Raw genomic sequence first — 55,766 nt, forward strand, 5'->3', positions numbered from 1 at the left:
CCGGCGACGGCAAACCCGACCTCACCGCCCGCGACAGCGACGGCACCCTCTGGACCTACCCCGGCACCGGCAACGGCCTCTTCGGCTGGCGCATCAACGTCGGCCCCGGCTGGAACGTCATGACCGCCATCAGCGCCGCCGGCGACCTCACCGGCGACGGCAAACCCGACCTCACCGCCCGCGACAGCGACGGCACCCTCTGGACCTACCCCGGCACCGGCAACGGCGTCTTCGGCTGGCGCATCAACGTGGGGCCCGGCTGGAACGTCATGACCGCCATCAGCTAGCCAGCGGGCTTGATGAACCGGCGCACACGGTGGCCCTTATTTGGGTGCGGAACGCGTCCCTGAGTCCGTGCCCGGCCCTCGTGTTGCAATGAAGTTCCAGTCGAAGGAACCGTCATGGCGCAGTGTCAGCCGAAGGAACCCGTGGGTGTCGCTGAACCGGTTCTCGATATACCGCGGACTGCTGGTGAAGGGGCGGAGTCCAATGCCGCCAGTGGAAACCTGGAACGCCGTCATCCCGTCATCGACGCATTCGTCCCTGTTGTTCACCGGGCATGACCGCTCGTAGTTGTGCTGTGACCCCGACAGTGTCAGGCGCACCCGGTGCTTCCACATCACGTCGATCCACGGCTTGTGGTCAGCAGCCCGGTTGTGCTCGGATGTGTTCGACGTGAAGTAGGGCTCGTGGTGCACCACCGCCAGGTGTTTCCCGGCCGCCTTCGCAGCGGCGAGATCCTTGTCCAGCCATCTTGTCATCGCCCGGGCCTGTGCCGGGTTGTACCGCCAGTGCGCTGAGGACAGGAACGCGAAGTGCCAGTTCCCAAAGTCCTTCGAGTACGCCTCCCCGTTCTCGATGCGCCCACGCTCCCCGTTGACCGCAGCCTTCTCCGGAGACCCCGGGCACTGGCCGTTCATGAAGTTGTCGAGGTCCTCATTGCGGCCGGGTTCCCAGTCATGGTTGGGGGCCGAAACCCAGTAAAGCTTGGGCATCGTGCCACTCCACAGGGTCGCCCAATAGTTCACGTAGTCGTCGCAATAGGCGGTGTCGTATTGGAAGTCACCCAGACCCAGGAACGCGTCGATCTGGTCGTCCTGCACGAGTCGGCTTATCGCAGCAGCGTTCCGGCCGGACGGGCTGTCAGGGTCAGTGTTCCCTGCGTCGTTCATGTCGCCGACGGCAGCGATCCGGACATCAGGTGCAGGGGGCGCAAACCCGTTGGGAGGCCCCGGGGGTTCCGGAGGGCCGGCGCAGCCCGCCGTGGACACCATCAGGACGGCCGCGGCAATCGCAGCCGCACTGCGAAAGGGTCTGCGACGACGGCGTGCTGACTGCATCCGATAACCCCCTTGGAGAGGCCGAGCCGGAGGTCAGCGTCCCCAGGAAGTCGCCGGGAACCGCCGGCAATGTTGATATTCCTAAGTGCTGGACCGGCTGTCAAGGGTGCGCACTGCCATGGAAAATCTCAGCGCACGGCGTTTGTAGCGGAGCAACGGCCAACCCGTTGACGGAAGGGTTATTCCAACGTTAGGTTTTACCACTGCCCCCGCCCAGGTGGAACACGTCGAATACAGCTACCCCAACGGTTCATCGTATGAGTACCGCGGCGCAACAAGCGTCATCGATGAGGGGTACTACACCACAAACACCCGGGACGCGCACGCACAGCTCGCAGTCGAGCTGCCAGCACGCGGGTCCGCACGAGTTCGAAAATGACCTGGACGGGCAGGTTTAGTGCAGCGGCTCTGCGGACTCCATGGCCGTGAGCCGGGAAGCGAGTCCGGTGAGCCCGGAGATGGTATCCGGCCGGGAGTAGAGATACCCCTGGGCGTGGGTGCATCCGAGGCGCCGCAGGTGATCGCGCTGGGCGGCAGTTTCGACGCCTTCGGCCGTGGTGGCCAGCCCGAGAGCGTGGGCCAGCCCGACGACGGCGCCGACGATGGCGGTGTCCTCGGCGTCGGTGCCAAGTCCGGCCACGAAGGACCTGTCGATCTTGACCACATCCACCGGGAACCGCTTCAGGTTGGTCAGCGAGGAATAGCCCGTGCCGAAGTCATCCAGCGCGATCCGGATGCCCATGGCCCGCAGCTGCCAGACGGTGGAGATGTTGCTGCTGTTGCTGTCCAGCAGGGCGGACTCAGTGATCTCAACGCACAGGGCGCCGGGCGGAAGCCCGGCATCGCGAAGGGCACGCGCCACGACGTTCACCATGCCGGGGCTGCTGAGTTCAACGGCGCTGACATTGACAGATACGTGCTGCGGAGCGCGTCCGGGATCTTTGCGCTGCCATGCCGCCACCTGGCGGCAGGCTTCGGGGATCATCCAGCGCCCCAAAGGAACGATCAGCCCGGTTGTTTCCGCCACGTCCAGGAACTCGGCCGGCGCGAGCAGGCCCCGGTCCGGATGGTCCCAGCGCACGAGCGCCTCCACGGAGGCAAGGCCTCCATCGGCCAGACCAATGACGGGCTGGAAAAGAACGCGCAGTTCGCCGTTTTCAATTCCCTGCCGCAGTTCCTTCTCGGTGCGCAGCCGGTTGTCACGGATGGCGCGCAGGTTCCTGTCGTAGAACACGTACCGGCCCCGGCCTGCTCCCTTGGCCCGGTACATGGCGATGTCGGCGTTTTGCAGCAGGTCGGCCGCGGTGCTGTCCCGGCCGGATAGCGCGATGCCGATGCTGGCGCTGGTCCGGAAGACGTCGCGGTCGATTTCGTACGGCCGCTCCAGCCCGTCCAGCAGGCGGCGGGCCGTGGCTTCAGCTGCGGCCCGGTCTTGGACGCCTTCGCAGAGCACCACGAATTCGTCTCCTGCCAGGCGGGCCACGGTATCGTCCCTGCGCCCCATGGAGCGCAGCCGCCGGCCTACTTCGATGAGGAGGAGATCGCCGGCGGCATGTCCCAACGTGTCGTTGACGGCCTTGAAGCCGTCCACGTCCACGAAGAACACGGCCACATGCGTGCTGCGGTCCTGGGTCCGCGAAAGGGCATGGCTGATCCTGTCCATCAGCAGCACCCGGTTGGGCAGGCCCGTCAGGCCGTCATGCATTGCCTGCCGGGTGAGCAGCTGTTCAGCTTCGCGGCGGCCCGTGATGTCCTCGAACTGGGCAACAAGGTACAGGGGCACGCCACGGTCATCGGCCACCACCGCGCTTGTCATCGACGTCCAGACGATGTCTCCGCCGGCGTGGAGGAAACGCCGGGAAGCGGTGTACTCAGTGACTTCTCCGCGCAGCATCTGTGCCAGCCGGTGCCGGGCCGCAGACCGGTCCTCCGGCACAATGAAATCCAGGACACTGCCGGACTCCACGTCCGAGGGCGTGCGCCCCAGGAGGGCGTAAAAGGCGGAGTTGGCCCGCAGCACCTTGCCTGCCTCTCCGGGGTCCAGGCTGAGGAGGGCGATGCCGATCGGGGCGTGCTCAAAGGCAAGCCGGAATCGTTTCTCACTGAGTTCAAGCTCTGCGGCGCCCTGCCGGCGCACAGCATTCAGCTCCGCTTCGGCCTCAAGTTCCGCCAGGCGCTGCCGCTCGATCAGGTCTTCGAAAATCGCCGGTCCCGCCAGCATGGATGCGTACGCCCGGCGCAGCGTCCAGTAGTAGACGCCCACTCCCGCCGTTGTCACCTCCCACAACGCGTCATGCCAGGAGATGCCCTCCCTGGAGGCGTGGCCCTCGAGGATGCCCAGCCCAAGGAAAGGCAGCAGCGGATGGACAGCGTGGAGGCCGTGCCCGACGGAGCAGGTAAAGAAGATTGCTGCCGTAGCAGTCCCCAGCCGGTTCCGGCGCACCTGCCCGGACCGGGCCAAGGGCACAATGATCGCCACCGAAATCGCCAGGTAAGAGACAGCCACCACCGTATTGGCCGCCGACGAGAGCCACCACCAGTCCACCCGCATCCCCCTGCGCCTAGACGGAACACGTGCGTATTCGGTTCCGTGGATCACTTGTTACTGGATGGGTGGCAGCTTTTCGTCAACCATGGCGCTCGGCAAGGGCGTGGTTGCACAGAATTAACGCCCTGCCCGCACAGGCAGCAGCACCGCGCTTGTCCAACACACGCGTCCGACGTTGCACTAGGCTGGAATCCCCCGTACCGACTCCGGATCCACCCCAGACAAGCGAGGCAGATCGTGCACCAGGACGCCGCCCGGTTCCTGTCCCAGCCGGTGGCCGCCCAGCCCGGCGCCCCCCTGCGCGTCGCGGTGTACTCACGGATCGCCGCAGCCATCCGCAACGGCCTGCTCACGCCCGGGTCCATGATCCCCACCGAAACCGAACTCGGCACGGACATGAAGGTCAGCCGCACCGTGGTCCGCGAGGCCCTCATGCTGCTCGAGGAGGACGGTCTCATCAGGGCGCGGCGCGGCGTCGGGCGTTTCGTCTCGGACACGCTCCCCCGCATCGGCATCGAGCGCATCCAGCCGTTCGAGGACGTCCTCGGCAGCCCCGGGCAGCAGGTGGAGGTCAAGCGCACCCAGGTGGTCCGGCAGGCCGCCTCAGAATTCGTCGCCCCCGGCATCGGCGTCGAGCCCGGCACCGACTGCTGGCTCTGGGAATCGGTCCTGATCCGCGACGGCGAGGCGATCGCCCACCTGCAGGAAAACGTCACCGCCCAGCCGGTCAGCGTCGGCAAGGGCGCCGCCGCGCCCCTTGAGATAGAGGACGACGGCGGCGCCACCTTGCTTGCCGCGCTCAACAACCAGCTGGGCCGGCTGGCCGGGCCGGGCGAGTGCCAGATAAGCCTCAGCCAGGTGGGACCCAGCCGGGCGAAGCTGCTGGACCTGCGCCCGTCGGACCCGGTGCTGGTCCTGACGCAGTACGTGCGGAACGGCAACCGGCCCTTCTATCTGGCCAAGTGCCTGGTCTCGGCCCGGGCCGGCCACCTGTCGGTGATGCAGCAGTTCCAGTCCTGACTGACGCGTCACTCAAGGCTGTGCCAGCATGCAGGCCCCCCTTATGGCCCGGCTACCAGACTTTCGCCAATGGCGTCCTCGCAACCGGGGACGTGCGTGCCGGCATGGACCTGGGAGAATCTGCTGACGACCTGGCCCGCGTTATCGAAACCGTAGTAATCGGCGGCGGCCTTGATTTCATCGACGATCGCAGGAACGGCGCCTGGGGGGCCGCCGCGCCCCTTGAGATAGAGGACGACGGCGGCGCCACCTTGCGTCAAGCCGTGATTAGCGGAACCTCCACCCAGGCCTCTTTTGCAGCGGATTCGACAATCGCGTCGTCAATGAGGGCTGTCTGGTAGCCGTCTGCGAAATTGGGGCTCACGCTTCCGCCTTCCGCAATGGCTTTGAAGAAATCGTAGGCTTCGATGATCTTCGTTTCCCCGTAGCCGATGCCAAGGGCCGGAATGGGCCAGAGACCCTCTCCGTAGGGATGGGCCGGGCCGGTGTAAACGGTGCGGAATCCGCGGCGGTCCCCTTGATCGGAGGCGAAGCAGACCTGGAGTTCATCGCGTCGTTCGTAGTTGAAGACGATGCTTCCTTCGGTTCCGTGGATTTCGAAGGTGATGTAGTTGTTCCGTCCATACGCATTGCGTGTCGCCTCAAGGGACCCCACGGCGCCGTTGGCGAAGCGGATCATCGTCATCACCTCATCGTCCACGTCAACTTCGCCGCGCGGGCCTTCGCCGCCCCGTACCGTTCCGAGTGCGTCGGCACCGCCCGCTTGGAGCGGCCGCTCAGGAATCCAGGTGGACAGGAGGGAATTGACGGCGCTGAACTCCCCCACAAGGTACCGGGCCATGTCAATGACGTGGGTGGCGATGTCACCAAGGGCGCCGGACCCCGCGATCGACTTCTGGAAACGCCAGGACAACGGGGAATTGGGGTCCGCACTCCAGTCCTGCAGGTAGGTACCCCGGAAGCTGAGGATGCGGCCGATGGAGCCTTCCTCAATGTATTTCTTGGCCAGCGCGACGGCGGGAGTGCGCCGGTAGTTGAAGGCGACCATGTGGACGATGTCGGTGTTCTTCACCGCGTCGTACATGGCTTTTGATTCTTCGCCTGTACGCGCCAGCGGCTTCTCGCAGATGATGTGCTTGCCTGCTTCGGCCGCGGCGATCGCAATTTCGGCGTGGAGGTGGTTTGGCGTGGCAATGTCTACGACGTGGATGTCCGGATCGTCGATGATGCTGCGCCAGTCCGAGGTGGAGTTCTCGAAGCCGAAGCGGCGGGCCGCTTCGGCAGCCAGTTCGGGGTTGGCCTCGGCGATGACCTTGCGGACCGGGAGGGCCGGAGCCGGCCAAAAGAACATGGGCATGGCGGCGTAAGCCAAGGAATGGGCTTTGCCCATGAAGCCGCCTCCGATGAGGCCGACATTAAGGTGCTGCATGTGAATCGTGTTCCTTTCGGAAAAGTCGGGAGTCGCCTGCGGTGGCTCTCCCTGGTGGTCAGGAGGGTCAGAGGAGTTTCTCGAGGTACTTCTTACTGATCTCGGCGGCTTCCCGGGGATCCCCGTCGTAGCCGTCGAGTTCGACCATGAGCCAGCTGTCATATCCGCTTTCCCGGATTGCTGCGAGGATGTCCGGGAAGTCGAGTTCCCCCTGGCCCAGGGGGAGGAACGAGAAGGGGTCTTGCCGGAGGTCCTTAAGGTGGACATGCCGGATTCTGTCGGGGTACTTCCGGATGACAGCTGCCGGATCTGCGCCGCCGGCCGCAAGGTGGGCGGTGTCGGGGCAGAAACCGATCCGCGTGAGCGGCATGAGCTTGTCCAGCTCGTCCGGGCTCTCCACGATGGTGGTCAGGTGCGGATGGTAGCTCGCCGAGAGCCCGAAGCCTTCGGCGATGTCCGTGACGCTGTCGAGGGCCTTGCCGAGCCGGCGGTAGTCCTCTTCGGTGGTTCCGGCAGCGCGGCGTGCTCCCCCTCCAACCACCAGGCGTTCTGCACCGAAGTTTGCGGCCAGCTCGGCAGCCCGGTGAATCCGGTGCAACTCGTCCGGAAGGATGTCGGCATAGATGAAGTTGGCGCCCGTGTACACACTTGCCAGGGATACCCCGGAACTGGCGAGGATTTCTTTGAGCTCCTCGGGCTTTTCCGCGTATTCCGCGAGGTTTCCGTCGAACATCTCAACGCCCTCGTAGCCGACGGATGCGATGTCCCGGACGGCGTCCTTCATAGATCCGTGAGTGAGGTAAAAGAGGTCCTTGACGCTTGTCACGCCTTGGGCGTGGCCCACGACGCCACCCCAGGTGATGGAACAGTAACCAAGTTTCATTGCTTCTGCCTTTCAGGAGCCGAAGAAGGATTGGGAGTCATGTGTGCTACTTCTTCCGGGCCATAGCGACGGCCAGGATGATGATTGCGCCGCGGACAACCTGCTGCTGGCTGCTGTCGAGCCCGGCGAGGATCAGTCCGTTGTTGATCAGGCCGATCAGCAGGGCGCCGAAGAGTGTGCCGATGATGGAGCCGAACCCGCCGAAGAGGCTGGTTCCACCCAGGATGACGGCAGCGATGGCAGAGAGTTCGTCTCCTGATCCCCACTGGAACCGTCCGGACTGGAGGCGGCCGGCGTAGAGCATGCCAGCGACGCTTGCCGCCACGGCCGAGATAAGGAGCACCTGGAACTTGATGCGCTTGGTGTTGATGCCGGTGAACTCTGCAGCGTTGCGGTTGCCTCCTGTAGCCAGGACCTGGCGGCCGAACCTGGTGCGGTTCAGCACGACGGCGCCGATGGCCACGAAGATGGCGCTCCAGACCACCAAGCCCGGAATTGGACCGAAGTTGCCGGATCCAAACAGCATGTTGAACGTGTCGTTCAGGATGGGCTGCGGCGCCGACGCGGTGATCCACTGGGCGACGCCGACCGCTATCCCCAGCATGCCGAGCGTCACCAGGAAGGACGGTATGCCGAGGAGGCTGACAAGCGCACCGTTGACCGATCCGACCACGAGCCCGACGGCGAGGCCCGCGAGGATGCCGGGAACCAGTCCCCACTGGGACAGTGCCATAGCGGTGCAGACACTGGAGAGGCCGGCCACAGATCCGACGCTCAGGTCGATCTCGGCGCATGCGATCACGTAGGTCATGCCCACGGCGATGACGGTGATAGTGGCGGTCTGCCGGAAGATGTTCAGCAGGTTGTTCGGCGACAGGAAGCCCTGGTCGCGCAGCAGAATGGCGAAGAAAAGGAAGACGACGACGAAGCCGATGTAGATGACGTAGCGCCGCCAGTCGAGTTCTTTCAGGACGGTGCCGAAATTGCGGGCCGCGGTGTCCCGGGGCGCGATGGTGTTTGCCTTGCTCACTGTTCAGACTCCCTGGACTGCAAGTTGGAGATACTCCTCGTCAGCGATCTCGCTGCGGGGAATGTCGCGGATGATGGAGCCGTCCTTGAGGACGAGGACGCGGTCGCTGACCGCGAGTAGTTCGGGGTACTCGGAGGAGATGACGATGACGGCTTTGCCGGCACTCGCCAGCTCACGGATCATGTCCAAAATTTCGCTTTTGGTGCCGATGTCCACGCCGGCCGTGGGCTCGTCCAGGATCAGGATGTCCGGATCGGTGCCCAGCCACTTGGCGATGACCACCTTCTGCTGGTTGCCACCCGAGAGGAGCCGGACCGGGCGGTTGGGGTGGGCCACCTTGACTGCGAACCTCTTGATCAGTGACGAGGACAATTCCTTGCCCTTGGCGCCGTCCAGGAGGGGCCCCCGCTGGATCTGTCCGAGCAGCGGCAGCAGCAGGTTGTCCTGGACGGAATGCTCCAGCACAAGGCCTTGTGCCCTGCGGTCCTCCGGAATGAGGGCGATCCCGGCATTGATGGCCTGCTGGGGCGTGGCAAGGGTGACCTTTTTGCCCCGCAGGAGGACTTCCCCGCTGTCCACCTTGTCAATGCCGAAGAGGGCACGGGCGAGCTCGGTGCGTCCGCTTCCCATCAGCCCTGCCAGTCCGAGGATCTCGCCGGGCCGGAGCGTAAAGGAAACGTCCCGCACCCGGTGCCCGGCATTAAGCCCCCGCACCTCAAGCAAGGGCGCGCCGTCGTGCACCGCATGGTCCCGCGCACGATAGGAAAGCTGGCCCTCGATCTTCTTGCCCACGATGCCTTCCACGATCTGTTCGGGAGTGACGTCGGTCAGCGGCGCGGTAAGGAGGTGGCGGCCGTCGCGGAGGATGGTGATCCGGTCAGCGAGCCTGTACACCTCGTCCATTCGGTGCGAGATGTAGATGATCGAGATGCCGCGCTGCTTGAGGCGGTCAATCAGTTCGAAGAGCGCTTCGGACTCGTGCCGGGCCAGGCTGGCAGTGGGTTCGTCCATGATCAGCACTTGGCGTTTTGGGCGAGGGCCTTGGCAATCTCGGTCAGCTGCCAGTAGGCAGTCCCGAGCCGGGAAACCTCCGCGCGGGGGTCGACGTCGACCTCCATCTCAGCGAAGACCTCCCTGGCCCGTTTCACCGCGGTGCGGTCGTCAATGAGCCCGCCCCTGCCGAGCGGTTCGGCAGCCAGGAAGATGTTCTGGGCAACGGTCAGGCTAGGTACGAGGCTGAATTCCTGGAAGACCATCCCGATCCCGGCAGCCTTCGCGTCCTGGATCGAGTTAATCGCGGCTGGCTCCCCGGCTATGAGGATCTCGCCTGCGTCTGCCTGGTACACGCCCTGAAGGATCTTCATGAGCGTGGACTTCCCGGCGCCGTTGCCGCCTGCGAGTGCGTGGACCTCACCCTTTCGGACGTCGAAGCCGACGTCCTTCAGCACGGAAACGCCGTTGAAGCCCTTGGAGATCGAGCGCATTTCGACGACATTGTCTGCGGTGTTCATTATTGCCCTTTCGGCGCGGCGCGGGGTGGAACCCCGCGCCGTCGGGTCTGGCTACTGCTTGTAGGAGTCCTGGATATCCTTCGGAGCGTCCTCGTGGTAGACCTGCTGCCAGGCTTCCAGGACGTTGGAGTGGTCAACCGGGAGGGCGCTCAGCGCCACATAGGCGGGCGCTTGCTTGCCGATGAGCGCACCTGCGGCCAGCCGGGCTTCCGTGACACCCTGGTCGAACGGAACCTGCGCTCCCAGGCCTACGACGAGTTCGTCCTTGGCCAAGGCGATGGCGACATTCTTGCCGAGGTCCTCCGTGGCGATCTTCAGGTCCGGACGGCCTGCGGCACGGGCTGCAGCCATGACACCCTCTGCCGGGACGTCCCACACCGCCCAGATGCCGGCGAGGTCAGGGTACTTGCTCAGCATGGCGTTCGCGGCAGCCTGGGCGTCCCCGGCGAAGTCCGGACCGGCGATGCCCTTTTCCTCGACGATCTGGATCTCCGGGTATTCCTTCGTGATCGTTTCCTTGAATCCGTCGTAGCGCTGCTTGGTCACGAAGAAGTCGGCCTGGTGGAAGACGAGCCCGATCTTGCCCTTGCCACCGAGCGCTTTGGCCATCTGGTGGGCGGAGACGACGCCGTTGCCGTAGTTGTCCGCGGAAACAACAGAGACGTAGTCCTTGCCGGCGGTCAGTCCCTGCGGGACGTTGTCCATGAAGACCAGCTTTGTACCGGCGTCGGCGGCTTTCTTGTACGCGGAGGCGGTGGCCACAGGGTCCGTGGGGATGGAAACGATGATGTCCGGGTCCTGGGTCATGACCGTTTCAATGTCCGAGACCTGCTTGTCCGGCTTGAAGTTCGCATCGGTTGTGGCGATGACCTTGATGCCGAGCTTTTCGAATTCGCTCTTGAGACCGTTGACCTGGGCCGTGGCCCAGTCATTGCCGCCATAGTGCATCACTATTGCCGCTTTGGCGTTGAGTCCCTTGACCTTCCCGATCTCCTCGGGAGTCAGATCCGCGACGGACGCGGGCGAGGGCGCCTCGCCGTTGGGGCCCTTGCTCAGGACCTGCCCCTTGATCTTGTCGAGGGCCTGCTGGGCCTTTTCGGACACGCCGGCGTCGGGGGCGTTTGATGTGGCCGTTGTTGAACCGCTGCAGGAAGCGACGGAAAGTGACAGGGCTGCGGCCAGGGCCACGATGGGAAGCCTGCGGATCATCATTGTTCTCCAGTGCTTTGAGTGGATGGATGGGGTGGATGCCTGGGGTGGATCAGGCGAGTGCTACGGCCAGGGCAGGGGGAACCGGGGAGAGGACGAGCCCGCCGGCGGCCGAGGCCGTGCGAAGGGCGGCGGCCTTGTCTGAAGCTTTCAGGAGCGCCTTTGCATGCTCTTTGTCGACGAAGAGACCCAGGGAACAAGGCCCGTGATGGGCCTCGACCCACCGCACCGCCTCGCCCGCGGCTTTTGCCATTTCCCCGCCGTTTTCGGCCAGCGGACCGTCAATGGTGGACACCGACGCGGGCGTACCCGAGTTGTCGACGGAGACCACCAGGCTGGCCCAGAGGAGGTTGCCATCGAAGATTCCGACGACGGCCGAGGAACCGGCGGAGACGAAGGTGCGGACAGCGGCTGCGAGATCGTTAGGCGCTGTATCCCCCAGGAGCACTTCCAAATTTGCCCACTGGGCGGGGTCGACATTTCGAAGCCCAGTGCGGGGATCGAGCGCGAGTGCGTGGACGATGCTGTCAGCCATCCCGCTCCTTCCTCATTGAATGTGCCATCTCCGTAAGCGTTTACGAACTCACCGTGAACGTTTACGGAATCATCGTAAACGTTTACGGAGAGGGGTGTCAACCATCACATGCAGAAAGGTGCCGGCCTGCGGAGAGTCGGGACGGACATAAGATTGAAAACGCACGGAACCCATTGGTTCGGTCCGGGAGGTGCAAGACAGGAGAGAACGTGGCAGGCACGGCGGTTCCCCGCGAGGCGAACGAGAAGCTACCGGATGCCCCCCTGCGCCGGAAGCCCACAATCAACGATGTGGCCCAGGCCGCCGGAGTCTCTTTCGGAACAGTCTCGCGGGTACTCAATGACGCGCCGGACGTGAGCGCGGCTACGCGCCAGCGGGTTCTGCAGGTCATCAAGGACATCGGGTACCGCCGGAACCGGGCAGCCACCGCGCTGGTCACCAGCCGGTCCACTTCCATCGGCATCCTCTCGGACGGCTCTCCGCGGTTCGGCCCGGTGGGGACGCTCATGGCCCTTGAGAACGTCGCCCGCAAGAAGGGCTACGCCACAACCGTCATCAGTGTCGAACAACCCGACGAAGAGTCCGTGCAGGCAGCCCTGGACACGCTGGACGATACCGGCGTGGGGGGAATCATTGTCATTGCGCCTCTGGTGGAGATGGCAGCGGCCGTCTGGAATGCGTCGTTCCGGGTGCCGGTGGAGATGATCGCTGCCGGAGCATCATCAACGCCGAACGTCTTCACCTATTCGGAAAACCAGGAACTCGGGGCGCGGCTGGCCACCCAGCACCTTATCGACCTGGGCCACACGGATATCGCCCACCTCGCCGGCTCCATGGACTGGTTCGACGGACGGGTGCGCAAGCGCGGCTGGGAGGCGGCGCTCCGTGACGCCGGGCTCAAGCCCGGGCTGTGCCTGGAGGGTGACTGGAGCCCCCGGTGGGCCTACGAGACCGGGCTCCGGCTCGTCCGGGAAGACAAGGTCCCCCAGGCCATCTTCGCCGCCAGCGACCACACCGCCCTGGGGGTCATACGTGCCTTCGCCGAAAACGGCGTCCGCGTCCCGGAAGATGTCAGCATCGTAGGCTTCGACGATATTGAAGGATCGGACTACTTCCTGCCGCCCCTGACCACCGTGCGCCAGGACTTCAACGCCCTGGCGCTTATGAGCATGGAAGTGCTTCTTGGTGCGATGGAAGGACGGGACGTGGACCGTACGCCAATCGCACCGACCCTTGTTGTGCGTAACAGCTCCATCCGCGCTGCCTCCCACAGCCGAAATGTGCCGCATCAGCCTTAGTCGCCACGTATGGCGGTGCCAAGGATGTGGAAGGAGACCGGCGTGCGGGCCTCGGGAAACAGGTACCGGTCCAGGCTCTGGATGGTAAACCCGGCGCGTTCAATGGCCGCAGCGGTGTCGCGGCCCGTGTGGCATCCCCCCGCCACACGGGGCCAGAGGGTGGCATCGAGCACGCGTTGAACCCGGACGAGACCGGGCGTGTCCGCCCGGACATGTTCGAGGAAACGCAACCGACCGCCCGGTTTGAGTACGCGGCGGATTTCCCGCAGCGCCGCCGTCTGGTCGGCCACCGAGCACAATACGAGCGACACAACCACCGCATCGGCGCTGCCGTCAGTGCAGGGAAGCCTCTCCGCGAGACCATCAACAACCTCGACCGGTACCGGAGCGTGGCTTGCCGCTTCGCGGGCGAGGCTCCGCAGGTGCGGTTCCGGCTCCACGGCCAGGACACGGGTGACGGCGGGCGGGTAGTGCGGAAAGTTAAGCCCGTCGCCGGCGCCTACCTCGACCACCTCGCCGGAGAGGACGCTGAGCAACTCCTGGCGTCGCTGGTCCATGCCGCCGCGCTCCATCGCCTTACCCACCACCGGGTAGAGCCGTGCGAAGACCGGGTGATGGACTGCCATATTGGTCACCCCTGTAGGCCTCGCCGGCCGACCCCCCTAAACTCCGGACGATGTGCCGCCGACGGCCTTGTAGGCGTTCACGCGGCCATGCAACCAGTAGGTACCCGTGCCGGCGATCGGATCAGCAGTCGATTCGATAATGCCGCGGACTGATACATTGTCGGCGCTGGCATACTTGCCCCGCACCAGCCCGGCCACACCGGCCACGACGGGTGAGGCCATCGACGTGCCACTGGCTATGTCGTAGCCATGGGCGCGGCCGTTCTGGGTAGCGAGTTGGAAATCCCCGTTGGGGAAGGTCGAGTAAACACTGACACCGGGCGCAGCGACGTCCACCCACTTGCCATAGGTGGAGAAGGATGCCTTGGCGTCCTTGTTGTCCGTCGCCGCGACGGCGATCACGTTTGGATAGGCACCCGGGTAGATCTTGGACTGGGTACCGCCGTTGCCGGCCGCCGCGACGATCACCGCACCCGCCCTCCAGGCGTCATTGACCGCAGCTTCGAGGGTCCGTGATGAAACGCGCTGGCCCAGGCTCATGTTGATGACTCGGGCTTTTTGGCTGACGGCCCAGGCGATTCCGTTGGCGATGCTTGAGGTGGAACCGGAGCCGCTGTCGTTCAGGACCTTGCCGTCCAGGATCCTGCAGCCAGGGCACACCCCCGTGACACCAACCGCGTCCTTGGTGGCAGCGATAATGCCCGCCACGTGGGTGCCGTGGCCGTATTTGTCTTCTCCGGTTGCCGCGGTACTGAAGTTTTTACGCGCATCCACCTTGACTGCAATGTCCGGGTTGTCACTGGCCACGCCCGTATCGAGCACAGCCACCGTGATGCCGGCACCGATCGTTTCGCCCCCGCCCCACGCTTCGACCGCGTCCACGTCGGCGTCGGGTTTCCCCGCGGCTACGAATGTGGTTTCACGCGTATTCCAAAAGCCCTGGCCCGTGTTCTGCAAAGCGTACTGGCGGGGGACGTAGTCGACGTTGGAGTTATCAGTGGCAACAGTGGCCAGCTGGTCGGCCTCGGCATACTCGACGGCCCGGTTCCGGCTGAGTGCTGCGATGAGCTGCAGTTCCTTGCCGGCCGGTACCTTGATGAGGCGGGCCCCGGTGCTGCCAACCCCGGGACCGCCGCTGAGGCCGTGCTGGTGCAGGACGCCGGCCGCCGCAGCGTTGTCCCTGAATTTAACGAGGATCTGCCCCGTGACGTGCGTCGGCTGGCCGGCTGCGTTGCCCGGGACCGCGAAGGTGAGAGCGCCAAACCCCATCATGAGCGCCGCGAATCCCGCGACAACAGTCTTTTTCATGTGCCTATCTTGCGGCAAGCATTGCTGGCTGGATAGATACCGGCCAATAAGTCTCCGGACAGCCCAGGCGTCCTACCCGGCGGAGGCGAGTGCCGCCGTCGTGCGTTCAGCACCTGCGCCGAAAGGGAAGGCGAGCAGCGTCTCCACCAGGTGCGGCGCGAAGTCCTCCTCCAGCGAGAGGACCACACGGCACCGCGCGTCCGTCACCGGCGGGTAGCCCGCGTACAGCCCGCGCAGGTCGCAGACGGTCTGCCCGCGGGACGGCCCGTCGGAGGTGTCGACGGCGGCCCGCACCACGGGTGCCAGGGCAGGCTTGACAGCCCCGACGGCGAGCGCCGCCGCCAGAGGATCGTGCATCGCGGAGCAGGGCCGGCCGTAGATGCCCTCGTAGAACCGGAAGTAGTAGCCCAGCATCTCCCCCAGCGCCCGCGGCACCGGAGCGGAGGACGCCAGCAGCGCCTGCCGGTGCGGCTCCTCCAGCACCGAGGCCATGGTCACGTCCAGCGGCACCAGGGTCACGTCCCAGTCCACGGCCAGCACCAAAGCCGCGGCCTCGGGGTCGTGCCAGATGTTCGCCTCGGCCACGGGCGTGATGTTCCCCGGCGCCAGCGCGGCCCCGCCCATCACCGTCACGGACTCCACCAGGGACGGCAGCGCAGGTTCCAGCCGCAGCGCCTCGGCGATGTTGGTCAGCGGGCCGATCGCCAGCACGCGCAGCGTGCCCGGATGGGAACGCGCCAGCCGGACCAGCATCTCCGCCGCGGACTCCGCGGCCAGCGGGGCACCGGAAGGCGCCAGGGAAACCTCCCCGATCCCGTTCTCCCCGTGCACCCACGGCGCACCTCCGGCGAACGAGCCAACCAGCGGATCATGGGCGCCCAGAGCCACGGGGATGTGCGCGGCGCCGGCGAGCGCCAGCAGGTCAAGGGTGTTGCGGGCGCCGGCGGCGGCACTGACGTTGCCGCTGACGGACCCGATGCCCACAACCTCGGCCGCGGGGGCGGCGAGGAGGTAGGCCAGGGCGAGGGCGTCGTCGATGCCGGTGTCGCAGTCCAGGTAAATAGGGGCAGTCACAATAGATTCCTTCGAATGGGATAAGGGGTCAGACGGTCTCGCCCTTGGGGGCGGCGACGAAGAGGCTGGTGATGAACGCGGCGGCGGTGATGCCCACCGAGATCCAGAGGGCAGTGGCGTACCCGGCGGCCGTGGCCTGGGCGGCGAACGGCGCCACGAGGACGACGCCGAGGCTCGCCCCGATGCCGAACGAGGCGCCGTTGATGCCGGGCAGCGCAGCCGGGGCCTCCTTGGGTGAGAGCAGCACCGAGAGCCCGTTGATGGCGGTGAGGAAGAAGCCGTTGTAGAAGATGCCCAGGGCCGCGACGGCGACCAGCACAGCCACCTGGCTGTCCGAAAACGCGGCGGCAGCGACGGCGCAGGCGAGGCTCAGCCCCGTGCCAAACCGGAGGGTCCGGATCCAGCCGCGGCGGTCGGCCAGCCAGCCGGCCAGCGGCGCGGCGAACACGCCGATCAGCGCGGCCGGGGTGAGGAACAGCAAAGCCGAAATGGAGGCACTGAGCCCGAAGCCGCCGTCGGGATCCTGGCTCAGCAGCACCACGGTGAAGTTGATGATGGCGAAGATGCCGGCCAGGGTGAGGACGGTGGTGGCGATGACCGGCCACACCTGGCGGGAGCGCAGGTGGTGGACGGCGATCAGCGGGTGGCTGCGGCGCTTCTCGATCATCCAGAAGGCGGCGAAGGACGCCACGGTGCCTGCCAGCAGGGCCAGCGTGCCCGGCGCGGTCCAGCCCGCGGCGGATCCGCCGGAGACGAAGTAGGTGGTGAACACCAGGAACAGCGAGAGGGACCCGGCGCCCCACCAGTCCATGGCGCCGCGCACGCCCTGCGGCCGGCCGGCCGGGACAATCCGGATGATGCAGCCGGCGGCGACGGCGGTGAGGACCAGGACGACGACGAAAATGGACCGGAAGCCGAGGGTCTCGGCCATGAGCCCGCCCACGTAGCCGTCCACGCCTCCCACTCCCCCATTGATGGCGGCGATGATGCCCACGGAGGTGCCGAAGAGTTTCGCATGCAGGTTTTCGCTGAGCACGATGTAGGCGAGGGCGAAGACCGCGCTGGAGACGCCCTGCAGGAACCGGCCGGTGACCAGCAGCGGCAGCGTGGGGGCGGTGATGCAAAGGACGGTGCCGGCGCCCATGATCCCCAGTACCAGGAGCAGGGCGGCGCGGCGGCCGATGAAGTCGCTCCAGCGGCCGATGACGGGCCCGGCGATGGCGCCGGCCAGGAAGAACATGGACTGGACGGGGGCGGCGCTGTCCGCGCCCTGGCCGAACTCGGCGGCGATCTGCGGCAGCGCCGGGGTGACCATGCTGGCGTTGAGCTGGAAGGACAGCACGCCCAGCAGCAGGGTGGAGATCAGCAGGGCGGCGCGGCGGCCGGCGGCTTTCGGCGGGTCCGCGGGAGGTACGACGGCGGCGCCGACTTGGGCGGGAGGCGCGGCTGCCGCGGGGGTTGGGGTGTTCACATCAAACTCCTTTGTTCGAGCAGAAGGGATCGTCTTTCATGGCGATTCGAGTTGTTATACAACCATGTATGACTCACAAGTACAACCATGCGCTACACTTTTTCGAAACCCCCCGCCGCTTCCGGCCCTCCCTCTGAGAGAGTTTTCCCATGAACACAACACGACCTGCCGTCACCGTGGTCGGCAGCATCAACCTGGACCTGATCGCCACCGCCGAACGGCTTCCCACCGCGGGCGAGACCATCGGCGGCGCCGTGCTCTCCGAGCAGCCCGGCGGCAAGGGCGCCAACCAGGCCGCGGCAGCGGCGCGGCTAGGCGGCAGCGCGCGCATGGTGGGCGCCGTGGGCAGTGACGCCCAGGGGCAGCGGATGCTGGACGCCCTGGCGGGTGCCGGCGTCGACACCGCGGACGTGTCGGTCCTTCCGGGGGCCACGGGGACGGCACTGATTGTGGTGGACCGCGACGGCGAGAACCAGATCGTGGTGTGCCCGGGCGCCAACTCGCACCTGTCGCTGGACGGGGTGGAGTTCGGCCCGGAGGAGACGGTGCTGTGCCAGCTGGAGGTGGGCCTGCCGGTGGTGCTGGAGGCCGCCCGGAAGACGCCCGGGTATTTTGTGCTGAACGCCGCTCCGGCCATGGACCTGCCGGCGGAACTTCTGGAGCGCTGCGACCTTGTGATCGTCAACGAGAGCGAATACACCCTGATCCCCGCCCTCGCCTCTGCCAAGCTGGTGGCGGTGACCTACGGCGGGGACGGCTCGGCGATGTTCCAGCACGGCCGGAAGGTGGCCGAGGCTCCTTCCGTTGCGGTCACGGTGGCGAACACCGTGGGTGCAGGCGATGCGTTCTGCGCCGCCCTGGTCCTGGCGCTGCGCCAGGGGCTGGACCATGCGCGGGCGCTGGCGGTGGCGAACGCGGTGGGCGGCGACGCCGTGGGCGATCCGTCGTCCCAGCCGGATTTGGCACGGCTGGGCCACTACGTGGAGCGGACTGCCGCAACCGGCGGCACGCGGTGAGCGTCGCACTCCGGCGGGCGGCGCCGTCGGACTTTCCGGAGGTCCGGCGGATCACGCGCGATGCCTACCTCCGGGCCGGGCATTTCGCCGCCGACCACCCGTACATGGGTGTGCTGGAGGATGTGGAGCACCGCGCCCAGCATGCGCAGGTTTGGATGGCGGAGGCTGCGGGCCGGGTGGTGGCGGCGGTGACGCTGACGTTCGCCGGCCAGCCGTACAGCGAAATCGCCGCCGACGGGGAGTTGGAGTTCCGGATGCTGGCGGTGGACCCGGCGTGCCAGGGCGGCGGCGTGGGCCGCGCCGTGGTCCGCGGGATCGTGGAGCACGCCCGGCAGTTGCCCGGCATCGGGGCGATCAGCATCACGAGCGCCACGTTTATGGAACGCGCGCACGCTCTCTACGAGTCGCTGGGCTTCCGGCGGGCGCCCGAGCGGGACTGGTACGTGCCGGGCGAGGACGTGCTGCTGTGGGTGTTCACGCTTCAGCTCGGGGAGGCCACGGTCCCTCTTCGGGAGATCCAGCCCTCCCGTTAACTGAGGTCGGGACCGCGGTGGGCAATGGTTCCTGAGACCCGTCGGGATTCACTTGCGCGTTTCGCGCATAAACAGTTGCGCTAAACACGCATCTAACTCTATGATCCTTATCATGGTCGAAGCCGGGTGGCTCTCGATCCCCCTCTCCCCCCGACAACAATGAGGTTGCAACATGCATGTCCCGATCAAGGCCACCATGGAAAAAGTTCCTGGCGGCATGATGCTGATCCCCCTTCTCATCGGCGCCGTCCTGGCCACCTTCGCGCCGGACTCCGCCAAGTTTTTCGGTTCGTTCACGGGGGCCCTCTTCACCGGCGGCACCACCATCCTGGCCGTGTTCTATGTCTGCATGGGTGCAAGCATCGACATCAAGGCCACCCCGTACATCCTGAAAAAGGGCGGTGTCCTTTTCGGCGCCAAGGTCCTGTTCGCGGTCATCATCGGCGTCATTGCCGGCAGGTTCATGAGCGAACTTCCCATTGAGGGCGGGCTGCTTGCAGGCTTGTCCGTCCTCGCCATCCTGGCAGCCCTCAATGACACCAACGGCGGCCTGTACATGGCGCTCATGGGCCAGTACGGCAAGCCGAAGGACGTTGCCGCCTACTCCGTCATGACGCTCGAATCCGGTCCCTTCCTGACCATGCTGACGCTGGGCGTCGCAGGCCTGTCCGCCTTCCCGTGGCAGGCCCTGGTGGGCGCCATCATCCCCCTGCTCCTTGGCGTCCTGCTGGGCACCCTTGACCCGGCCATGCGGAAGTTCCTGTCCTCCGCAGCCCCCGTTCTTATTCCGTTCTTCGCCCTGGCCCTTGGCTTCGGCCTGAACCTCGAAAAGGTACTCAGTGCCGGCCTGCTGGGCATCGCGCTTGGCTTGTTCGTGCTGATCGCCGGCGGCGCTGTGCTCTTCTTCGCCGACAAGCTGAGCGGAGGCACCGGCCTTGCCGGTCTCGCCGCTGCCACCACCGCAGGCAACGCCGCAACTGTCCCCATGCTGGTGGCTGCGGCCAACCCTGCCTACCTTCCCGCCGCCGGACCCGCCACCGTCCTGGTTGCCGCTTCCGTCGTCGTGACCGCCATCGGCTGCCCCCTCATCGTTGCCTGGTACGCCAAGCGCCTTAAAGCCAAGGAAGCCGCAGCAGCACCTGAGGTTGCACACGCAGTATGAACACCACCACGAGCTGGGCAATCATCGCCGACGACCTGACGGGCGCGGCAGATGCTGCCGCGGCCTACGGTCCCACGCACACCAGCTCGGTAATGCTCGACGTCGGCAGCACCTGGCCGGAGGCGGAGATCCTTTCGATCAACACAGAGAGCCGCTACCTGGCGGCGGAGGAGGCGGCCGCGGCCGTCACCTCCGCCGCCGGGCGTGCCTTGGAGCAGGACCGGCGGGTCTTCAAGAAGATCGACTCGCTGCTTCGGGGCAATGTGGGCGCGGAGGTCGCGGCAGCACTGGCAACGGCTACCCAGGGCCGCGGCAGGGGCCTCGCCATTGTGGCTCCCGCCTTCCCGGCCACGGGCAGGACAACGCTGCGCGGCATTGTCCACGTGGGTGGCAGGCAGAACATCGAAGGCCGCTTCGGCGGCGACGTCGGCGGCGCACTTGCCGCGGGCGGCCTCACCGTAGAGGTGCTGGCCGGGGAAGTCGGACGCACGCCGGAGGAACTGGCGGCGCACCTGCGCGGCGTGCAGGAACGCGGGATTGACGCCGTCGTACTGGACGCCTCCTCGGACCAGGACCTGCAAGCCATCGCGGCCGCCGCGGACCTGCTGGACTTCCCCGCGCTCCTGGTGGGCTCCGGCGGGCTGGCCGCGCACATCGCTTCACGCGACGAAGGAACTGCGCGGAATGCGCAGCTGCGGCACGTCAGCAGGACCCTGACGGTGATCGGCAGCTACTCCAGCCTTGCCCGGCAGCAAACCGAGGCACTGGTGGCCGCAGGCGCCGAGCACATCACGCTGGACCACACCGCCCTGGAGGGGCCAGCGGTTGCACGGCTCGTCGCAGAGGCAATGACCCGGAACGACGTGGTGCTGACGCCGGACCCGATGGGGACGGTGGACAAGGCGCAGGCGCTTGTGGTGGCGGAGGCCCTGGCCCGCGCCACGGCAGGGGGCATCGGGCACTGCGATGCCCTCGTCATGACGGGCGGCGAAACGGCCACGGCGGTTCTGAAGGCCCTCGGCACGGGAAGCTTCACCGTCCTCGGGGAGATCGAGCCCGGCGTCGTGATGAGCCTGCTGCCCGAGCCCCTCCCCCTGCTGGTCACCAAGGCCGGCGCGTTCGGAGACGCCGGTACGCTGGCCCGAACCATCCAATTTCTCACCGGCACTACAACTGAAATGAGTATCAAATAATGGGACGCCCGATTGTCGCCATCACCATGGGCGATGCGGCCGGCATTGGTCCGGAGATCATCGTCAAGGCCCTGGCCGACGCGGAACTCCGGTCAAAGGCCCGCATGCTGGTCATCGGCGACCTCCGCCGGCTGCAGCTCGCCGCGGACATCGTCGCCAGCCCGCTGACACTGCGCAAGGTCTCCGACCCGTCGGAGGCGTTGTTCGCCGAAGGCACTATCGACGTGCTCGACATCGACTGCATTCCGGAGGACCTCGCATGGGGTGAGCTCTCCGCCGCAGCCGGCCACGGTTCGTTCCTCTTCATCGAAAAGGCCGTCGCCCTGGCCATGGACCGCCAGGTGGATGCCATCTGCACCGGGCCGCTGAACAAAGCAGCCCTCCACGCCGCCGGCCACAAGTACCCCGGCCACACCGAGCTCCTCGCCGAACTGACCGGCACCGAGGAAGTTTCCATGATGCTGACCGCCCCCAAGATGCGCGTCATCCACGTCACCACGCACATCGGCCTGATCGATGCGATTGCCAAGATCAACGGCGACCTGGTCTACCGGACCATCAAGCGCGGCTACGAACTGCTGCAGGCCTCCGGCATCGAAAACCCGCGGATCGCGGTGTGCGCCATCAACCCGCATGCCGGCGAAAACGGCCTGTTCGGCTACGGCGAAGAGGCGGAGAAGATCCAGCCGGGCATCGAGAAGGCGCAGGCGGAAGGAATCGACGCCTTCGGCCCGCTCCCGGCCGACACCCTGTTCTTCCTGGCCGGCCGCGGCGACTTCGACCTGGTGGTGGCCCAGTACCACGACCAGGGCCACGGCCCGGTAAAGGTCCTTGGCCTGGAGAACGGCGTGAACATCACCGTGGGCCTGCCCGTGGTGCGCACGTCCGTTGACCACGGCACGGCCTTCGACATCGCGGGCAAGAACATCGCGGACCACGAGTCCCTGCTTGAAGCATTGCGGCAGGCAGTGGACCTTGCGCCGGCTCGCGAGGAAGCTCTCTAAGAACCCGCGAGAGACAATCGGCCGGTCAGCGTAGAATTGCTGACCGGCCGTTTCGGTGCTTGAGACAGCCAAACCCCTGGGCCCGTCCAATGGCTGGGACTGTTGAACCCACGGGCCGGAACTAGCATGGGTACCACTGCCACGGGAAGGAGACCGGGAATGCTGAGCGCAAACGCGCGGCGCGAGGAGATCTACCACCTTGCCCTGACCACCGGCCTGGCGTCCGTGGAGGAACTCTCCGCCCGCTTCGAGGTGACGGCCTCCACCATCCGCCGGGACCTGGCGCTGCTGAACGGGCAGGGCCGGCTGGCCCGCACCTACGGCGGGGCCATGGCCCTGGGCGCGCACCCGGAGGCGTCGCTGCGGCAGCGCACCGGCGAGGCGTTCGAGCAGAAGCACGCGATCGCCCGGTGGGCGGCGGCCGTGATCCGGCCCGGTGAGAACATCCTGCTCGACGCCGGCTCCACCGTGGGTGCCCTGGCCCACGAGCTGCGCGGGTTCGAGAAGCTGTCCGTGACCACTCCGGGCATCAACACCCTGCAGGAGCTGGCCGAGTCCGAGGGCATCGAGGTGGACTGCCTGGGCGGCCGGCTCCGCAGCGTTTCGCAAAGTTTTGTGGGGCCCCTGGCCGAGGCGTCGCTGGAGCGGATGAGCTTTGACCGGGTGTTCCTGGGCGCCGACGCCGTCACCGCCGAGGACGGCATCTGCGAAGCCGACCACGCCCAGACCCGGCTCAAGGAGCTCATGGCCAGGCGCGGCCGCGAAGTCTACGTCCTGGCGGACTCTTCAAAGCTCGGGCTGCGGCCGTTCCATGCGTGGGCGCGGCTTGCGCTGCCGTGGACGCTGGTGACGGACGACGGCGCCGACCCCGGGCAGGTGCAGAAGTTCCGGGAGGCAGGGGTGCAGGTTGAGGTGGCTGAGGTCCGGGTCGACGGCCCAACTAAGTAGCGCTAAGTGTCGTTATCAGGGGTCATAACGACACTTAGCGCTACTTAGTTGGGTGGAACCGATTACTGCGGGGCGGCCTGGCTGCTGTCATACCCCAGCGCACGGCTGGCTTCCATTCCCGCCCGGGCAACCACCGGCCCCAGCCGCTCGACGTCGGCAGGCCCGATCCGCTGGGTCGGGAATCCCAGGCCGATGGCGCAGGCGAGCCGCCCGGCGTGGTCGAAGACGGGCGCGCTGATGGAGCCCACGTCCTCGTTCCGTTCCCCGAACGCCGCATAGAACCCCTGCTCCTTCGCCACCGCTGCCTGCTGCCGCAGCAGCTCCAGGGAAGCCGGCGTGTCGGGGGTAAAGCGGTCCAGGCCATGCTCGTCCAGGGCGCCCCAGGCTTCGGGGTCGAACGCCAGGAAAATCTTCCCCGGAGCTCCGGCATGCAGCGGCATCACCATGCCCACCATGAACGGGCGCATCACCACGTGCCGGGTCTCGGCCACGGCAACGATTGTCCGGAACGCGCCGTCGCGGACGTACAGGCACGCCGTTTCGCCGGTCTCATCGCGCAGCTGCTGCAGGACCGGCTTCACCAGCCGGACCACGTCCAGCCCGAACGTCCCGGGGGTAGCCCAGCGGACCAGCCCGATGCCGATCCGGTAACGGTCGCCCTCGCGGTCCAGGAAGCCCTCCCGCAGCATGTTCTGCACCAGGCGCTGGCAGGTGCTGGACGGCAATCCGGTCTTCCGGATGATCTGCTGCAGCGTGGGCTCCGGCTCCTGCACCGAAAAACAATCCAGGATCTCCGCCACCTTGTGCAGGACCAGCAGGGGTGAAGCCCCGGCACCCGCTTCCGTTGCCACTGTCTTCAAATTTCCCTTCAGTACTTTTCCTCGAACAGCCTCCAGCTTAGTGAGCAGGAAGCAGGACCTGGGATGTGACCCGTTTGACATTAGACGCGAGCAACCCACATCATGGGATCAGAACCCACTCTATGGGTTGCACGCAAGATCCCCATCACAACGACGTGGAGAAACCATGAGCACCCCCGACATCACCTGCGAAACCGCTCCCGAGCCCAAGCGCCCCGGGACCAGCCGGGTGGGACTGATCGTCCCCAGCTCCAACACCACCATGGAGACCGAACTGCCTGAACTGTTCCGGCGCCAGGCCGAAGCGACCGGCCACGAGTACACGTTCCACTCGGCCCGCGCCGGCATGAAGAAGGTCACCCGGGAAGAGCTGCTGGCCATGGTGGGCAAGGCAGCCGGCTGCGCCGAAGCAGTCTCCGACGCGGACGTGGACGTCATCGCCTACGCCTGCCTCGTTGCCGTCATGGCCCAGGGCCCCGAAGCCCACGAGGGCTCGGAGAAAGTCATCGCAGAAGCCGCCGCCGGCAACGGGCACCCAGCCCCGGTCACCAGCAGCGCCGGCGCCCTGGTGCGCACCCTGCAGGAAATCGGTGCCGGCAAGGTGGCCATGATTACCCCCTACATGAAGCCGCTCACCAAGATGGTGGTGGACTACATCGAAGGCTCCGGCATCACGGTGCTGGACGCCATCAGCCTCGAGGTGGCGGACAACCTTGAGGTCGGCTGCCTTGACCCGCAGAACCTGCCCGCGCTTGCCCGCAGCCTGCAGCGCGAAGGCGCGGACGCCGTCGTACTCTCCGCCTGTGTCCAGATGCCGTCGCTGGCTGCGGTCCAGGCCGTGGAGGACGAGCTCGGACTGCCGGTCATCACGGCGGCCACGGCCACCACGTACGAGATCCTCAAGGCTCTCGGCCACCGGCCCGCCATCACCGGAGCCGGCAGCCTGCTGTCCGGCGCCGGCGTCCTCACCCCGGCGAACTCCTAGGCGGCCGGCACCATGTCTCTTTCAATCATCGCGTTCCTGGTCCTGGTGGCGGCCTTCGCCATCGGTTCCTTCACCAAGATCAATGCCGGCCTGCTGGCCACCGTTGCCGCGTTCGGCGTCGGCACCCTCCTTGCAGGCATGTCCATCAAGGACGTCATCGGCCAGTTCCCCGCCGGGCTCTTCTTCATCCTGGTAGGCGCCACCCTGCTCTTCGCCATTGTTCGGATCAACGGCACCATCGACCTGCTGGCCTACTGGGCTGAACGGCTCGCCGGCGACCGGAAGATCCTGGTCCCCATCCTGATGTTCCTGCTGACGGCCGCCCTGGCTTCAGCCGGCGCGTTCACCCCTGCCGCCATCGCCATCGTGGCCCCGGTGGGCCTGGCGCTGGGCATGCGGTTCGGCATCAGCACCCTGGCCATGGGACTGGTCATCGTCCAGGGCGCCAATGCCGGCGCCTTCTCCCCGGTCAACCCCTTCGGCGTGCTGGCCAACAAGATGCTGGACGGCGCCGGAGCCTCAGACGGTTCCTTCAAGCTCTACGCCTACTGCTTCGTCTTCAATGCCATCCTGGCCGCCATCGCCTACGTCCTGGTCCAGGCCATCATGAAGCGCCGCATGGCCAAGGCGGAGGCGCGCCTCCAGGCCGGTGAGACCGGCGGTGCAAAGCACGACGGCGGCGCTGCCGCTCCCGCTGTCAGCAGCGCTTCAGCTCCCTCCGGGTCCGGAACGGCTGTTCTCACCGCCCCGGCGCAGACCGTGGTGGCCGCCGGAACCAAGACCCGCCCCGAGAAGGTGGCCGCAACCCCCATGCGGATCCTTACTTTGGTGGGGATCGCCTCGCTGCTGGTGCTCACCACTGTCCTGGGCATCGACGTCGGCGTCGCTTCGCTGGTCATAGCCGCAGTGCTGATCGTCCTGGACTCGAACGTGCAGAAGCCGGCAGTGGAGAGCATGCCGTGGTCTGCGATCATCCTGGTGACCGGCATTGTCACGTACGTGGGCATGCTCGAAAAGATGGGTGCGCTGAAGGAACTGCAGGAAGGCATCGCCGGCCTGGGCAACAGCTCCCTTGCCGCCCTGATCACCAGCTATGTGGTGGCCATCGTCTCGGCCTTCGCCTCCACCACCGGCACCCTCGGCGTCATTAGCCCGGTGGTCGCACCCATCGCCATGGATCCATTGCTGACGCCCATCGGGGTAGTGACGGCCATTGCCATCAGCTCCTCGGTGGTCGACGTGAGCCCGATGTCCACCAGCGGCGCCCTGCTGATGGCGAGCGCCCAGCCCAAGGACGAGCGGATGTTCTTCCGGGCGCTGCTGCTCTGGGCCATCGCAATGATCGGCGTAGTGCCGCTCCTCGTGTGGTTCGTGTTCGTCCAGTTGGGCCTCGGCTGATCACCGTCCATCTGAAAGGGAAGGGATGTCCTGCGTGGCAGGGCATCCCTTCCCCTTCTTTACGCGGCCTCGCTTCGTTTGACGCGGCCTGGCTTCCGCCGGTCTCAGTCCTTCGGGCGGAAAGGCCCCGGCCAGTCCTTGAGCCGGATCCGTTTGAGTTCCTGGACGGCGCTCTGCGTGCCCCACTCGTCCAGCCCCAGCCGGGACAGCGGCTCCAGCAGGTCAATCCGAGGGTGGCTTCCCTCCAGCACCTCGTCACTCACCGCTGCGTGCGTCACTTCGCCGAAAACCAGCGTGGAGTCCCCCATCGGCAGGACGGAATGGAGGCGGCATTCGAGCACCGCCAGCGATTCCTTGACCCGCGGCGCAGCCACGGTGAGGCTCGGCTCCCGGGTGAGGCCGGCGGCGTCAAACTCACTGACATCGGGCGGAAAATTGGTGCCGGTGGCGTTGACCTCCTCCAGCAGCGCTGCCGGGGCGAGGTTCACCACGAATTCTTTGGACTCGGTGATGTTGCGGAGCGAATCCTTCTCCCCCACCGAGGTGAACTGCACGATGGGCGGATTCGTGGACGCCACGGTGAAGAACGAGTGCGGGGCCAGGTTGTCAACGCCCTCCGGCGAGACGCTCGATACCCAGGCGATGGGCCGGGGCACCACCACCGCGGTGAGCAGCCGGTAGAAATCACCGGCGGACATGGTTGCGGGATCGAAATCAGTGCGCATACTGCCAGACTAGCGGTCAGGGAAGCTTGGGAAGGAGAGAGGATATGACGTTCCAGCCATACCGTTCACCGTCAACCGGGTGCGGGGTGCGCGCCGTCCTCTTCGACACCTTCGGCACGGTGGTGGACTGGCGCACCGGCGTCGCCCGGCAAGCGGCCGAGTTCGCCGCGGCACATGGACAGGATCTCGACGCCGAGGCGTTCGCCGATGACTGGCGCGCCCTCTACCAGCCGGCAATGGAGGCGATCCGCACCGGATCCCGCGAATTCGCCACCCTGGACACACTCCACCGCGAAAACCTGGACCAGGTGCTCCGCCATCACGGCTTCGATCCGGACCGGCTGGACGCAGGAACCCTAGAGGAGTTGAACACGTCCTGGCACCGTCTGCCCCCATGGCCGGACAGTGTGGAAGGCCTGGCCGCCGTCCGCCGCAGCTACATCGTGGGTCCCCTCTCCAATGGCAACACCTCGCTGCTACTGGACATGGCCAGAAACGCCGGCCTTCCATGGGACGTGATCATCGGCTCGGACATTACGCGCACCTACAAGCCGCTGCCCGCGGCCTACCTTCGGACTGCGGAGTTCCTGGACCTCAGACCGGGTGCCGTGATGCTCGTGGCCGCCCACAACAACGACCTGCGTGCTGCCCGGGAGGCCGGTTTGGCCACTGCGTTCATCGCCCGCCCCACCGAATACGGCCCCGGCCAGGTTGCTGATCTGACGCCGGAGAGCGACTGGGACCTCTCGGCGTCGAGCATTCCGGAGCTGGCGGACCGGCTCGGAGCCTGAACCGGCTCAAACTGCTGAAGGGTTGCCGGTCCAGCTCCGGGCCGGATCAGGCATCAAGCCGCTTGCGCAGGAGGCAGAACTCGTTGCCCTCAGGGTCGGCCAGGACGTGCCATGGCTCGTCGCCTGTCTGCCCGACCTCGGCCGGGCGGGCCCCGAGGGCAAGCAGGCGTTCCAGCTCGGCGTCCTGGTCCCGGTCCACGGGGTTGACGTCGATGTGCAGGGGGAGGCGACCGGTCCGCGGATTGTTGCTCGGGCTCAGGATGATGGTGGGCTGCAGGCCGCCGAACCCGGTGTCCGGCGGGCCGATCTCGATGGCACCGTCCTCCCGGCCGAGCTCGACATAGCCGAGGACATCGTTCCAGAACCCTGCCAGGAGTTCCGGATTGGCGCAGTTGAGGACCAGTTCGCTGATACGGGAGACCATGACCCCCAGTGTACGGAGGTCCCGGCCGCTGCGGGTGTTCACGCTCCAACTCGTGGAGGCTGGCGTCCTCTCTTAGGCAGGTGATTTGGCCCTCCCCTTAACGGCGGCCACGTCCGTAAAATGGACCATGGTGGTAATTTTCTCCGCGATCGGGCTGCTGTTGTGGATTGCCGTCCTGTTCGCCGCGATGGTCCTGTGCGGCATCATCTGGACCGGCTGCAAGCTGATTCTCTGGGCGATGGACCTGAAGCCCCTGCTCGCCGGGCCCGGAACCCGGCCAAAAGCGCTGGCCAGGCCAGCCGTGGGCAGCACACGGATGGTGGCGCGCGCACCCTCCCCGCCGAAGGTCCCCCGCGTCCAGGACCGGCCGCCGGCACAAGCGCAGCCCGCCTCCGGGATCTGGCCAAAATGGAGCCCGTCGCACAGGCTCTACAAGGCCCGCGAGCTGTCCCTGTGGCAGGAGCAGTTCGACGCCCTGGACTCCCGCAGCTAGGGGTCCGGTTTTCAGCCAGCCGGTTTCCCGGCGGACCCTCCGGCGCGGCCTCTGCGCCGGAGGACGAGCCGTGCAGTGACGGCTGCAATGAGGCCGGCGAGGGTCACCAGCTGCACTTCGTCAAAGGACAGCCCGTCTATGTTGGGCTGCAGCTCCTCCTCGGTGGCCCAGCCGAACCAGACTTCGCTGACCAGGATCCCCGCCACGAAATAGGCCAGGGCTGAATAGAGCCAGAGCCAGCGGGCCACGTGCCAGCCCACGATCAGCTGCGCCACCAGGCCAAAGGCCAGCCCCATGGCCGCCAGCAGGCCAGTCCGGCTATTCCCAAGTCCCAGCTGCTCATGCCAGCCACCTCCCTGCGTCCTCTCCTGCCACTAGCCTCCCCGGCCGCGGTCAGGGCAGGGAAGGGGCGAAGGTCACCGGTGCGGCCGGATGGGACTCTGGGCAGCACCACTGCCGCGGCGCGCGGAGCGAAGATGCTCGACGCCGACTCCCGCCGCCGGTGCCCTGGCCCCCCGAACTGCGCGGTATGAGGAGCTGCGGGTGCCCACTAGGGGCAGGGCATCAACGGAGCGGCCTTCAGTCAGTGGTCCGTGTTCTTGCGCCAAAGCTGGGAAGAAATTGCGCAGGCGTTGAGGCAGCAGGACAAGGATTGCTTCCATGGCCCTGCTTTTCCCACGCTCAGCTGGCGCATGTCCCATGCTGACCAACGGCATATTGCCTCAGCAATTTCATTCGGACTCCGCTGCTCGCAGCTAAGCCGGTTCGTGGCGATGATCAGGTCCCGCACCATAAGAATGACGAATGTTTCGCAATTATTAGAATTACGGGGGGCACAAATGAATATACGCATCGGACGCAATGGAGTGCGAAAGCCGATCACCAATGAAGCTGACCATGTGGTCCGGACGTCGCCGCGTCCGTTGATTTCCCGACGTCGAGTGGCTGGTGCGGCTGTAGTTGCAGCCGTGGTGATATCCACGACGGCATGCGGTCAGTCGGCTGCGTCGTCCAAGGCTGCCCTGACAAGCGAGACCGCGTCCTCCACTGCAACGCCAACACCTACTCCAACAGCGCCGGCGTCATCCGCCTGCATCACCGAAAACGCGACCGAAAAGTACGCGCCCAAAGTCTTCATCTGCACGAAGACCGACGCCGGGAATCTGCTGTGGATGGAGCAGTCGGAATCGAAGCGGGTAACGGACGCGCGGGCGGCAGCGGCCGCCAACGCCGCCGCCGAGAAGGCGGCGGCAGAAAAGGCAGCACAAGAAGAAGCCGCAGCAAAGGCAGCAGCGGAGCAGGCCGCCGCGGAGCAGGCCCGACAGGAAGCTGCTGCCGCAGAAGCGGCCCGCCAGCAGCAAGCCGCGGCTGCAGCAGCGGCCGCCGCGGCGGCCGCAAAAGCCCAGGCGCCTGTGCAGCCCGCCGTCCCCGCAGCCCCTACCGGATGCGATCCAAACTATGCAGGCGCGTGTGTTCCGATTGCGTCCGACGTCGATTGCGCCGGAGGGAGCGGTAACGGCCCGGCGTACGTGAGGGGACCCGTCACCGTTGTAGGGTCCGACATCTATGGACTCGACAACGACCGTGACGGCGTGGGCTGCGAAAGGTAAGCACCCGACCCGTCAGGCAGGTCTGCCTCCTAGGACCAAGGTCCACCAGGAGGCAGACCTGTCGAGCACCCGAAACGACAATTCTTGACTGCAACGCACCGGCGGGGCGTTCAAGCACCCCTACTCGGCGATGTCCTCGGCCCACAGGCCGGGGTTCTTGGCCTGGAAGGCTCGCATCATGTCCACGCAGCGCTGATCATCCAGGACCACCACCTCCACCCCGCGTGACCGCAGGAGCTCCAGCTCGCCGTCGAACGTGCGTGCCTCCCCCACCACCACGCGGGGGATCTTGAACTGGATGATGGTCCCGGCGCACATGGCACACGGGGCGAGGGTGGTGTAGAGCGTGGTGTCCCGGTAGCTCCGCTGCCGGCCGGCGGCGCGGAGCGCGGACATTTCCCCGTGCGCGATCGGATCCGCCTTTTGGACGCGTTCGTTGTGCCCGCTGGCAATCACCACGCCGTCCCGGGCGAGCGCCGCCCCGATGGGGATGCCGCCCTCGGCCAGGCCCTTTTGGGCGGCCTGGTAGGCGGCTTCGAAGGCGGGAAGGCCGGCGCTGTCCGGTTCCGGCGCGGCGGACTGATGCTGCTCGTGGGTCATGGCGCCATTGTTGCACCCCTGGCCGCCACGCGGTGCGATCCTGCCGGCGGCCTCGGTCCCTGCGTCCGGCTGCCTGCAGGCCTACTTCGGCACGGTGATTCCCAGCCGGGCCATGCGCCGGTAGATCGTGGCGCGGCTGATCCCCAGTTCCGCCGCGGCAGCGGCAACCGTTATCCCGGGCCGGGAGAGGCACCTGGCAATCTCGTCCCGCTCAACAGCCTCGATCCGCGTCAGCCGGGGACCGGAGCGGCCCAGCAGCGCAGCTGGCAGGTGCCGGACATCGATGGTTTCCGTGCGCAGGGCCGCGTCCTGGACCATCCCGAAGAGTTCGTCGATGTTGCCCGGCCACCCATACGCGGTCAGCGCACGTTCGGCGGCAGGCGTGAAATCCACCTCCCGCATTCGGGCCTGGCGTGCGGCGTATCGGGCCAGGGGCATCACGTCGGGTCCGCGGTCCCGCAGGGCCGGGACCGGCACCACTGTCTCCACCAGCGCAGCCAGGGGCGCCGGGATGGCGGTGAGCTCCTCCGCGGTCACGGCCCAGCTGACGGCGGACGGATGGTCTGCGGATCCCCGGACACGCGAGCTGACCGCACGGGCGCTGAGCTCCTGCGCGGCCCAGGCCGGGAGGAGGTCGATGTTTTCCACGATCACCGCGGTGTGGGGCTTGGACAGCTCCGGCGTCCAGAGCGACAGCCAGGCTTCAACATCCAGGGGTGCCGGGACCGCAGCGCAGAGGATGCGGCTACCGGGGTGCGCCTGGCGGATGGCCTGGCCCAGGAGGGTGGAGCGGCCGGTCCCCGGTTCTCCGACGGCGGCCGCCACCTTGCCGGAAACCAGCGCCGCTGCCGCGCTGTCCAAGGCCTCGGTCCACGGCAGGGACATGGCCCGCAGCGTGCCGGACCCGGGTTCCAGCCGTCCCCGCTGCACCCGGAACACCCCGCCCCTCGGGCAGGGTTTCGGCTGCCGGCCCCCGGATTTGGCATGCATCAAAGCGGACATGGTGCTCGCGGCGGACTGGGCCAGTGCGAGCAGCAGCTCCGGGGAGGACTTGGACCAGGTGGTGATGTTGACGCTGCCCTCAAGGTGGCCGCTGAGAGGATCAAGGACCGGGACGGCAGCGCAGGTGTAGGTGCGCAGGCTGGCGCTGTAGTGTTCCTCGGCGCGGACCAGGCTCGGTGTGCGGTCGGCCAGGGCCAGGCCCAAGCCGGTGGTTCCCGCCTCCCGCTCCGAGAATGCGAAGCCCGGGGCCAGGTGCACCTTGTCCAGCGCCCGCAGCAGCGACGTGTCTCCGCTGAACCGGTTGAGCACCAACCCGTCGGCGTCCGTAAGCATCAGGCTCAGCGGCTCGTTGGCCAGGGTCTGGTGCAGGCCGGTCAGCACCTCCTGCCCGCACTGGTAGAACAGTGAGTCGGCGTCCACCGACCCGGCCCAGACCGGGTCCACCTCCTCGGCTGAAACGCCGTATTCCTCGCTCCGCTGCCACGACGCGAGAAGGCGCCGCGAGGCAACCGCAAGTTCAGCGCCCGGGACGCCGCGGTCTGGCCGCGGCACTGGCACGTTCCTATTCGGCACCATTGCCGTCCTCCTTGTCCTGCGTCATTCGAGAGTACGTGGCCGGGGCCGGGACGGCGAGACCCTCGTGTCTCAAATTGAGACACCGGTCACATGTTGACGGGCACGGAACCGCCCTAGCCTCGTTGGTGTCGCGACTATGGCAGTCGCGGGGAGGAGAAGAACATGTACAGCAAGGACGGCGAGAACTACTTCATCGTTGACGCCCACATCGCCCTGTGGGACGCCCGGCCGGAGAACCAGCGCAACGTTCACGGCAAGCAGTTCATCGATTGCTTCTACGACTACCACCGCAACCTCTCCCCCGATGAGGAGCTGTGGACTTACGAGGAATACCTGTACCAGGGCGGCGAGCGTTTGATGAAGGACCTGTTCGAGGACGGCTACGTGGACCACGCCATCTTCCAGCCTGCGTACCTGGGCGAGTTCTACAAGAACGGTTTCGGCCAGACGCAGGAGGCGTACGGCCTGGCCGCCGCGCACCCGGACAAGCTCACCTACAACCACTGCTTTGACCCGCGCGACGGCGAACGCGGCCTGGACCGGCTCCGCGCGGACCACGAAAAGATGAAGTTCACGGGGGTCAAGCTCTACACCGCGGAATGGCACGGGGATTCCCGCGGCTACAAGCTCTCCGATCCGTGGGCCTACCGCTACTTCGAGGAGTGCCGGAAGCTCGGCATCAAGAACATCCACGTCCACAAGGGCCCCACCATCCGGCCGCTGGACCGGGACTCGTTCGATGTATCGGATGTGGACCACGTGGCCTCGGACTTCACTGACCTGAACTTTATTGTGGAGCATGTGGGCCTGCCGCGGCTGGAGGATTTCTGCTGGATCGCCACCCAGGAACCCAACGTCTACGGCGGCCTCGCCGTCGCCATGCCGTTCATGCACACCCGGCCCCGCTACTTCGCGCAGATCATCGGAGAACTCATTTACTGGATCGGCGAGGACCGGCTCTTCTTCTCCAGCGACTACGCCCTGTGGACCCCGCGCTGGCTGGTGGAGCGCTTCGTGGACTTCCAGATCCCGGAGGACATGACCGAGTACGCTCCGATCACCACCGACCAGAAGAAGAAGATCCTCGGCCTGAACGCCGCGAAGATGTACAACATCCCGGTGCCGGCAGAACTTCAGCTGCCGGACGCCGGGGAAACGGCCACGGGCCCGCGCCAGCCGGAGCGGGCGGACCTGGCGGGCGCGGCATGACGGCGGCACTGACTGAGCGCACCGTCCGGGGCGTGACGGCGCTGGACCGTGCGGCGCAGGACGTCCGGCAGGCACTGGGCAGCGTGCTGGATCCCGAACTCGATGAGCCGATCACCGATCTGGGCTTCGTGCGGTCCATTGACGTGGCCGGCGCGGCGGACGGCGCCGTGGTGGCCGTGCACCTGCGGCTGCCCACCTCGTTCTGCTCCCCGAACTTCGCCTACCTCATGGCGTCGGACAGCAAGGACGTGGTCTCGGCACTCCCCTGGGTGGGAAAGGTGGTGGTGGAACTCGATGACCACCACGACTCCGCCCTGATCAATGCCGGCCTCGCGGCGGACGCCGGCTACCGGGGCACCTTTGGCCACGAGGCTGAGGACAGCCTGGACGAGCTGCGGCTGATGTTCCGCCGGAAGGCGCACACCGCCGCCATGGAACGCTGCCTGACCGAACAGCTGCGCGCCGATCCCGCGCTGTCCGAAGCGAACGTGGGGACGGTGCGGCTGGGTGACCTGCCGGCGGGCCGGACCAAGGACGCATTAGTACGACGGCGGACGGCGCTTGGCCTGCCCGCGGAACCTGCCGCCGTCGTACTTGTTGACCATGACGGCCGCCCCTATCCCGCCGAGCATGTGCCGCTGGCGCTGCGGCGGGCGCGTTCCACGCGCATTTCCATCGACGGGAACGCGCACTTCTGCCGGGGCCTGCTGCGCACCCGATACGCCGGCTCGGGCGCCGACCAGACGGACCGGCCCGAAGGGGCCGAGCCCGCCGACCATCACCACCTGCTTTCGTTCACAGTCAAGGAGACCCACCCATGAACACCATGCGAGCCGTCCAGGTGGTCGGCTACCACGAAGGCCTGAAGATGACCGAGGCGCCCATCCCGGAAGTGGCCGGGGCGTGGGACGTTGTGGTCAAAATCGGAGGGGCCGGCGTATGCCGGACGGACCTGCACATCCTGGAGGGCCAGTGGGCCGAGAAGTCCCAGGTGGAGCTGCCGTACACGATCGGCCATGAGAACGCGGGCTGGGTGCACGCCGTGGGCAGCGCCGTGACCAACGTCAAGGAAGGCGACAAGGTGATCCTGCACCCGCTGATCACCTGCGGCCTGTGCCGCGCGTGCCGTTCCGGCGACGATGTGCACTGTGAGAACAGCAGGTTCCCCGGCATTGACACCCACGGCGGGTACGCCGAGTATCTCCTCACCTCAGCCCGCTCGGTGGTGAAGATCGATGATTCGCTGGAGCCTGCGGACGTGGCGGCCCTTGCCGACGCCGGGCTGACCGCCTATCACGCCGCCGCCAAGGCAGCGAAGAGGCTGAAGCCGCGGGACACCTGCGTGGTGATCGGTGCCGGAGGCCTAGGGCACATCGGCATCCAGGTGCTGAAGGCCCTCACGCCCAGCCGGATCATCGTTGTGGACCGCAACCCCGCAGCGCTGGAGCTGGCCAAGTCCATCGGCGCGGACGAAGGCGTGGTGGCGGACGGCAGCCAGGTGGAGCGGGTGCTGGCCCTGACTGGCGGCCATGGCGCGGAGGTGCTGATCGACTTTGTGGGCGAGGGCGGGGCCACGTCCGAAGGCATTGCCATGCTGCGCCGCGCCGGCGACTACTTCGTGGTGGGCTACGGCGAGAACATCAGCGTGCCCACCATCGACATCATCTCCTCGGAAATCAACATCATCGGCAACCTCGTGGGGTCCTACAATGACCTGCAGGACCTGATGGCGCTGGCCGCCCGGGGGGCTGTCACGCTGCACACCCAAAAGTACAAGCTGGACGACTTCCAGCAGGCCATCAGCGACCTGGATGCCGGCAAGGTCCGTGGCCGAGCCATCCTGGTGCCCTGATCCTCCCATCCATCGAAGGAGAACCAATGATTTTCATTACCGCGAAATTCCCGGTCAAGCCGGAGCACGCCGACGCGTGGCCGGAGATCTCACGGGAGTTCACTGACAAAACCAGCGCCGAGGAGGGCTGCCTGTTCTTCGAATGGGCGCGCTCCCTTGCCGACCCCAACACCTACGTCCTGATCGAGGCGTTCCGCGACGACGAGGCCGGCGGTGAACACGTGAAGTCGGATCATTTCAAGAAGGCCACGGCCGAGCTGCCGGCGTACCTGGCCCGGACTCCGGACATCGTGAACGTCAAGGTGGACGGCTGGTCCGAACTCGGGGAGCTCGCCGTCAAGTAAGCCCTGGGCCACGCCAGACTTCCTCGCGTACCGGCGTGTCCCAACGGTGGTCCAGATGTCAACGGTGCTGCCATCCGGACCACCGTCGTTTTCAGGACGCCTTCCGTCCCGACGGCGGCCGGAGGGCTACCGCCAGTGCTGCAGGGGAATCGCCTCCTGTGCGTTGATGCTCACCAGCATGGTCCGGTTGCGTGCCCCGGTCTTGCGGAGGATGGAGCCCACGTGCTTCTCAACCGTCTTCACGGAAATCTCCAGCTCCCGGGCAACTTGCTTGTCCGCCATGCCGCGGATGACCATGTCGTGGACCTCGCGTTCGCGCGTCGTGAATTGAACGGACCCGGCGTCGGCAGCGGAGCCGCTGATGAGGTGGTCGAAGATTTCGCCTTCCATCGAGGCTTCGCCCTGACCTGCAGCCACGATAATGCGGGCCATGGTTTCTCCATTCGCACGCCGGTTGATGAAGCCGCGCACACCTGCTTGCCGGGCGGAGCGCACCTGCTCCACGGTGGGGTTGTCCGTGAGCACAACAACCGCGACACCAGGGTCGAACTCGCGGATCCGGGCAAGAAGCCCGGTGGTGTTCTGGTGGACCATGTCCAGATCCATCAAAATCACGTCCGGGCGCAGCAATTCGTAGGCGTCGCAGAGCTGCTCGGCCGAGGTCACCTCAGCGCTGACCTGGATAGCGGGCTCGGCGATGCCCAGCAGCCGGACCAGGCCGGCGCTAATGATCGGATGGTCATTGGCAATCAGGATCTTCCACTGCGGCTGCCCGGACGCCTCCGGCGCAGGTGCACGGTCCGGAAGGGTGGCCCGCACCTTGGTCCCCCATCCCGAAGTGGATTCGATGTGCAGGTCGCCGCCCAGGTGCACGGCCCGGGACGTCATGCCGTGCAACCCCAGGCATCCGGACGGAAGCGTGGTGTGGTCACCGTGGGCTGCGGCGAGGTCGAAGCCTTGACCGTTGTCCTCCACGACGATGGCGAGCGCGCCGCGCTCGTAGATCAGTCCGGCGCGTACCGTCGTGGCGCGCGCGTGGACCACCACATTGTTCAGCGCCTCTTGGACAATCTTGAATGCCTGGTGCGCGATCTCGGGCGCCAGCGGGCGGGGCTCGCCGATCACTTTCAGCTGGGTTCCGGCGCCGGTCATCGACTCCACCCATACCAGTTCCGCGGCAATGGCGTCATCAAGGGTCCGGCCGGCGAGCGCGGCCGGACCCATGCCCAGGACCGTGCGGCGGGTCTCGGCCAGGGCATCGTGGGCAATGGTCCGGGCTCTGCTGAGGTGCGGAGTGATGGCATGTTCCGCCCCGTCGAGCCTGCTGGCTTTCTCAGCCTCGTCCAGGCTGAGCAGCAGGGCAGCAAGGGCCCGGCCAACGGTCTCGTGCACGTCGCGGACCGCACGTTCGCGTTCGGCGGCCACGGCAGCCTCGAGTTCACGGGCCGAGGCTTTGGAGTGCAGTTCCGAGTTGGCCAAGGCAATTGCGGCATGGTTGGCCAGGAGTTCGGCCAGCCGGGCTTCCTCTGGAGTGAACACCCGGCCCGGCTCCGGGCTGAAAACAATGAAGGCGCCCACGATCTGCTCGCCCCATTGGATCGGGACACCGATCACGGCGCAGTCCCACCGCGGATCCGTCGGTGGGATATGCCCGCGTTCAACGCTGCTGTATGCGTCGAGGATGACGGTGGACCGGCTGCTGACTACCTGGCCGGTGAAGCCCTCCTTCAGGGAAAAGGTCTGGCCCTCCTGGCATCCGACGCCGATGTCCACTTTTTTGGTGTAGGTGCCGCTGGCCTCGTTGACCAGGGCGATCGACCCCGATGCGCACCCCAGCAGGGAGGTAGCGTGGCCCAGGATCCGGGCCAGCAACGGCTGCAGCTCAAACCGGCCGGCGAGGTCCCGGGCGAGGGCGACGACCGTGTCCAGCTTGCCCTGCGTGTCTTCGGCGTCGTGCAGGCTGCGGATCACGGTATCAGGTTCCGTCTCGGTGTCTGTCATTCTCGTCCTCCTTGACGAACCGTGCGTCGCAGGTCCTCCGGCGGTGCACTGGTGATCTGTCCCACCATAATGGCACCTCCCACGCCGGTCTGCGTGCGGGATAACCCGCATCCCGACGGCGGGGAAGTCCTCATACCGCCGCTCCCGGATAGGTGGTTTCGTGGAAGACACGAAACCACACAACAGGGACGGCTCTCACGGTGGAGGTAAGACTGATGGCCCGCATCGGAATCCTGACCAGCGGCGGCGACTGCCCGGGGCTTAACACGGTTATCCGCTCGTGCGTGCTGCGCGGGATCCGCGTCCACGGCGACGAGTTTGTTGGCTTCACGGACGGCTGGCGCGGCCTCGTCGAGGGCAGCACCATCAACCTGGACTGGATGAGTGTGCGCGGCATCGCGAACCTGGGCGGCACCATCCTTGGCACGTCGCGCTTCAGCCCGCTCGGTGAGGGTGGCGGCGTCGAGCGGATCCAAGCGAATTTGCGCTCCGTGGGCGTGGACGCGCTGATTGTGATCGGCGGCGAGGGCACCATGGCTGCGGCGAAGATCCTGAGCGACGCGGGGATCCCCATCGTCGGTGTGCCCAAGACGGTGGACAACGACCTCTCCGCCACAGACTTCTCCTTCGGCTTCCACACGGCGGTGGAAATCGCCACAGAGGCAATCGACCGGCTCAAGACCACCGGGCAGTCCCATCACCGCTGCATGATCGCGGAGGTCATGGGCCGGCATGCCGGCTGGATCGCACTCTACGCCGGTATGGCCACCAGCGCGCACGCGATCCTCATCCCCGAACAGACGGCCACCCTGGACGAAATCTGCGACTGGGTGGAAGGCCCGTTCCGGCGCGGCCGCACCCCCCTGGTGGTCGTTGCCGAGGGGTTCGTGTCCGCCGACATGACGGAACCGCACGCTGACCGGGGCCTGGACGGCTTTAATCGGCCCAGGCTCGGCGGGATCGGCGAGCGGCTCGCCCCGGTGATCGAGGACCGCACCGGCATTGAGACGCGTTCGACGACGCTGGGCCACATCCAGCGGGGCGGCGCCCCAAGCGCCACGGACCGGGTCCTTGCCACCCGGCTGGGCCTCGCCGCCGTCGACGCGATCCACGAGAGGGCGTGGGGCAAAATGGTCGCCACGCGGGGGGACAAGATCGTCCGGGTGAGCCTGGCCGAAGCCATCGGCAAGCTCAAGACGGTGCCGCAGGACCGCTACGACGAGGCGACGTACCTGTTCGGCTAAGCGAGTCGGTGCGTCCGGCGTTGCGACGAGCGACTACAAAAGCGAGCCAGGACAGAAGCCGGAGCCGGCTACCCGAAAAGGGTGGCCGGCTCCGGCTTCGTACTTCACTCCCTGGCCACCCCAATGATTGGGAGGGCCCTTTAGAACACCCGGATCGGGATCTCGGCCGGGTCCCTGAGCAGTGACTCGATCTCGTCGTCGAGCTTGACCAGGGTGATGGACGCCCCGGCCATGTCCAGGGAGGTGCAGTACTCGCCGACGTAGCTGCGGCCGACGCTGATGCCCTGCTCGGCGAGGCGCTTGTGGGCCTGGCCGTAGAGCAGGTACAGCTCGCTGATGGGGGTTCCGCCCAGGCCGTTGATCATGAGTGCCACGCGGTCCCCGTCGCCGAACGGCAGGTCCTGGACGATCGGAGTGAGCATTTCCTCGACGATCTCGTTGGCGCTCATCATGGCCGCCCGACGCCGGCCCGGTTCACCGTGGATGCCGACGCCGATCTCGATCTCGTCCTCACCGAGTTCGAACAGCGGGCTGCCCTTGGACGGCGGGGTGCAGGCGGTCAGTGCGACGCCCATGCTGCGGGTGACCGAGTTGACCTTCTCACCGATCCGGATCACCTCGTCCAGGTCCGCGCCGCGCTCGGCGGCGGCGGCGACAGCCTTGATGACGAAGAAGTTCCCGGCCACGCCGCGGCGGCCGATCGTGTAGGTGGAGTCCTCCACGGAGACGTCGTCGTTGATGAAGAGGGTCCTGACCTGGATGCCCTCGGCGGAGGACATTTCCTGGGCCATGTCGAAGACCATCTTGTCGCCGGTGTAGTTGTTCACCAGCAGCAGCACGCCTTTGGGCGAGGCCATCATTTTGGTGGTCTCGTAGACGTAGTCGAACGGCGGGGCGGCGAACACGTCGCCCGGGCAGGCGGCGTCAAGCATGCCCTTGCCCACGATCATGACGTGCGCGGGTTCATGGCCGGAGCCGGAGCCCTGCACGATCGAGACCTTGTTCTGGTCCGGGCCGTCAGCGCGCATGATCAGGTTGTATTCGGGGACGTACTTGAGGGTCTCGGGGTTGGCCAGGGCCAGCCCTTCGAGCATCTCGGGGACGAACTGTTTGGGGTCGTTGACGAACTTTTTCATGTGATCTCCACGTCGTTGTGCTGGTCAGGTTGATGGGAAGGCAAACAGGGCTAACGCTGGTCCCAGCCCTCGGTGATGCGTTCAATGATGATGGCGATCGCTACCGCGCCGGCGTCCGGGGAGCCGATGCTGCGCTCGCCGCTGTAGCTGGCCCGGCCCCGCCTGGCCTCGAGCTTGCTGGTGGCGTCCGCGCATTCCCTGACGGTTTTCGCGAACGCGGCCCGGCATTCGGCGGCCCCGGCACCGGCGGCGAGCTGGCGTTCCAGCTCGTCGGTGGCCGGGACGAGTGCGTCCAGCAGGGTCTTGTCTCCCAGGCTCGCGCCGCCCCGGGCCATGATGCCCTCGGCGGCGGCGCGCAGCATGGCGACGGCGGCGGTGCCGTCGATGGTGTCCACGGTCTTCGCCGCGGCGGAGGCGCGCAGAAACGCGGTTCCCCACAGCGGGCCGGAGGTGCCGCCGATCCGGCTTGAGATCGCCAGGGCGATCTGCTGCAGGAACGTGGGGACGTCGTCGCGCTTGAAGCTGTCCCAGTCCTGCAGGACCTTCTCGAAGCCGCGGGCCAGGGAGTAGCCCAGGTCGCCGTCGCCCACGACGGCGTCCAGGTCGCCGAACTCCTTTTCCTTATCGACTGCAGTCTGCGCGAGGGTGCGGACGACGTATTCGACGTCGGCGAGGTCGGTGGCGGTCATGGGGTCTCCGTGGGGGTCGAATGGGCGGCGGGGTTTGCGGCGCCGGTGCCTGGCCTGGGCGTGGACAGGATGGCCTGCAGCGTCGCGAGGGTCACGACGCCGGAAACGTCGACGCCGGCGTCGTTAGCCAGGACTTCGGTGGCCTCGCCGGCGGGGTCGCCCAGCGAGCTCACCACGAGCGAGGCGCCGGTGAAGTCCTCCTCACGGGTGTAGCCACTGACCGTGACCAGGGTTCGCAGTCCCGCGCCCAGGGCGGCGCGCAGGCCGTTGGCGCTGTCCTCAACCACGATCGCGTCGTCCGGGTCAAGGTTCAGCTCCCTGAGCGCGAGCAGGTAAATGTCCGGGGCGGGCTTCTTCGCCGGGACGACATCGCCGGCAAACACAGCGAAATGCTTCGCGAGGTCCTCGCCGACGGCGTGCGTGAGGACGGCGCGGACGGCCGGCTCCGCCGAGGTGGAGGCCACCGCGAGGGTCCATCCGGCGTCATGCGCTTCCTGGACGATCCGGGCGATCCCGGGCCGGGCGGGCATGACTCCGGACGCCACCATGTCCTTGTAAACGGCGGTCTTCCGCTGGTGCCATGCCAGAATGGCCTTGTCCACGGCGGCGTCGTCTTTCAGGCCCAGGCTATGGGCGAGTTCCGGGGTGAGGATGCTGCGCATCCGTTCCTTGCCGCCCCCGATCTTGACCTTCTCCGCGTACTCTTCGACGCTCCACTGGACCGGGACGTTGAAGTCGGTGAAGGTACGGTTGAAGGCCGGGAGGTGGCCGTGCTGTTCGGTGTCGGCGAGGACGCCGTCGCAGTCGAAGATCAGGGCCGGCATCAACGACCGCCCTTGCCGGCGCTGCCGAACTGCTCGGTCAGCTCCTTGACCATCGCCATGACCTCCCCGCGTGTGTGCTTGAACAGGGACGGCGGGTCCCACTTGTTGTCCTGCTCGGCCTGTTTGAGGAAAGCCAGGGAGGACTGCATGAACGTTTCCTTCAAGGCGGTGGAGATGTTGACCTTCGCGCAGCCGCGGGCGATCAGGTCCGCGAACTGCTCCTGGCTCAGGCCGGACCCGCCGTGCAGGGCGATGGGGATGTGCCGGGCCTCGACGATCTCGGTGACCCGGCCGAGGTCGAGCACCGGGGCAGCCTTGTAGGAGCCGTGCGCGTTGCCGATCGAGGGTGCAAAGACGTCGATGCCCGTGGCGTCGATGAAGTTCAGCACCGTTTCCAGGCTCTGCTGGGGGGCGACGTCGTCCGAGCCGTGGTCATCCTCGACGCCGGTGATCGCCTCGATCTCGCCTTCCACTTGGGCGCCGTACTGCCGGGCCTCGGCAACCACCTCGATGGTCTGGCGCTGGTTTTCCTCCACCGGCATGCTGGAGGCGTCAAAAAGCACGGAGTTCCAGCCGGCTTTGAGGCATTCGGTGAGCACCTCCCGGTCCGGGCAGTGGTCCAGGTGCAGGGTGACGGGGACCTGGATGCCGGCGGTCAGCGACTTCCACATATCGAACAGCTGGCGGGAGCCGATGCTGCGGACCGTCTTCACCGAGGTCTGCAGGATGACCGGGGAGTTTGCTTCCTCGGCCGCGGCGAGGACCGCTTCCATGGTCAGGTCGTTGAAAATGTTGATGGCCGGAACGCCGTAGCGGGCGTGAAAGGCCGGATCGACTATGTCCTTGAGGGGCACAACACCCATGGGAAACCTCCTTGTTTGGCTGCCTTCAACGCTAAGCGGGCTTTCCTTTTCCGGGTACGGGGGGAAACCCGCACCCGGGCTTGGGGGTCATCCCCACCTGTTGCGTGCGGCAGGTCCCGTGCTCAAGTGGTGTCACGGAATCACAATCACTCCCCCACCACCAGCGAAAAGGACTCCCGCCATGGCTAACGGAAGCGTTTTGGAAACCATCACCCTCGAAGAAGCGCAGCAGGTCATCGACGCCGCCGCGAAGAAGGCCGCCGAGATAGGTCAGCCGATGGACATCGCGGTCGTTGACGCCGGCGGCAACCTCAAGGCGCACGCCCGGATGGACGGCGCGAACATCGGCTCCATCACGATCTCGATCAACAAGGCCTACACGGCCATTGCGTTCCAGTGCGAGACCGGCGATTTGCAGGAAGCCACCCGCCCCGCCGGCCCCATCCACGGGCTCAGTGACGCCCACGGCGGACGGCTGGTAGTGTTCCCCGGCGGCATCCCGCTGGTGCGGGACGGGCGGATCATGGGGGCAATCGGGGTGTCCACCGGGACCATTGAGCAGGACCAGGAGGTTGCACTGGCCGGAGCCGGGGCGTATTAGCAGCCCCCTGACAGCTGATGCAGGCTGCCCGTTGCGTACAATCGGCGCTCGTAGGCGTGCCACGGGGACCCTGCCGCTTCGGCCGGCTCCCGCTGCGGTCCGTCAGCCCTTCGCCACCCGGGCATCCCCGCCAGCGACGGACTCGGCGATCCGCTTGATCGCTGCGAGCGTTTTCGGAATGCCGTCCAGCGCCTGCCGGGTGCGGTCGGCGATCTGGGCGTCAGCCTCATCGCCGTACTTCTCCTTGAACATGGCTATGCCATCCGGCAGGAATTCCCAGGACTCGCTCATGACGGTTCCGGTGTCTGCCGGGGTGAAGGCGAAGCCCCAGCGGACAAACCTGCCGCCCACCACCCAGGCGAACTCGCGGCCGCGCTCGGCAGCCACCACCTGCGAGCGGGTCTCCCAGGACCGGTGCGGGAGCTCGTTACGGCCGGTGAACCAGGCACCGGGCTGGCCGGCGCTGTCCTCGTCGTCCCACCAGCACGACGTGCAAACCGGGCTCCACTCACCGGTGCGGGTGATGTCGGAGACCAGGTCGTACAGCGCCTCTGCTGATGCCTTGACCGTGACCGACTCCTGGTGGTGGCGGATGCTGTTCTGATTCATGGGTCCATCCTTACAGACAGTCACTTCTTCTGCCGCCGGCTGCCGCCGTGCCAGTCCTCCTGCTGACCGACTGCACCGGAGGTGACCCCGAGGGCCGGAAGCTGCGGCCGCTCTCGCAGGCTTCGCTTGAGCTCCGCAAAACCAGGGAACCGTGCCAGCCCCACCACGTGGTCCCACAGCTCGGCGGCCGACTGGTCGTCCGGCAGCCGGCTGATCACCGGCCCGAAGAATGCCACGCCGGCGGGCGGCTCAAAGTGGATGATGGGCGTGCCCACGTCCTTGCCCGTCAGCCCCAGCGCCTCATCCGTCTCCTGCCGGATCTCCCAGTCCCAGGAGTCGTCGTCGAGCGCCTCCGCAAGCTCCAGGGGCAGGCCGGCCTGGGCGAGGACCGGCTCCACGAACTCCCGCGTCCCCCGTTCCTCACGCACCTCGGCCTCGCTGCGCTGGCCGGCCGTGTCCGGGGCAGCTTCGAAGATGTGGGTCCCGAGCGCCTCATACAGCCGGGCGATCGACTCGCGGCCATGCTCCGCACGTGCCCGGGCCGCCACCCTCAGGAGCCGGAGCCCGGCCGTGTGTCCGGCCTCGTACTCAGGCGGGAACTGCGCGTCGTAGTCAACGTGGGCGTTGATCAGACGCAACGAAATGAACCGCCAGTCCACGGTGTACTCGCGCTGCGCCTGCACCTGCCGCACCCACTTGCTTGTCATCCAGGCGAAAGGGCAGACCGGGTCGAAATAGAAGTTGATGTCGGCATTCACGCGTCCACCCTTGCACCTGTTAGTGACCTGCGTCTAATTGACACGGGAGGTGGACAGCAGGGTGACCGGCTGGTGACCCCACTCTACGCCGGGGCCGGGAGCCACGTGCGTCTCCTCCCGCCAAGAGTGGACGCGGAACCTCGGCAAAAACTGAGCTAAACCTGGGACACCGCCCGGCGTCCGGCCTATAGGATTCCCTAGTCATCCGGGGCCACGAGCCTCCGGCGAACTGAAAACTGGGGGTAATCAATGCCGGAACTCGGCCGTATCTACTGGACCCGGCAGGGGCTTCGCCTGGCGTACTCAGCGGTGATGGTTTGGCTTGCTGTCGCGGTGATGTCGGCGCTCATGTCGAAGACAACACCGGCAACCGGAGCGGGGCCGTCCGCCGCCGCGGGAGTTCTGCGCGGCATGGTGGAGAACGTCGTCGCCGCAGTTGCACTCCCCGGTGTGGCCGCCGTCGTCCTGGGTATTGCCGCTGCGGTCATCACCCGCCGGGACGTCCGGCGCCGGGATCCGGTGCGCCGTTTCACGCGCCAACAGCGCCGTGAAGGGATGGCCCGGGCTGGCGGTGTGTGTGAACTGGAAGTCGGCTTCGGGCGCCGCTGCGGCCGACCGGCCGAGCACGGCGACCACTTTTACCCGTGGTCCAAGGGCGGCTCCACCAGCCTGCAGAACTTCGTTGCAGCCTGTGCCAGATGCAACCGCGCCAAGCGTGCCAGAATCCCGTCGCCGGGCCAGCAGCAACGGATGGAACGACGACGGCGGGAGTACCTGCCGCCGTCGGCCTCCCTCAGCGTGGGCGAACGGCAGCCCGTGCCCTGAGGCAGTGCCTTGAACTGAAACTTGCGGTCAGTCGGCTTCCGCTGCGTTGATTTGCCGGCTTACCGCTCGCCGTCTCCAGCCTTCGAGAGCGTGAAGATCCCATACCTCATCGCGCCGGTGCGGTAGGCCAGGATCAGGCGGGGAATGCCCAGAAAGGCGCTGCGGTTGCGTGCGCCCAGGGCCAGGCGGCGGGTCTCGCGGTCGGTGAGCAAGGCCTTCATGAGCCGGCGAGCGCAGATCGGCCAGGTCCGGGCGACGCGGCGGCTGACATCCTCAAACCCGGTGAGTTCAAAGCCCGCCGCCGTTGCCATCGCCTCATACTCCTCGCGCGTGCCCATCGAGGGCAGGCGCCCCTCGCGGCAGATCGGCTCGAGCAGGTGGCGGACCTTCCAGCCGCTGGCATCGGTCCCGGCGAGCCAGGCGCAGATGACGAGGCGGCCGCCGGGCGCGAGCACGCGGTGAGCCTCGGCGAAGAACCTGGGCTTGTCCACCATGTGCTCGCTCGACTCGATCGCCCAGGCGGCACCGGCCGAGGCGTCGGCCAGCCCGTTGTCGAGCCAGTCGCGGACGTGGCTATCAACGCCGGGGACGGGATGCACGGCGGCGTAGCGGGCCTGCTCGGCGGACAGCGTGAAGCCGGTGACGCGGACCCCGCGGATCACCGCAAGCCGCCGTGCGGTGGACCCGTAGCCGCAGCCGATGTCGACGCACGCCTGTCCCGGTATGAGTCCCAGCCGGTCGCCGACCGTGTCCACCAGCGCCTCGACGGCCTCGCCGGGTGTCTCGCGGCCCGTCGCCCAGAGCCCGTGATGGACATGCTCGCCCCACACCCGGCGGTAGATGGGATCGAGCTCGTCGTAGTGATCCGCCACCGCCGCGGCGTTCTGGGAGAGATCGGGGACGATCACGCCCTGACCCTAGAACGGCGCTCCACAGCGAAGGAAGAGGCAGGCCGACGGCGGAACTTGCGTCCCGCCGTCGTCGTTCCTTCCCTGCCGGGGAACGGCAGGCGTCCTACGGACTCACCGGCATGTTCACCTTGCGGGCTTGGCAGCCGCAACCCTTGACCGCCGCGCGGGCCCGGTCCAGCATGAGAGGACTTACTTCCGGTCTCCAGAGAGTTAGGAGTCCGTGGTGGCCCAGGGAAGATTCGACGACACCTTCTGGACAGGGCAGTTCCCCACGTGGGCCGGCGCGGCAGCCATGCTCGGCGGAGCGCTTGCTGCCCTGGCAGCCTTCCTGCATAACCTGCAGCCCATTGGCTGTGTCGGCATGGACTGCCCCACTGGGGCGCTGCGTTCAGCCACCGGCATCGTGTCTGTGGCCGGCTCTGCCGCGTGCCTCCTCATACTGGTGGGCATCGCCGGAATGACGCTGCTGGCAAGGCGGTCCGGCCAACGCCGGAAGCTCGCGACCGCCGGCCTGATCACAGCCGCGGCCGGCTTCGTCCTGTTGTTTGCCGGCGAGATCGTCCAAAGCGCATTCTTCGCCGGCGACTTCCCCGTGATGCCCTTCTTCGTCATCCCCGGACTCCTGGCCGTCATCGCAGGCCTCCTGATGATCGGGGTCCTTATTCTTCGTTCAGGCATTTTTCCCCGCTGGCTCGGGATCCTCTTCCTGGTCAGCACCGTCGCCTTGCTGGCCGCCAATGAGCAAACCCCCGCCGTCCTGCTGGCCATACCCTTTGGGCTCGCCATGATGACGGCGGGCTACTTCATGGTGTCAGGCGGCGGCCGCAGGCTGGCAGCCCCTCCTGCCCCAAGCACCAGCTGACGGGATGGGGCGGGAAGTGGGAGATGGTCCGAAGGGACGACGGCGGCCTGCCGCGGTCGGGTGCGGCGTAGGCTGACCCGGCCCTGGTAAGGCCCAACCACCGGGCTGCACTGCGAAGTACGCGCGCACACGAGCTGACCATTGCCGGTGTGCCGCGCCCGGAGATCCGCAACGGCACAATCTAGCCAGATGTAGTGCTCTCAAAGGCGACCTTGTAGCCGAGCGACCCGAACAGACCAGTCAACATGCGCTTGGTATTTTCACTTGCTCGCTGCCGCAGCTCGGAATTCTCGGCAGCGTCAGCCATATCCGCTTCGGCGAGGAGATAGAGCTCCGCCTGCTGGGGCGCCGTGAACGCATCTACGACTCGGTCAGCGATGCCACGATCCTGGCTGTAAACATATGATCGGTCATGGTCGATATTGGGCTTGTCGAGCTGCGGTTCGGGCAGCCGCAGCGTCACCGATTTTCCGTCCGCTGACAGAGCAATGTCCTCTTCGGCGAGGCCTGAAAGGTCGACAAAGGCATTAACAGTGCCGGCTGCCACAAAGAGCGTCCGTCGTCCTGCTATGAAATCAGGAAGCCCCCCGGTGTCTTCTTTCTCGTCCAACAAAAGCTCAAAATTACCAACCGCAGCGTGGTATTGGCTTACGTCCCTGACGGACTTGAGAAGAACGGTTTGGCTCCGCTCGCTTTTGTTCCAAAACGGGCCGTACCCCAACATGGACGCTACGAGCAGTGCAGCCAGTAGCAACGCCACCGCAGATGCAATGAGCGCGACGGGCTTGAATGATTTAGCTTCGGACACTGGACCCCTTTTGCGTTGAAACGGCTTGGGTTCCGTTCCTGTTGGTTGCCTTCCAGAAACTGCTGTCCGGCTGATTCAGGATCAGTGTAGCGGGACTCGTCCAACGGCATGCTGGCGACACTTTCATAAATCCTGACTTCAATGTGGGACGATAACGACCGGTGGCAATTGAGCAAGGACTGCGTCCTCGAGTCCTCATGCGGCGCCGCATCACCGCCCAAGGCGGGATTCACTTTCATGAGGGGGACAAAAGGTGACCATTGACAGCAAGGCACTCGTACCGGTCTGGACCCTGGCTACGGAGGCGGTAAGCGTTTCTGACGTGTTGGGCAACGAGGGCCTTACGCCAGCTCGTCTTGCAGAACTTAGAACGGTTCTGGCGGCACTTGCCGATTCCCCGATCGCCACACTCGAGATGCATTCCATGCCACCGACTCGTGACCGTAAAGGCGGGATCCCACTTGACGTTGCAAGCCCGCTAGCAAAGCAATTGGCGCAGCTGGCAACCCAAACAGCGAAATCCGCTCCCCCGCAGCTGAACGTGGCCGATGCGGGCGAGGTGCTGTACCGGATGGTGGTACCCGCCAAGGTTGCTGCGCAGGTGGGCAAAGGACTTGTTCGGCCCATGCCATCGACGGCAGTTGCCGGAGGCGTTTACGACGGGCTGCTCGGCTCCACCGGCCTTGTGGCAAAGGCTACGTTTGTGCCTGTTGCTGGCAAAGCCGCAGCTGCAGGTACTGCCGGCGCTGCAACTGGTTCGGCAGCTACGGCTGGCGTTGCGGTTGCCAGTGCTGGAGCTCTGACGGTGGCCGCGCCACTCGTGCTGATGGCCGTAGCCGTGAGCGTCAGCGCATATGCCGAGCACCAGCGTCAGGAAGCAATTGAGCGGATCACTGACCTCTTAGAGCAGTTGCACGAGGACAACCTCGATAAGGAACGCAACGAGTTGGACGGTTGCCGTGAAGCGATCGACAAGGCGACGTCGATCCTCCTTGACCAGGGCCGGATCGGCTTTTCGCTTGGTCTTGACTCCTCCGTGCACGGCATCAACACCGCTATCGCTGCCACCCGTCGGCGGCTGAAGAAGTGGGAAGCGGCGCTGGATGCAATGCCCGACGGCGCAGTCGAGGTAAGCGAATTGAAAAAGCCGTTTCCTGGCATCACCGAGGAAGGCGGAACCTTCCGGGCGCACCTGGAGATTGCACGGCTGGCCATCGCTCTCAAACGGCGGGTGCTCGTGCTTCAGGCAGTCGAGCACGCACAGCAGGACGCCGGCAATTCCTTCAAGAGTTTTATCGGGACGCTCCACGACGACGGGCGCAGCACCGACGAGCTGGAGGCAGGTATCAACACTGTGCTTCTTCGACTGTCTGCGCTCGAGGTGAAGCGTGACGGGGGTTTCCGCCTTCCCGCTTTTACGCCCGGCGAGGTAGACCAACTTCTACAGGCCTCGTACCGACTTCGTGCCTTGGGAGACGGTCTACAAGTAACTGGCCACCGGGATGACGTTGCAATTGAGATTGAGCGGAAGCGTGACGGATCCCTCGTCGTTTTCCCTGGAGTCGCTGCCTAATCAACTCGAGTGGGCAATGCGCCTACTACCATCCGACGCATACTCGCTAAGACAACCCGCCTACGAATATACGGAGCAACCATGGCCGGAAAAGCAGACAAAGCCGCTGCTGTTTTGAAGGACGGCGGACAGAAGGCAAAAACTGCCGCCGCCAAGCTTTACGCTCTCGCCAAGGACCCCGAGACGCAGGCCAAGGCAGGGAAACTGCTTGAGGACGGCAAGAAGATGTATCGTGCAGCAACAAGTCCCGAAGCAAAAGAGGCCTACCGCAAAGCAGCGGAAGTAATAAACAAGATGCGGAAGAAGTAGCAACGGGGCTAGAGCCCTGCTAGCTCATTGCTAACCTTCCGGGGGTCGTTGTGCAAAGCCCGATTCCCACTCCAAGACGAGTTGATCTTCCGGAGTCCCTTGCCGATCCCGGTTTTGCAGGTACTTCGCCAGTACTTGCGCAAACCTGTCAGCCCTCGTTACGAGCCATTCCACGAGTTCCTGTGACTGGGCTTCATCAAGGAAGTCGCCGGGCCGCCTGCTGACAAGCTTGGAGGCCTTGCGGTCCGGCTTGTCGTCCCACTCCACCTCAAACCCTAGATCGGCTTCGATGGCGGTGCGCTGGGCAAGCAACTCCGCGTAGAAAGCTTTATCAGAATTGATCCAGAACTGTGCGGTTACAAGCTTGCTCTGCGAATTAACCGAAAGCGAGATCACTGCACGAGAATCTCCGAGGCTCACGTCATACCAGTTTTGTGGCGATGGTTTACGCCACGTTCCGATGTTCGTAGCATGTGTAAGCCCGTAGTTGCGTACGCGCTCGAAGAAGTCCAGCTGGGCGTTCTTCAGGTCCACGTTGTTTCCCGCCCGAGCATGACCGCTCACCCTGTTGCGCCGTGCGGCGATCACATTCTCGTCGACGTCCAGACCCGCGGCTTCAGCAAGCTCCTCTGCACCAATAAACTGGTCGCGATCCGCGCGTCCTTCGGCATCGAATCTGATTCCTTCCTCCTCGAGGACCGTCCGTGGGTCATCATTGCGGCCGGGCTCGAGCCAGCGGAAACCAGGCGAGATGGTTCCGCCACTTTGCAGTACTCGCCAAGCGTTCGCTATCGGATAGTTCGCGAGCATCCCAGCCAGTGGCTGTGGCCATGTGTTTGCCACAATGGCAACATCCCCATAGGAGCTCCATCGGCCCGCCGGGATCTCGGCCACGACCGCGGCAATTTGGCTGCGCAGAGCTGACGGCTCCTCGCCCACAGCAATAATGCTTTCGTCGGGGCCCGGCCACAATTCGATAATCTTCTCTGCCAATTCAGCGCTGCGCGCGTTGATCTCGTCAGCACCCCACGTGGCGTGCGCGGCGATCGCTTGATTCATTGAAACGCCACTCTTAGCCAGCAACTCCCGCTTCTCGTGGAACGGCTTGTTGCTGAGCTCGCTGTTGTACCCGCTGAGAGTCAGGTTACCCAGAGTGTGTACGACGCGCTCATGCTCATAATCGATGTCTGCGTCTGAGTCGAAACCCTTTGCGAACGTTTCCCGTACGGACTCGGTCATCGTCTGGGGTAAAACGTGCTCGATAGTCAGGTGCCGTGGGTCGAGGTCGAGGACCTCCTTCGGACGGTAGGCTTCTTCGAGCCACTGCAGGATGAGCTTTTTCTGCGTTCCACGGCCCTGCCAGTAAAAGGCAACAGTCTGAACTGCCTCTCGGACCTGCTGATCGGTTGCAAAGTACTTCCGGCCCCGGGACAGGTAGTCGCGTAGGGCCACGTCGATGTCCTCGGCACCACTGATCGCACCGACAGCTTGGAGCAGTGTCCGGTTCAGGTTGGCGGTGGCGCGGCCGATGACGATCCGGCGGACGAAGTAGGACTCGAGGTATGTAAGAGCCCGAACCACTTGATCATCGGCGGCGGTCCCGCCGACGCGTCGGGCGAGGATCTGCATGACGACCGGATATGCGGTTGCCGAGCCCCATGCTTTTATCCTGGCGAGGCGCCTGCGAATCTCGGCGTGTTTCTCCTCCATAGGGTTGAGAATCGTGGCGAGCACGTCCCCCAGTCCGGCTACACGGATTACCTCGGCTTCTACCTGCTCGATGGTCTTGAGTTTCTCGAGCCGCTTTTGCTGTCCTACATATGTATCAGATTGTTTTGCCCGTTCATCGCGCTGAGCGAGGTCAAGCCAAAACAACAACTCGAGGTTCTCAGAGTCAAGCTTTTTCTCTAGTGGAAGCCAGATGTTGTCGTAGACGGTTTCTGCACGGTCACCGAGCCGCATGAACAGGTAGTTCTTGAGCAAGTCACTTTGTGTCAGGCGAAGGCCAGTGTTGTTCAAGGACTCGAAGATGCGGTGTGCGTTGTCTGACGGTTCAGCCGTGACGACGACGAGCGCCAGTCCGCGGACGACGGCGGCCTCGAGCAGATAGAGGTCGTGTGGGTCGTCTGGGTCGTCAGCTGCGGCGATCTTCGAGCGGAAGAATCGGTAGGCGTCGCCGATGGTATCCTCTCCGCCGGCCTGAGGAGCGCGGTTGAGAACAGCCATATAGGCGGGCCGGTCTGTCTGCGTCGGCATCACCTTGAGTGGCTTGCCGTTGTCGTAGACGTTGATGAGGTATTGGGCATCGATTCCACGAGCTCGGTCAGTTTCCCCGGTTTCAATCAAATGATCTCGGAGTGCAGCCAAGAGAAGAGTCAGGGTGGTCAGGCGCTGCTGGCCATCAACGACAAGGAACTTATTGACGCCGATGGCCCCGAAATCAGGACTGCTCGCTAGGACGAGGGAGCCGATGAAGTGTGACGCCTTCGGGTCGTCGCCAAGGGTGCGCTCCAGCTCCACAACGTCAGACCACAACTGGTCGAGCTGCCTCTTGCCCCACGAGTACACCCGTTGGTACAGAGGTACCTGGTACTGCTTCTTGCCTTCAAGAACACCCGCAAGCGTCCCATTTTCCGCTCGAACCACACGTACCTCCTGAGGTCACGAAACTTATGCAAAAGACTACAGGTGCAGGCCATCTGCACCGCGCCGCTGAACAAGGAGGCGCTGCACGCCGCCGGGCACATTTTCCCCGGCACACCGAACTGCTGGCGCACATGACGGGCACGGAGGAAGTGTCCATGATGCTCTCCACGACCAAAATCCGGGTGATCCACGTAACCACGCACATCGGGCTGATGGACGCCATCCGCAAGATCAACCCGGACCTGGTGGAGCGCACCATCCGCCGCGGCCACGAGGCACTGGTCTTGGCCGGGAATCCCGAACCCCAGGATCGGCGTGTGCGCCATCAACCCGCACGCCGGCGAGAACGGCTTGTTCGGCCAGGGCGAGGAAGCGGAGAAGATCGAGCCGGGTGTGAAGGCTGCGCAGGCTGACGGGATCAACGCGGTGGGCCCGCTGCCCGCGGACACGCTGTTCTTCCTGGCCGGCCGCGGCGATTACGACCTGGTGGTGGCCATGTACCGCGACCAGGGGCACGGCCCGGTGAAGGTGCTGGGCATCGAGGCCGGGGTGAACATCACGGTGGGCCTGCCGGTGATCCGCACCTCCGTTGACCACGGCACCGCGTTCGACATCGCCGGCAAGGCAATCGCCGATTCCCGCTCCATGGTGGCGGCGCTGCACCAGGCGGCGGAGATGGCCACCCGGCCGGCCGTGGCCGTGTAGTCCTCCGAGTTGATGGGGGCCGGAACTAGCTTGGGTAGCACTGCCACCGCCATGCCCCACGGGAAGGAGACCGGGAATGCTGACCGCAAACGCGCGGCGCGAAGAGATCCACCACCTTGCCGTGACCACCGGCCCGGCCTCCGTGCAAACTGTCCGCCCGGTTCGAGGTGACCGCGTCCACCATCCGCCGCGACCTGGCGCTGCTGAACGGGCAGGGCCGGCTGGCCCGCACCTACGGCGGGGCCATGGCCCTGGGCGCGCACCCCGAGGCGTCGCTGCGGCAGCGCACCGGCGAGGCGTCCGAGCAAAAACACGCCATCGCCCTGGCGGCGTCCCTGATCCGGCCCGGCGAGAACATCCAGCTCGACGCCGGCTCCACCGTAGGTGGCCTGGACCACGGACTGCGCGGGTTCGAGAAGCTCTCGGTCACCACGCCGGGCATCAACACCATGCAATAACTGGCCGAGTCCGAGGGCATCGAGGTGGACCGCCTGGGCGGCCGACTCAGGAGCCTTTCGCAGAGTTTTGTGGGCCAGCTGGCCGAGGCCGCCTTGGAGCGGATGAGTTTTGACCGTGTGTTCCTCGGCGCCAACGCCGTCACCGCCGAGGACGGCATCTGCGAAGCCGACCACGCCTAGACCCGCCTCAAGGAACGCATGACCCGCCGCGGCCGGGACGTATACGTGCTCGCGGACTCCTCTAAGCCAGGGCTCCGACCGTTCCACGCGTGGGCGCGGCTGGCATTGCCGTGGACCCTGGTAACGGACGACGGCGCCGACCTCGGGCAGGTGCAGAAGTTCCGGGACGCCGGGGTGTGGGTGGAAATGGCGGCGGTTTCAGTCATTGGTGACGCTGGCAAACCCTTAGTCTAGCCAGGTTCCCGAAGTTGTGATTATAGGGATCCGACCGGTCTTTGTGAACGCCCCTCAGCTCTCACCGTCGGAGTCTATTCCCACGTCCCGCAGGCTGCACGAAGCCGCTTGGCAACGCCGAATCACTAGTACTGATCGGCGACAAGGCTGCTGGGGCGTTCCGCAACGTCAGCAGAGTGTCGCTGACGCAGCCCTGGGCGGAAATACTTGCCCTGTCAGTTTCACGCGCCTGCGGCTGAACCGTCGCGTAGCTCGCCAATGAGCCCAGTAGGACAATGCCGTGGTGGAACCGAACTCCCGCCGGCCCGCCGCCGGCCTGGCGGGTGCTCGGATGCTTTCGTGTGATGCGGCTCCACGAGGGGGAGGTGTGCGCCTGGCCGTCTGCTGCTGTCTTGAACCGGCCCAAACCATACCCCAGACCACAATTCAGAATGGTCTAACAGACTTGGTGCAGGACGATGGTCGGGGCCGCAGACCTCCGGGAGGCATACGGGCCAGGAAAGGTGGATGAATTCAGGGCCGACAGGGCGAGAAAACTGGCCCCGCCCTGATTCTCGCCGTGAACTCGTTTCAGTTGGAGGGCGAGTCCGATTTCGCGCACAGGTCTGGTTGCTCAGCAATCGTCAGTGACTGCTAGAGTCGGTGAAGCTGCGGCCGCGAACGGCCGTCTAGAATCTTGACGAGCAGGGGGTGGCGGAGCTGAATGGCTTGAAAGGTACGGACGCCCACTTCATGTGTCATCATCCTCGCCCTCAAATCTCGCACTTTAAAATTCGCCAAGAACGGAGCGGAGTGGATAGGCGACGGTCGATCAATTTCGAGTGTTGGCGACGGGATGGACTCGCCACAACGGTGCAATGATAGTGTCCGGCCCGAGTCCTACACCTACATCGGAGATTGTTCCCAGCGACGTAAGCGGCGGTCCCAACACCAGCCACACAATTGTCTTGGCTTCCCTTGCGGCTCTGTTAGAAGCCCTTCCGGCCGATTCCCCTAGAAGTGCCTATCACAGGGCGGCGGTCGAGGCGAACGTGCTTGCCAAGACAACCGATGGTTCGCGCCAGCGCACGTACCGCTACCTACGAGAGCTCTACCTTCTCCGACCCGATTCCCTGCTGTTTCGTGCCCTCCGCGATCTTTGGCCAGCCGACCCAGCATCTTGGCCAATGTTGGCTGGGCTTTGCGCTTTGGCCCGCGATGCCGTGTTTAGAGCAAGTAGCGCCGCGATCCTCCGCAGCTCACCGGGTGACTCGCTCACTTCTGCCGACTTCGCAGAGGCTGTCGGGGAACATTTTCCGAGTAGCTACGGCGGCGGAACGCTATCTAAGATCGGTCGGAACACCTTTTCGTCGTGGCAACAGACGGGACATTTGATTAGGGCCGGCCGCACCACCAAGATCCGTACTGGAGCGATCTGCACACCGGCCGTCCTCACTTACGCATTGCTTCTCGGCTACATAGAGGGCGGCCGAGGCAACGCCCTGTTCGACACTTTCTGGGTAAGAATCCTTGATCAACAGCCA

General features: G+C 65.9%; 57 protein-coding genes and 1 pseudogene (1 of these 58 running past the window's edge). 28 read left to right on the top strand and 30 right to left on the bottom strand.

The genetic code is table 11. From position 1 onward, the window contains the following. On the top strand, window positions 1–287 hold a 287-nt coding region (locus PV768_RS01235), incomplete at its 5' end, for an FG-GAP repeat domain-containing protein (protein ID WP_421092019.1). Window positions 288–323: 36 nt separating this feature from the next. Here the strand turns inward: PV768_RS01235 and PV768_RS01240 are convergent. Then, window positions 324–1,340 carry a hypothetical protein gene (locus tag PV768_RS01240; protein WP_421092020.1) on the bottom strand — a complete coding sequence of 339 codons (1,017 nt, stop codon included), beginning with the start codon at window positions 1,338–1,340 and terminating at the stop codon, window positions 324–326. A gap of 394 nt (window positions 1,341–1,734) precedes the next feature. Beyond that, entirely contained in the window at window positions 1,735–3,891 is a 2,157-nt protein-coding gene (locus PV768_RS01245; protein ID WP_421092021.1) for a putative bifunctional diguanylate cyclase/phosphodiesterase, read from the bottom strand. 234 nt (window positions 3,892–4,125) lie between these two features. Here PV768_RS01245 and PV768_RS01250 point away from each other — a divergent pair, with 234 nt between their 5' ends. Continuing rightward, on the top strand, window positions 4,126–4,908 hold the full coding sequence (locus tag PV768_RS01250; RefSeq protein WP_104997112.1) for a GntR family transcriptional regulator: 783 nt from the start codon (window positions 4,126–4,128) through the stop codon (window positions 4,906–4,908). A gap of 41 nt (window positions 4,909–4,949) precedes the next feature. Here PV768_RS01250 and PV768_RS01255 read toward each other — a convergent pair whose 3' ends face one another. The 8 genes from PV768_RS01255 to PV768_RS01290 form a co-directional block, all read right to left on the bottom strand. Further along, window positions 4,950–5,168, bottom strand: a complete 219-nt coding sequence (locus PV768_RS01255) for a hypothetical protein (protein WP_421092022.1) — start codon at window positions 5,166–5,168, stop codon at window positions 4,950–4,952. Further along, window positions 5,165–6,337 carry a Gfo/Idh/MocA family protein gene (locus PV768_RS01260; RefSeq protein WP_157238828.1) on the bottom strand — a complete coding sequence of 391 codons (1,173 nt, stop codon included), beginning with the start codon at window positions 6,335–6,337 and terminating at the stop codon, window positions 5,165–5,167. Before PV768_RS01260 ends, PV768_RS01255 begins: the two co-directional genes overlap by 4 nt. Window positions 6,338–6,404: 67 nt before the next feature. Next, the gene (locus PV768_RS01265; RefSeq protein WP_421092023.1) at window positions 6,405–7,220 is read right to left on the bottom strand and encodes a sugar phosphate isomerase/epimerase family protein; all 816 of its coding nucleotides are present in this window, start codon (window positions 7,218–7,220) and stop codon (window positions 6,405–6,407) included. A 46-nt stretch (window positions 7,221–7,266) separates the two neighbouring features. Continuing rightward, window positions 7,267–8,250 carry an ABC transporter permease gene (locus tag PV768_RS01270; protein ID WP_421092024.1) on the bottom strand — a complete coding sequence of 328 codons (984 nt, stop codon included), beginning with the start codon at window positions 8,248–8,250 and terminating at the stop codon, window positions 7,267–7,269. 3 nt (window positions 8,251–8,253) lie between these two features. Next, window positions 8,254–9,261, bottom strand: coding sequence for a sugar ABC transporter ATP-binding protein (locus PV768_RS01275; RefSeq protein ID WP_421092025.1), 1,008 nt, complete (start codon window positions 9,259–9,261; stop codon window positions 8,254–8,256). A gap of 2 nt (window positions 9,262–9,263) precedes the next feature. After that, window positions 9,264–9,761: an ATP-binding cassette domain-containing protein gene (locus PV768_RS01280; RefSeq protein ID WP_421092026.1), complete on the bottom strand. Its 498-nt coding sequence runs from the start codon at window positions 9,759–9,761 to the stop codon at window positions 9,264–9,266. A gap of 51 nt (window positions 9,762–9,812) precedes the next feature. Next, the gene (locus PV768_RS01285; RefSeq protein WP_321215625.1) at window positions 9,813–10,973 is read right to left on the bottom strand and encodes a substrate-binding domain-containing protein; all 1,161 of its coding nucleotides are present in this window, start codon (window positions 10,971–10,973) and stop codon (window positions 9,813–9,815) included. 49 nt (window positions 10,974–11,022) lie between these two features. Then, the gene (locus PV768_RS01290) at window positions 11,023–11,505 is read right to left on the bottom strand and encodes a hypothetical protein (protein WP_421092027.1); all 483 of its coding nucleotides are present in this window, start codon (window positions 11,503–11,505) and stop codon (window positions 11,023–11,025) included. Between the two features lie 209 nt (window positions 11,506–11,714). On the opposite strand from PV768_RS01290, the gene PV768_RS01295 reads away from it, so the two are divergent. After that, window positions 11,715–12,803, top strand: coding sequence for a LacI family DNA-binding transcriptional regulator (locus tag PV768_RS01295; protein ID WP_421092028.1), 1,089 nt, complete (start codon window positions 11,715–11,717; stop codon window positions 12,801–12,803). Here PV768_RS01295 and PV768_RS01300 read toward each other — a convergent pair. The 4 genes from PV768_RS01300 to PV768_RS01315 form a co-directional block, all read right to left on the bottom strand. Beyond that, entirely contained in the window at window positions 12,800–13,429 is a 630-nt protein-coding gene (locus PV768_RS01300; RefSeq protein WP_421092029.1) for a methyltransferase domain-containing protein, read from the bottom strand. The two genes, PV768_RS01295 and PV768_RS01300, sit on opposite strands and share 4 nt — an antisense overlap. 36 nt (window positions 13,430–13,465) lie before the next feature. Then, window positions 13,466–14,737, bottom strand: coding sequence for a S8 family serine peptidase (locus PV768_RS01305; RefSeq protein ID WP_421092030.1), 1,272 nt, complete (start codon window positions 14,735–14,737; stop codon window positions 13,466–13,468). Between the two features lie 72 nt (window positions 14,738–14,809). After that, window positions 14,810–15,811: a nucleoside hydrolase gene (locus tag PV768_RS01310; RefSeq protein WP_421092031.1), complete on the bottom strand. Its 1,002-nt coding sequence runs from the start codon at window positions 15,809–15,811 to the stop codon at window positions 14,810–14,812. Between the two features lie 28 nt (window positions 15,812–15,839). Continuing rightward, window positions 15,840–17,282 carry an MFS transporter gene (locus tag PV768_RS01315; RefSeq protein ID WP_421092032.1) on the bottom strand — a complete coding sequence of 481 codons (1,443 nt, stop codon included), beginning with the start codon at window positions 17,280–17,282 and terminating at the stop codon, window positions 15,840–15,842. Between the two features lie 149 nt (window positions 17,283–17,431). On the opposite strand from PV768_RS01315, the gene PV768_RS01320 reads away from it, so the two are divergent. The 6 genes from PV768_RS01320 (at window position 17,432) to PV768_RS01345 (ending at window position 23,138) form a co-directional block, all read left to right on the top strand. Next, window positions 17,432–18,298 carry a ribokinase gene (locus tag PV768_RS01320; protein ID WP_421092033.1) on the top strand — a complete coding sequence of 289 codons (867 nt, stop codon included), beginning with the start codon at window positions 17,432–17,434 and terminating at the stop codon, window positions 18,296–18,298. Then, entirely contained in the window at window positions 18,295–18,831 is a 537-nt protein-coding gene (locus PV768_RS01325) for a GNAT family N-acetyltransferase (protein WP_421092034.1), read from the top strand. Before PV768_RS01320 ends, PV768_RS01325 begins: the two co-directional genes overlap by 4 nt. Before the next feature lie 172 nt (window positions 18,832–19,003). Continuing rightward, the gene (locus tag PV768_RS01330) at window positions 19,004–19,993 is read left to right on the top strand and encodes a 2-keto-3-deoxygluconate permease (protein WP_421092035.1); all 990 of its coding nucleotides are present in this window, start codon (window positions 19,004–19,006) and stop codon (window positions 19,991–19,993) included. After that, a complete protein-coding gene (locus tag PV768_RS01335; RefSeq protein ID WP_421092036.1) occupies window positions 19,990–21,186 on the top strand; it encodes a four-carbon acid sugar kinase family protein in 1,197 nt (398 codons plus the stop codon). The genes PV768_RS01330 and PV768_RS01335 overlap by 4 nt, the downstream gene beginning before the upstream one ends. Continuing rightward, entirely contained in the window at window positions 21,186–22,190 is a 1,005-nt protein-coding gene (gene pdxA / locus PV768_RS01340) for a 4-hydroxythreonine-4-phosphate dehydrogenase PdxA (RefSeq protein WP_421092037.1), read from the top strand. Before PV768_RS01335 ends, pdxA begins: the two co-directional genes overlap by 1 nt. A gap of 159 nt (window positions 22,191–22,349) precedes the next feature. Continuing rightward, the gene (locus tag PV768_RS01345) at window positions 22,350–23,138 is read left to right on the top strand and encodes a DeoR/GlpR family DNA-binding transcription regulator (RefSeq protein ID WP_421092038.1); all 789 of its coding nucleotides are present in this window, start codon (window positions 22,350–22,352) and stop codon (window positions 23,136–23,138) included. A gap of 62 nt (window positions 23,139–23,200) precedes the next feature. Here PV768_RS01345 and PV768_RS01350 read toward each other — a convergent pair whose 3' ends face one another. Beyond that, window positions 23,201–23,989 carry an IclR family transcriptional regulator gene (locus PV768_RS01350; protein ID WP_421092039.1) on the bottom strand — a complete coding sequence of 263 codons (789 nt, stop codon included), beginning with the start codon at window positions 23,987–23,989 and terminating at the stop codon, window positions 23,201–23,203. A 175-nt stretch (window positions 23,990–24,164) separates the two neighbouring features. Here PV768_RS01350 and PV768_RS01355 point away from each other — a divergent pair, with 175 nt between their 5' ends. Continuing rightward, on the top strand, window positions 24,165–24,983 hold the full coding sequence (locus PV768_RS01355; RefSeq protein ID WP_421092040.1) for a maleate cis-trans isomerase family protein: 819 nt from the start codon (window positions 24,165–24,167) through the stop codon (window positions 24,981–24,983). Window positions 24,984–24,995: 12 nt separating this feature from the next. Then, window positions 24,996–26,381 carry an SLC13 family permease gene (locus tag PV768_RS01360; RefSeq protein ID WP_323056312.1) on the top strand — a complete coding sequence of 462 codons (1,386 nt, stop codon included), beginning with the start codon at window positions 24,996–24,998 and terminating at the stop codon, window positions 26,379–26,381. 104 nt (window positions 26,382–26,485) lie between these two features. Here PV768_RS01360 and PV768_RS01365 read toward each other — a convergent pair whose 3' ends face one another. Then, window positions 26,486–27,106, bottom strand: a complete 621-nt coding sequence (locus PV768_RS01365; protein ID WP_323056313.1) for a flavin reductase family protein — start codon at window positions 27,104–27,106, stop codon at window positions 26,486–26,488. Window positions 27,107–27,150: 44 nt separating this feature from the next. Here PV768_RS01365 and PV768_RS01370 point away from each other — a divergent pair, with 44 nt between their 5' ends. Beyond that, window positions 27,151–27,897, top strand: coding sequence for a haloacid dehalogenase type II (locus tag PV768_RS01370; RefSeq protein ID WP_421092041.1), 747 nt, complete (start codon window positions 27,151–27,153; stop codon window positions 27,895–27,897). Between the two features lie 46 nt (window positions 27,898–27,943). Here PV768_RS01370 and PV768_RS01375 read toward each other — a convergent pair whose 3' ends face one another. Continuing rightward, window positions 27,944–28,321: a VOC family protein gene (locus PV768_RS01375; protein ID WP_421092042.1), complete on the bottom strand. Its 378-nt coding sequence runs from the start codon at window positions 28,319–28,321 to the stop codon at window positions 27,944–27,946. A gap of 127 nt (window positions 28,322–28,448) precedes the next feature. On the opposite strand from PV768_RS01375, the gene PV768_RS01380 reads away from it, so the two are divergent. Continuing rightward, window positions 28,449–28,814, top strand: coding sequence for a hypothetical protein (locus PV768_RS01380; protein ID WP_421092043.1), 366 nt, complete (start codon window positions 28,449–28,451; stop codon window positions 28,812–28,814). 11 nt (window positions 28,815–28,825) lie between these two features. Here the strand turns inward: PV768_RS01380 and PV768_RS01385 are convergent, their stop codons facing one another. Then, on the bottom strand, window positions 28,826–29,110 hold the full coding sequence (locus tag PV768_RS01385; RefSeq protein WP_421092044.1) for a hypothetical protein: 285 nt from the start codon (window positions 29,108–29,110) through the stop codon (window positions 28,826–28,828). A 672-nt stretch (window positions 29,111–29,782) separates the two neighbouring features. Between PV768_RS01385 and PV768_RS01390 the strand changes: the two genes are divergently transcribed. After that, window positions 29,783–30,424 (top strand): hypothetical protein, encoded by a 642-nt coding sequence (locus tag PV768_RS01390; RefSeq protein ID WP_321215587.1) that lies wholly within the window; start codon window positions 29,783–29,785, stop codon window positions 30,422–30,424. Window positions 30,425–30,544: 120 nt separating this feature from the next. Here PV768_RS01390 and PV768_RS01395 read toward each other — a convergent pair whose 3' ends face one another. Together PV768_RS01395 and PV768_RS01400 are read right to left on the bottom strand one after the other, a co-directional pair. Continuing rightward, window positions 30,545–31,024, bottom strand: coding sequence for a nucleoside deaminase (locus tag PV768_RS01395; RefSeq protein ID WP_421092045.1), 480 nt, complete (start codon window positions 31,022–31,024; stop codon window positions 30,545–30,547). Between the two features lie 81 nt (window positions 31,025–31,105). Further along, on the bottom strand, window positions 31,106–32,578 hold the full coding sequence (locus PV768_RS01400) for a helix-turn-helix domain-containing protein (RefSeq protein WP_421092046.1): 1,473 nt from the start codon (window positions 32,576–32,578) through the stop codon (window positions 31,106–31,108). Window positions 32,579–32,764: 186 nt separating this feature from the next. Here PV768_RS01400 and PV768_RS01405 point away from each other — a divergent pair, with 186 nt between their 5' ends. The 4 genes from PV768_RS01405 to PV768_RS01420 are packed head-to-tail and all read left to right on the top strand — an operon-like array spanning window position 32,765 to window position 36,007. Further along, on the top strand, window positions 32,765–33,811 hold the full coding sequence (locus PV768_RS01405; RefSeq protein WP_321215584.1) for an amidohydrolase family protein: 1,047 nt from the start codon (window positions 32,765–32,767) through the stop codon (window positions 33,809–33,811). Continuing rightward, on the top strand, window positions 33,808–34,632 hold the full coding sequence (locus PV768_RS01410; protein WP_321215583.1) for an iron-sulfur cluster assembly protein: 825 nt from the start codon (window positions 33,808–33,810) through the stop codon (window positions 34,630–34,632). The genes PV768_RS01405 and PV768_RS01410 overlap by 4 nt, the downstream gene beginning before the upstream one ends. Next, on the top strand, window positions 34,629–35,663 hold the full coding sequence (locus tag PV768_RS01415; protein ID WP_310114733.1) for an NAD(P)-dependent alcohol dehydrogenase: 1,035 nt from the start codon (window positions 34,629–34,631) through the stop codon (window positions 35,661–35,663). Before PV768_RS01410 ends, PV768_RS01415 begins: the two co-directional genes overlap by 4 nt. A gap of 26 nt (window positions 35,664–35,689) precedes the next feature. Then, a complete protein-coding gene (locus PV768_RS01420) occupies window positions 35,690–36,007 on the top strand; it encodes a putative quinol monooxygenase (protein WP_321215582.1) in 318 nt (105 codons plus the stop codon). A 126-nt stretch (window positions 36,008–36,133) separates the two neighbouring features. Here the strand turns inward: PV768_RS01420 and PV768_RS01425 are convergent, their stop codons facing one another. After that, on the bottom strand, window positions 36,134–38,008 hold the full coding sequence (locus PV768_RS01425; RefSeq protein ID WP_321215581.1) for a GAF domain-containing protein: 1,875 nt from the start codon (window positions 38,006–38,008) through the stop codon (window positions 36,134–36,136). Window positions 38,009–38,223: 215 nt separating this feature from the next. Here PV768_RS01425 and PV768_RS01430 point away from each other — a divergent pair, with 215 nt between their 5' ends. Then, window positions 38,224–39,252, top strand: a complete 1,029-nt coding sequence (locus PV768_RS01430; protein ID WP_321215580.1) for an ATP-dependent 6-phosphofructokinase — start codon at window positions 38,224–38,226, stop codon at window positions 39,250–39,252. A gap of 140 nt (window positions 39,253–39,392) precedes the next feature. On the opposite strand, the gene dhaK is transcribed toward PV768_RS01430, so the two are convergent. From dhaK to PV768_RS01450, 4 genes are read right to left on the bottom strand one after another with little or no spacing between them, the layout of a single operon-like run. Beyond that, entirely contained in the window at window positions 39,393–40,388 is a 996-nt protein-coding gene (gene dhaK, locus PV768_RS01435) for a dihydroxyacetone kinase subunit DhaK (RefSeq protein WP_321215579.1), read from the bottom strand. A gap of 50 nt (window positions 40,389–40,438) precedes the next feature. After that, on the bottom strand, window positions 40,439–41,077 hold the full coding sequence (dhaL, locus tag PV768_RS01440) for a dihydroxyacetone kinase subunit DhaL (RefSeq protein WP_421092047.1): 639 nt from the start codon (window positions 41,075–41,077) through the stop codon (window positions 40,439–40,441). Further along, window positions 41,074–41,901: an HAD-IA family hydrolase gene (locus PV768_RS01445; protein ID WP_421092048.1), complete on the bottom strand. Its 828-nt coding sequence runs from the start codon at window positions 41,899–41,901 to the stop codon at window positions 41,074–41,076. Before PV768_RS01445 ends, dhaL begins: the two co-directional genes overlap by 4 nt. Continuing rightward, entirely contained in the window at window positions 41,901–42,764 is an 864-nt protein-coding gene (locus PV768_RS01450; RefSeq protein ID WP_321215577.1) for a class II fructose-bisphosphate aldolase, read from the bottom strand. Before PV768_RS01450 ends, PV768_RS01445 begins: the two co-directional genes overlap by 1 nt. Window positions 42,765–42,945: 181 nt before the next feature. Between PV768_RS01450 and PV768_RS01455 the strand changes: the two genes are divergently transcribed. Further along, window positions 42,946–43,365, top strand: a complete 420-nt coding sequence (locus tag PV768_RS01455) for a heme-binding protein (RefSeq protein WP_310114718.1) — start codon at window positions 42,946–42,948, stop codon at window positions 43,363–43,365. Between the two features lie 102 nt (window positions 43,366–43,467). Here PV768_RS01455 and PV768_RS01460 read toward each other — a convergent pair whose 3' ends face one another. Together PV768_RS01460 and PV768_RS01465 are read right to left on the bottom strand one after the other, a co-directional pair. After that, window positions 43,468–43,974: an SRPBCC family protein gene (locus tag PV768_RS01460; RefSeq protein WP_421092049.1), complete on the bottom strand. Its 507-nt coding sequence runs from the start codon at window positions 43,972–43,974 to the stop codon at window positions 43,468–43,470. Between the two features lie 20 nt (window positions 43,975–43,994). Further along, window positions 43,995–44,732 carry a hypothetical protein gene (locus PV768_RS01465; protein ID WP_421092050.1) on the bottom strand — a complete coding sequence of 246 codons (738 nt, stop codon included), beginning with the start codon at window positions 44,730–44,732 and terminating at the stop codon, window positions 43,995–43,997. A gap of 249 nt (window positions 44,733–44,981) precedes the next feature. On the opposite strand from PV768_RS01465, the gene PV768_RS01470 reads away from it, so the two are divergent. Further along, window positions 44,982–45,557, top strand: a complete 576-nt coding sequence (locus PV768_RS01470) for an HNH endonuclease (RefSeq protein WP_421092051.1) — start codon at window positions 44,982–44,984, stop codon at window positions 45,555–45,557. Between the two features lie 59 nt (window positions 45,558–45,616). Here PV768_RS01470 and PV768_RS01475 read toward each other — a convergent pair whose 3' ends face one another. After that, complete coding sequence (locus PV768_RS01475; RefSeq protein ID WP_421092052.1) at window positions 45,617–46,465, bottom strand: class I SAM-dependent methyltransferase; 849 nt, start codon at window positions 46,463–46,465, stop codon at window positions 45,617–45,619. A gap of 226 nt (window positions 46,466–46,691) precedes the next feature. Here PV768_RS01475 and PV768_RS01480 point away from each other — a divergent pair, with 226 nt between their 5' ends. Beyond that, on the top strand, window positions 46,692–47,330 hold the full coding sequence (locus tag PV768_RS01480; RefSeq protein WP_421092053.1) for a hypothetical protein: 639 nt from the start codon (window positions 46,692–46,694) through the stop codon (window positions 47,328–47,330). Between the two features lie 181 nt (window positions 47,331–47,511). Here the strand turns inward: PV768_RS01480 and PV768_RS01485 are convergent, their stop codons facing one another. Beyond that, the gene (locus PV768_RS01485; protein WP_421092054.1) at window positions 47,512–48,138 is read right to left on the bottom strand and encodes a DUF4230 domain-containing protein; all 627 of its coding nucleotides are present in this window, start codon (window positions 48,136–48,138) and stop codon (window positions 47,512–47,514) included. 253 nt (window positions 48,139–48,391) lie between these two features. Between PV768_RS01485 and PV768_RS01490 the strand changes: the two genes are divergently transcribed. Further along, window positions 48,392–49,711 (top strand): hypothetical protein, encoded by a 1,320-nt coding sequence (locus PV768_RS01490; protein ID WP_421092055.1) that lies wholly within the window; start codon window positions 48,392–48,394, stop codon window positions 49,709–49,711. 81 nt (window positions 49,712–49,792) lie between these two features. Further along, the gene (locus PV768_RS01495; protein ID WP_421092056.1) at window positions 49,793–50,020 is read left to right on the top strand and encodes a hypothetical protein; all 228 of its coding nucleotides are present in this window, start codon (window positions 49,793–49,795) and stop codon (window positions 50,018–50,020) included. A 30-nt stretch (window positions 50,021–50,050) separates the two neighbouring features. On the opposite strand, the gene PV768_RS01500 is transcribed toward PV768_RS01495, so the two are convergent. Then, entirely contained in the window at window positions 50,051–52,666 is a 2,616-nt protein-coding gene (locus tag PV768_RS01500) for a DUF4268 domain-containing protein (protein ID WP_421092057.1), read from the bottom strand. Between the two features lie 131 nt (window positions 52,667–52,797). Between PV768_RS01500 and PV768_RS01505 the strand changes: the two genes are divergently transcribed. From PV768_RS01505 to PV768_RS01520, 4 genes and pseudogenes are all read left to right on the top strand, one after another. Then, entirely contained in the window at window positions 52,798–53,079 is a 282-nt protein-coding gene (locus tag PV768_RS01505; protein ID WP_421092220.1) for a 4-hydroxythreonine-4-phosphate dehydrogenase PdxA, read from the top strand. Further along, complete coding sequence (locus tag PV768_RS01510) at window positions 52,961–53,371, top strand: 4-hydroxythreonine-4-phosphate dehydrogenase PdxA (protein ID WP_421092221.1); 411 nt, start codon at window positions 52,961–52,963, stop codon at window positions 53,369–53,371. Before PV768_RS01505 ends, PV768_RS01510 begins: the two co-directional genes overlap by 119 nt. A gap of 76 nt (window positions 53,372–53,447) precedes the next feature. After that, a pseudogene (locus PV768_RS01515) lies at window positions 53,448–54,243 on the top strand (DeoR/GlpR family DNA-binding transcription regulator). Window positions 54,244–55,190: 947 nt separating this feature from the next. After that, on the top strand, window positions 55,191–55,766 hold the 5' portion of the coding sequence (locus PV768_RS01520; RefSeq protein WP_421092058.1) for a hypothetical protein. It continues 138 nt past the right edge of the window; the window shows 576 of its 714 coding nt (coding positions 1–576); the start codon lies at window positions 55,191–55,193; its stop codon lies off the right edge, out of view.

This window comes from Pseudarthrobacter sp. CC4 (genome assembly GCF_048957775.1).
Classification (GTDB): Bacteria; Actinomycetota; Actinomycetes; order Actinomycetales; family Micrococcaceae; genus Arthrobacter.

Excerpts from the sequence above, each read along its gene's own strand:
- PV768_RS01260 (WP_157238828.1), bottom strand. The coding sequence starts at position 6,337 with ATGCAGCACCTTAATGTCGGCCTCATCGGAGGCGGCTTCATGGGCAAA.
- PV768_RS01455 (WP_310114718.1), top strand. The coding sequence starts at position 42,946 with ATGGCTAACGGAAGCGTTTTGGAAACCATCACCCTCGAAGAAGCGCAG.
- PV768_RS01420 (WP_321215582.1), top strand. The coding sequence starts at position 35,690 with ATGATTTTCATTACCGCGAAATTCCCGGTCAAGCCGGAGCACGCCGAC.
- PV768_RS01385 (WP_421092044.1), bottom strand. The coding sequence starts at position 29,110 with ATGGGGCTGGCCTTTGGCCTGGTGGCGCAGCTGATCGTGGGCTGGCAC.
- PV768_RS01430 (WP_321215580.1), top strand. The coding sequence starts at position 38,224 with ATGGCCCGCATCGGAATCCTGACCAGCGGCGGCGACTGCCCGGGGCTT.
- PV768_RS01405 (WP_321215584.1), top strand. The coding sequence starts at position 32,765 with ATGTACAGCAAGGACGGCGAGAACTACTTCATCGTTGACGCCCACATC.
- PV768_RS01495 (WP_421092056.1), top strand. The coding sequence starts at position 49,793 with ATGGCCGGAAAAGCAGACAAAGCCGCTGCTGTTTTGAAGGACGGCGGA.
- PV768_RS01395 (WP_421092045.1), bottom strand. The coding sequence starts at position 31,024 with ATGACCCACGAGCAGCATCAGTCCGCCGCGCCGGAACCGGACAGCGCC.
- PV768_RS01300 (WP_421092029.1), bottom strand. The coding sequence starts at position 13,429 with ATGGCAGTCCATCACCCGGTCTTCGCACGGCTCTACCCGGTGGTGGGT.
- PV768_RS01265 (WP_421092023.1), bottom strand. The coding sequence starts at position 7,220 with ATGAAACTTGGTTACTGTTCCATCACCTGGGGTGGCGTCGTGGGCCAC.
- PV768_RS01280 (WP_421092026.1), bottom strand. The coding sequence starts at position 9,761 with ATGAACACCGCAGACAATGTCGTCGAAATGCGCTCGATCTCCAAGGGC.
- PV768_RS01355 (WP_421092040.1), top strand. The coding sequence starts at position 24,165 with ATGAGCACCCCCGACATCACCTGCGAAACCGCTCCCGAGCCCAAGCGC.
- PV768_RS01305 (WP_421092030.1), bottom strand. The coding sequence starts at position 14,737 with ATGAAAAAGACTGTTGTCGCGGGATTCGCGGCGCTCATGATGGGGTTT.
- PV768_RS01375 (WP_421092042.1), bottom strand. The coding sequence starts at position 28,321 with ATGGTCTCCCGTATCAGCGAACTGGTCCTCAACTGCGCCAATCCGGAA.
- PV768_RS01360 (WP_323056312.1), top strand. The coding sequence starts at position 24,996 with ATGTCTCTTTCAATCATCGCGTTCCTGGTCCTGGTGGCGGCCTTCGCC.
- PV768_RS01245 (WP_421092021.1), bottom strand. The coding sequence starts at position 3,891 with ATGCGGGTGGACTGGTGGTGGCTCTCGTCGGCGGCCAATACGGTGGTG.
- dhaL (WP_421092047.1), bottom strand. The coding sequence starts at position 41,077 with ATGACCGCCACCGACCTCGCCGACGTCGAATACGTCGTCCGCACCCTC.
- PV768_RS01410 (WP_321215583.1), top strand. The coding sequence starts at position 33,808 with ATGACGGCGGCACTGACTGAGCGCACCGTCCGGGGCGTGACGGCGCTG.
- PV768_RS01415 (WP_310114733.1), top strand. The coding sequence starts at position 34,629 with ATGAACACCATGCGAGCCGTCCAGGTGGTCGGCTACCACGAAGGCCTG.
- PV768_RS01290 (WP_421092027.1), bottom strand. The coding sequence starts at position 11,505 with ATGGCTGACAGCATCGTCCACGCACTCGCGCTCGATCCCCGCACTGGG.
- PV768_RS01445 (WP_421092048.1), bottom strand. The coding sequence starts at position 41,901 with ATGCCGGCCCTGATCTTCGACTGCGACGGCGTCCTCGCCGACACCGAA.
- PV768_RS01370 (WP_421092041.1), top strand. The coding sequence starts at position 27,151 with ATGACGTTCCAGCCATACCGTTCACCGTCAACCGGGTGCGGGGTGCGC.
- PV768_RS01285 (WP_321215625.1), bottom strand. The coding sequence starts at position 10,973 with ATGATGATCCGCAGGCTTCCCATCGTGGCCCTGGCCGCAGCCCTGTCA.
- PV768_RS01330 (WP_421092035.1), top strand. The coding sequence starts at position 19,004 with ATGCATGTCCCGATCAAGGCCACCATGGAAAAAGTTCCTGGCGGCATG.
- PV768_RS01505 (WP_421092220.1), top strand. The coding sequence starts at position 52,798 with ATGACGGGCACGGAGGAAGTGTCCATGATGCTCTCCACGACCAAAATC.
- PV768_RS01470 (WP_421092051.1), top strand. The coding sequence starts at position 44,982 with ATGCCGGAACTCGGCCGTATCTACTGGACCCGGCAGGGGCTTCGCCTG.
- PV768_RS01425 (WP_321215581.1), bottom strand. The coding sequence starts at position 38,008 with ATGACAGACACCGAGACGGAACCTGATACCGTGATCCGCAGCCTGCAC.
- pdxA (WP_421092037.1), top strand. The coding sequence starts at position 21,186 with ATGGGACGCCCGATTGTCGCCATCACCATGGGCGATGCGGCCGGCATT.
- PV768_RS01450 (WP_321215577.1), bottom strand. The coding sequence starts at position 42,764 with ATGGGTGTTGTGCCCCTCAAGGACATAGTCGATCCGGCCTTTCACGCC.
- PV768_RS01365 (WP_323056313.1), bottom strand. The coding sequence starts at position 27,106 with ATGCGCACTGATTTCGATCCCGCAACCATGTCCGCCGGTGATTTCTAC.
- PV768_RS01275 (WP_421092025.1), bottom strand. The coding sequence starts at position 9,261 with ATGGACGAACCCACTGCCAGCCTGGCCCGGCACGAGTCCGAAGCGCTC.
- PV768_RS01380 (WP_421092043.1), top strand. The coding sequence starts at position 28,449 with ATGGTGGTAATTTTCTCCGCGATCGGGCTGCTGTTGTGGATTGCCGTC.
- dhaK (WP_321215579.1), bottom strand. The coding sequence starts at position 40,388 with ATGAAAAAGTTCGTCAACGACCCCAAACAGTTCGTCCCCGAGATGCTC.
- PV768_RS01240 (WP_421092020.1), bottom strand. The coding sequence starts at position 1,340 with ATGCAGTCAGCACGCCGTCGTCGCAGACCCTTTCGCAGTGCGGCTGCG.
- PV768_RS01345 (WP_421092038.1), top strand. The coding sequence starts at position 22,350 with ATGCTGAGCGCAAACGCGCGGCGCGAGGAGATCTACCACCTTGCCCTG.
- PV768_RS01320 (WP_421092033.1), top strand. The coding sequence starts at position 17,432 with ATGAACACAACACGACCTGCCGTCACCGTGGTCGGCAGCATCAACCTG.
- PV768_RS01335 (WP_421092036.1), top strand. The coding sequence starts at position 19,990 with ATGAACACCACCACGAGCTGGGCAATCATCGCCGACGACCTGACGGGC.
- PV768_RS01460 (WP_421092049.1), bottom strand. The coding sequence starts at position 43,974 with ATGAATCAGAACAGCATCCGCCACCACCAGGAGTCGGTCACGGTCAAG.